Origin of the sequence: Methylocystis sp. H62, from assembly GCF_015709515.1 — a bacterium.
In the GTDB taxonomy this organism is placed as follows: domain Bacteria; phylum Pseudomonadota; class Alphaproteobacteria; order Rhizobiales; family Beijerinckiaceae; genus Methylocystis.
Genome location: NZ_JADNQZ010000052.1, coordinates 54,694 through 109,949, shown reverse-complemented (window position 1 = coordinate 109,949; position 55,256 = coordinate 54,694). Strand labels below are relative to the sequence as shown.

Genomic DNA, 55,256 nt, shown 5'->3' with positions numbered 1-55,256 from the left:
CGCGCGGCGTCTTCGGCCGCGCGCAGCACCAGAACAAGATTCACATAAGCCCCGCGACGCCATGCGGCAGGCGCAGCAGGATTTCCTTGCCGGCGGCGGCGCCGATCAGCGCGGCGTCGATGGCGAGGCCTCGGCGGCGCACGACATAGGCTTCCGCGCCGTCGGCTCTCAGGACTTCGCCGACGAACGATAATTCGGCGCCACGAACCTGCGCATGGCCGGCGATCGGCGTGCGGCAGGAGCCGTCAAGCGCCGTGAGGAACGCGCGCTCGGCGGCGAGCGCGAAGCCGGTCGCTTCGTCGAAGAGCGGCGCCAGCAGATCGCGCGTGGCGTCGTCGCCGGCCCGCCGCGTGAGGCCGATTGCGCCCTGTCCGCAAGCGGGGGGGAACTCGTCCAAGGAAAGCAGCGACGTCGCGCGGTCGGCGAGACCCAGCCGCTTCAAGCCCGCGAGCGCGAGGAGGGTCGCGTCGATCTCCCCATTCTCGACTTTCTTCAGACGAGTCTCGACATTGCCGCGAAGCAGCGTCGTCACCAGATCTGGACGCCGGCGCTTGACTTGCGCGGCGCGGCGCAGCGAAGCGGTTCCGACGACGGCGCCCGGGGGAAGCGCATCGAGCGCGAGACCGCCGCGCGCTATCCAGGCGTCGCGCGCATCCTCTCGCGGCAGGTAGCCGGCGATGACGATTTCGCTCGGCAAATGCGTCGGCAGGTCCTTCGAGGAATGCACGGCGAGGTCAATCGCCCCCGCGATGAGCGCTGAATCGAGCTCTTTGGTGAAAAGCCCTTTGCCTCCGGATTCAGACAGAGGCCGATCCTGGATCTGGTCGCCCGTCGTGCGAATGATCTCGATCGGGAAATCCGCTTCGCTTCCGCCGTGGGCGCGCATCAGCGAGTCGCGGACCATGTGCGTCTGCGCGAGCGCAAGCGGACTGCCGCGCGTTCCAATGCAAAGGGAAGGGGGAGATGTCATTATCCGCCGCCGTTATCCGCGCGACTATAGGCGGGAACGCGCGAGGCGCAAGCGGAACGAGCGCGGCGACGGAACTCCTCAAAAAGCGAGCGTCCGCTCGTCGGAGCGGACGCTCTTTTTTAGCTCCGCGGGCGAACTCTACGCGGCCCGGCAGATTGCTAAACTGATCACCACCAACCACCAAACAGGCCGCTTCCGAGACCCGCGCCGAGGCCAATGCCCGCGCCAACGCCGGCGCCGAGACCGCCCAATCCTGCGCCAAGCAGGCCACCGCCGCCATAGCCGTAATAGCCCGGGCTGCCGCCCCAACCATACGAGCTGCCATAGGTCGGCCAAGCGGAGCCATAATAGCTGGCGCCGCCATAGCCATAATAGCCCGGACGGTAGCAGCGGGAGTAGCGCATCGGACGATACGACGAACCCCAATAGGTGGGCCGCGCCGCGTAACCCCAATAGGTGCGCACCGGACGCGCGTAACCCCAGTTGGTTCCGCCGCAGTGTCGATGCCAGCCGTAATGGGCGCGGCAGTAATGCCTCGCCTCGGCGATGCTCGTGGAGCCGATCACGGCCGTCATTGCAATCGCGGACGTAAACGCCAAGGCCTTAATTTTGTTCGACGCCATTTTCACCTCCATACAGTTTAGACCGACAGCAACCTCAACCTGGACGCTAATTACTCTTCGCCTTAGCCATAACTCTTTAAAGCTCAAGATATGGCGTCGTCGGGGAAGCAACGATCTGCAGTGCCAACTTGTATCTATCGAGATCGTGTCAAGAGGGACGCCAACGAATTCTTAGAAATTTAATGGAACGATCTTTAGCTCTGCATTACTATACGTGAATTTGACGAAACAGCTAAGAATGATTGGTGTAAACCCTTTTCCGATCACAATTTTCCAACTTCCCGCCGTACGGCGGTATAAGCTCCGTTCCGCCGCTGAGAAGTTCAGCGGCGCGGCTTTCTGCGCAGGGAGTTCGCATGCGCGTTTTGGGCATTGAAACCACTTGCGATGAGACTGCGGTCGCGGTCGTCTCGGAGCGGCTGGGCGGCGAAGGCGGAGAGATCCTTTCCAATGAGGTGTTGAGCCAAATCGCCCGCCACGCCGCCTATGGCGGCGTCGTTCCGGAAATCGCGGCGCGGGCGCATATTGATGTGCTCGACAGGCTGATCAGACGCGCGCTGGAGCGGGCCAAGACCGAGGCGAAAGATCTTGATGGGATCGCCGCCGCGGCTGGTCCGGGACTGATCGGCGGCGTTCTCGTCGGCCTCACGGCCGGCAAGGCCATGGCGCTTGCCTTGGGCAAACCCTTCATCGCCGTCAATCACCTGGAAGCCCACGCGCTGACCGCGCGTCTGACCGACCGCCTGGACTTTCCTTTTCTGGCGCTCCTCATCTCCGGCGGGCACACGCAAATCGTCGCGGTGAAGGCCATCGGCGACTACCGCCGGCTGGGCTCCACCGTCGACGACGCTGCCGGCGAGGCCTTCGACAAGGTCGCCAAAATGCTGGAGCTGCCATATCCGGGGGGGCCGCAGATCGAGAAGCTCGCGCTTGAAGGCGACGCGCGACGATTCGACTTTCCGCGCCCGATGCTTGGCCGGGAAGGGGCCGACTTTTCCCTCTCAGGCCTCAAGACCGCGGTGCGGCAGGAAATTCTCAGACTGCCGACGCTGAGCGAAAAGGACGTCAGGGATCTTGCAGCCTCTTTCCAAGCTGCGATCGTCGATGTGATCGTGGACCGGGTGCGCTCCGGCGTGCGCCTCTTTACGGCAGGCGAGGGTCGAGCCCCGCAAGGCCTTGTGATCGGCGGCGGAGTCGCGGCCAACGGCGCCATTCGCCGCGCGCTGATGCGGCTTTGCGCCGAAAGCGGGCTGCGTTTCATTTCGCCGCCGGCGGCGCTGTGCGCCGACAATGGCGCGATCATCGCCTGGACCGGTCTCGAGCGCTTAAAACGCGGATTAACCGACGACCTCGACTTCGCGCCGCGGCCGCGATGGCCGCTCGACGCCGCGCCGAGCCGATCACACCACGGCAAGGCCTAGGGCGGTTCGATGCGGCTCCTTTTTTCTGCGGCGCTTGCGGCCATGACGCTTGCGCCCACGCCGCAGCCGGCCGGACTCCTCGCAGAGGAGCCGACCTTCGCAGGCGTGCGCGTGTTCTACGGGCCCGGCGACGGTTTCGGTGCGGTCGACGGGCGGCTGATCAACGACGCGCGCCGCTCGATCGATATGGCCGCCTATGTTCTGACCGACCGATCTCTGACGGCGGCGCTCGGCCGCGCGGCCATGCGCGGCGTCAAGGTGCGGATCTATCTCGACGGCGAAGAAATGGGGCGCGGCGCGTCTGTGGTCGAGGAAATCGCCGACGCCCCGAACGTCGAAGTGCGCCGCAAGGGCCGCGCGCGCGATCTGATGCATCTGAAATCATATCAGGTGGACGGTCGCGTCTTGCGCAGCGGCTCCGCCAATTTCAGCGTCTCCGGCGAAATCTATCAGGACAATGATTTGATCGTGATCGAGAGCCCACAGGCCGCAGCGCGGTTTCATCAGACTTTTGAAAGGCTGTGGTCGCGTCCGGACAATCAGCGGATCGGCGTGCGATGACGCGCGCGACTGTCGCTGTTCTCGGCGCCGGCGCTTGGGGCGTCGCCCTCGCCAATGTCGCCGCGCAAGGCCGCGCGCGGGTGCCCTTATGGGCGCATGACCCTCAGTCCGCCGAAGCTCTGGCGCGCGACCGCGAGAACACGCGCCGATTGCCGGGTCTGCCGCTTGCCGCAGCCGTCGCCCCGACGAGCGACATTTCCGTCATACGTGAGGCGGACATCGTGCTCGCCGTCACGCCCGCACAAGCGATCCGCATGACCGCGCGCGCCGCGCGGCCGCATATGCGCGAGCGCGCCGCCTTTGTGATTTGCGCCAAGGGCATTGAACGCGACCGGCGCAAGTTCCTGAGCGACGTAGCAAAGGAAGAACTGCCTCACGTCGATGTCGCCGTGCTCTCGGGACCAAGCTTCGCGGCGGATGTATGCAGAGAATTGCCGACGGCGGTGACTCTCGCGGCGCATGACGAAGCGCTGGCGCGGCGCTTGAGTGAAGAGCTTTCGACGAAGACGTTTCGGCTTTATCGCTCGACCGACGTGCGCGGCGCCGAGATCGGCGGCGCCGCGAAAAATGTTCTCGCCATCGCCGCTGGCATGAGCCACGGCCGTGGGCTCGGCGCGAGCGCGCAGGCGGCGCTCATTGCGCGCGGATTTGCCGAGTTGATGCGTCTCGGACGCGCGTTAGGCGCGCGCCAGGAAACATTGATGGGGCTTTCCGGATTGGGCGATCTCGTGCTCACCTGCGGATCGGCGCAGTCGCGCAACTTTGCGCTCGGCGAAGCGCTGGGGCAGGGAAAGTCGGTGGAAGACGCCACGCATGGCAAGCTTGCGGAGGGCGCCTTTACGGCGCGTGTCTTGGTTGAAATGGCGCGCGCGCATGACGTCGAGTTGCCGATCGCTGAAGCCGTCGATTCCATTCTTTCCGCGCGGCTGAGCGTTGACGGCGCCATCGAAGCGCTGCTGATGCGCCCCCTCAAAGCCGAAAACTGATCGTCAGCTCCGCGACGAACGGGCGCTACTTCGAGTCCAGAATGTCGCGCATCTTCACCGCCAGCTGCTCCAAAGTGAACGGTTTGGTGAGCAGCTTGACGTCCTTGTCAAGCACGCCATTGTGCACGATCGCGTTGCGCGTATAGCCGGTGATGAACAGAACGCGCAGGCTGTGTCTGCGAAACACCGCCTCGCGCGCGAGACGGGCGCCGTCCATGTCGGGCATAACCACATCCGTGACCATCAGCGCGATGTCGGGACGACGGCGAATAATGTCGATCGCCGCACGTCCGTTCTCGGCCTCCAGAACCGAATAACCCAATTCCCGCACGCCTTGCGCGGTGACGCGCCGCGCGGTGTCGTCATCTTCGACGATGAGCACCAGTTCCTCCGGTCTTCCAAGCGGAAGTTCGAGGGGTCTAGGACGCGGTAAGGGCAGTTCGGCGGGTGCTTCGACGTGATTGAAGCGCGGCAGATAGAGCTTGATGCAGGTTCCGCGCCCGGGTTCCGAATAGATTTTGACCTGGCCGCCAGACTGCTTGACGAATCCATGGACCTGCGAAAGGCCGAGTCCGGTGCCCTTGCCTGCGGGCTTTGTGGTGAAGAACGGATCGAACGCTTGCGACAAGACCTCGGGCGGCATGCCTTGTCCGGTGTCGGTCACGGCGATCATCACATATTGGCCAGGGTTTACTTCGATGTTTTCGCTGGCGTAGGCGTCATCAAGATAGCAGTTGGCCGTCTCGATCGTCAGCTTGCCGCCGTCCGGCATCGCGTCGCGCGCATTGACCGCGAGATTGACGATGGCGCTTTCCAGTTCGTGCTGATCGATTTTTGTCGTCCACAGGCCGCCGGCCAGAACGGTTTCGAGTTCGATCTTTTCGCCGAGCGCGCGGCGCACCATGTCCGAGACGCTGGAGACGAACTTGTTGGGGTCGAGCGGGCGCGGCGACAAAGGCTGGCGGCGTGAGAATGCGAGGAGCCTGCGAACCATGGCGGCGGCGCGATCGGCGCCGTCCATCGCTGAATCGATCAGTTGAATGCAATCCTCGTTCGAGTCCGCAAGCTTTCGCCGCAACAGATGCAGACTCGCGACGATGACGCCGAGCATATTGTTGAAGTCGTGCGCGATGCCGCCGGTCAGATGGCCGAGCGCTTCGAGCTTTTGCGACTGCCGCAACTGCGACTCGAGCGCTTCGCGGCGCGTCGTTTCCCCAATCAGCTGGTCGTAGGCGGTCTTTAACGAGTCGCGTGAGGTTTGCAGCGCGCGCATCTGCTTTTGCGCATTGAGAAATGAAAATGCGCCAAGCGCGAAGATGATGCCGCCGAGCGCCCAAACGGCCGCGTCAAACTCGCCGCCGGCGGCGTTGAGTTCGCGCTCGCGCTTCTCGCTGAGGTTCTTCTCATTTTCAATCATCGTGTCGATGATGGCGTGGAGCCGGTCCATCAGCGCCTTTCCGCGCCCGGACTTGACGAGCTGCACGGCCTTGTCGGCCCGGAGCGCGCGCATATCGGCGATCGCCTCATCGATGATCTCGACCCTTTCGCCGAGCAGCGGTCGCATTTCCGCGACGATCTCGAGCTGCTTGGGATTGTCTCTTACGCGCTCCGAAAGCCGGTCGACAATGACGGGCAATTTGCGCGTCGCTTCGGAGCTGGCGTCCAGATAGCGTTCGTCCTGGGTGATGATAAAACCGCGCTGACCGCTCTCGGCGGCCTGCAGCAGTCCATAAAGCTGATAAAGATCGCTTTGCACCTGGATAGTGTGGCGCAGCCATGCGCCAGCTGCGCGGCGCTGGGATTCAGCGCGCACGGCCACAAATCCGGCAAGCGCAAGCACCGCGAATCCGAGCGCTATGCCAAACAGTCCAGAAGCGACGAATTTACGTGTCGGAGACATTTTGTTCCGGCGACTGGATGGACGCGCGCCACTCTACGACGCGCCTCCTGAATGCGAAAGTTCAGGGGACCTGTCGCACTGCGCCTTTGGCCGCGCTCGTCGTCATTGAGGCGTAGGCGCGCAGCGCCGTGGTGATTTTTCGAGGCCGCGCCTTGGCCGGAGCGAAGCCTTTCGCGGATTGTTCGGCGCGCCGCGTCGCCAGTTCGTCTTCGCTGACGGCGAGCGTAATCCGGCGCGCCGGAATGTCGATTTCAATCCTGTCGCCGTTCCGGACCAAGGCGATCGCGCCGCCCTCGGCCGCTTCTGGAGAGACATGGCCGATCGAAAGCCCGGCCGTGCCGCCGGAAAATCTTCCGTCGGTCACCAGCGCGCAGACCTTGCCGAGCCCCTTCGATTTCAGATAGCTCGTCGGATAGAGCATTTCCTGCATGCCGGGTCCGCCGCGAGGGCCTTCGTAGCGGATGACGACCACCTCGCCGGCCTTTACCTCGCCCGTCAGAATGCCCGACACGGCCGCGTCCTGACTTTCATAGACCCTGGCGGGGCCGGCGAATTTCAAGATCGAATCGTCAACGCCGGCCGTTTTCACGATGCAGCCGTCGATGGCGAGATTGCCAGTAAGCACGGCGAGGCCGCCATCCTTGGAGAAGGCGTGCGCCGCGTCGCGTATCGCGCCTTTTTCGCGGTCGGCGTCGAGCTCCTTATAGCGGCGGTCCTGGCTGAACGCGACTTGCGTCGCCACGCCGCCCGGCGCGGCGCGAAAGAACGTGCGCGCGGTTTCGCTCTGCGTGACGGCGATGTCCCAGCGCGCCACGGCGTCGCTGACCGAAGGACTGTGGACGGTCGGAAGCTCGCCGTGCAGCAGACCGGCGCGCAACAATTCTCCGAGAATGGCGATGACGCCGCCGGCGCGATGCACGTCCTCAAGGTGAACATCGGGGGCGGAAGGCGCGACCTTGCACAGCACCGGCACCCGCCGCGACAGGCGGTCGATGTCGGCCATCGTGAAATCGACCTGCGCCTCGTGCGCCGCCGCGAGAAGATGCAACACGGTGTTCGTTGAGCCGCCCATGGCGATGTCGAGCGTGATGGCGTTCTCGAAGGCTTCAAAACTCGCGATCGAACGCGGCAGCACGCTTTCGTCGTCCTGCTCATAGTAGCGGCGCGCGAGATCGACGATGAGATGGCCGGCTTCGACAAACAGCCGCCGGCGATCCAAATGGGTCGCCAGGGTCGAACCATTGCCGGGAAGCGACAGCCCCAGGGCTTCGGTCAGGCAGTTCATGCTGTTCGCCGTGAACATGCCGGAGCATGATCCGCAGGTCGGACAGGCGGAGCGCTCGATGGTGGCGACGTCGGCTTCGCTGACCGTGTCGTCCACGCCGGCGATGATCGCATCGACAAGATCGAGCGCGTGCTCCTTGCCGGCGAGCACGACTTTGCCGGCCTCCATCGGGCCGCCGGAAACGAACACCGCCGGAATGTTGAGGCGCAGCGCCGCCATCAGCATGCCGGGCGTGATCTTGTCGCAATTCGAGATGCACACCAGCGCGTCGGCGCAATGCGCGTTGACCATGAATTCCACGCTGTCGGCGATGAGATCGCGCGAGGGCAGGGAATAGAGCATCCCGTCGTGGCCCATAGCGATGCCGTCATCGATCGCGATGGTGTTGAACTCCTTCGCGACGCCGCCGGCCTTTTCGATTTCGGCGGCGACGAGCTGGCCGAGATCCTTCAAATGCACATGGCCGGGAACGAATTGGGTGAAGGAATTGGCGACCGCAATGATCGGTTTGCCGAAGTCCTCCTCCTTCATGCCTGTCGCGCGCCAGAGGCCGCGCGCGCCAGCCATGTTGCGGCCGTGGGTCGTCGTGCGTGAATGATAAGGAGGCATTGAACTCTCGCCGTCGCGAAGGCTCGTCGTTCGAGCCTTTCCAAAGACGACTATCGCAGCGAACGCACCGCCGCAACTGTGGTTGGAGCAGCCGAAACCGCGGCTTTCGTGGTGTTTAGCCCTGCGCGTGCGCCGGGCGGGACACGGTCAGCGTGGACGCGAGTTTGGCGTAGACCCTACCTGAAACCCGCGCTGCTTAAGCGGCGCGGCGCTCCGCCGACGGCGCCACTTTGCTGACGCAGTCTCGAATGGCGGCGATCGAAGCGAAGCTTTGCCGCCGGAGCATGGAGACCGGGAACTCGACGTCGAAGGCTTCTTCAAGCGCGAGCATGGTGCGGATGGCGGCGAAGGGGGTCAGCCCTGCGCTGTAGAGATCGTCCGAATCCGACAAATGTTCCACGGGGGTATGCAGACGGCCGTGCTCTTGCAGCAAACGGCGTATCGTATCAATCATTGATCCAACTCCAAGAGCTCCGCGTTGAAGCGGGCTGCAGCGTTGTTGTCGCGATAAGCGCGAGGTTTTCCTAACAACCTTAACTAGCGCGCCAAGGATTCGGGCGCCTCGCCTGAACGCAGGATGAATTCGCCGCCCGTGGGTCGAGTCGTGGCTTACAAATGGTTAATCTAATTCTCGGCTCTGTGGCCGTTTCTGTTGACCTGCGCTATGTTAGCGGCGATGCGAACGCTGTTGCTTCTTCCGCTGACGATCGTGGTCTTTCTTGGAGCCCTGCCGGCCGGAATCGCGCTGGCGCAGGCGTTGGAGACGCCTGCGATCGAATCATTCGGCGAAGAAGAGGGCGATTTCCTTTTCATCCCAGGGATTGGCAGGATTCCGCTGCCGCCTGGGACCCGCGCGCTCGGCCCGGGACAAGGCGGACGCGATGTTGATCCAGAGCGGCGCGCGCCGGCCGCGGCGGCGGCGCCCCCGCCGCCCAAGGACTCCGCCCAGCAGCGGGCTGACGAGATGGCGCGGCTTTATCTTCGCCTGGAGCAGGCTGAAGACGAGCGGGAGGCGAAAGGCGTTTCGGCCGCGATCGTCAGCCGCTGGGCGCGTTCGGAGTCGGACACGATCAATCTGCTTGAGGCGCGCGCCCTTGCGGCGAACGCGGCCGGCGCGCCGCCTCTCGCCCTGAAGCTTCTCGACTATGTGGTCGCGCTCTCGCCGCAATGGGCGGAGGGCTATGTTCAGCGCGCTAAGGTGCGGGCGGAGCAGGGGGACGACAGCGGCGCGATCGCCGACCTCGAGACGGCGGCGACGCTTGAGCCGAAGCGTTTTGACGCGCTCGCCGCTCTTGGCGCGCTCAAGGAGAAGACCGGCGACAAGAGAGGGGCGCTCGCGGCCTATCGAAAGTCGCTCGCGATCTCGCCCCAGCAGGAGTCGCTTCAAAAGATCGAGGAGCGCCTGCATATTGAAGTCGAGGGGCGCGACATCTGAACGCTGCGGGGATGCGATGACGACGACCGACAGGCAGGCCGCGAGCGTGGTTGCGCCCGAAGCGCTGGAGCAGCTCTTTACGAGAGCGCGGACCCACAATGGCTGGCTTCCCAAAGACGTGCCGGACAGCCTGCTCGAACTCGCCGTGGACTACGCGAAATGGGGCCCGACAAGCGCCAATTGCTCGCCGATGCGCATCGTCTTCGTGCGCTCGCCGGAGGCGAAGGCCCGGCTCGCCCCGGCGATGTCGGACGCCAATCGTCCGAAGACCATGGACGCGCCCGCCACGGCGATCGTCGGCTATGATCTCGATTTCGCGGAAACTCTCCCGCACCTTTATCCGGCGACGGACGCGCGTTCCTGGTTCGTCGGCAATCAGACGTTGATCGAGGAGACGGCCTTTCGCAACGGCTCGTTGCAGGGCGCCTATCTGCTACTCGCGCTGCGCGCGGTGGGTCTCGATTGCGGACCGATGAGCGGTTTCGACAGGGCGAAGGTCGACGCGGAATTCTTCCAAGGAACGCGGATAAAGTCGAATTTTCTGATCAACATCGGATACGGTGATCCGGCAAAGCTCTATCCTCGCGGCCCGCGGCTCGCTTGTGAGGAAATCGCGACTATTCTTTAGGAGGCCATCCATGACGCTACGAATCATTCCACAACGCTTCGCCCCGCACGCTCAAGGGCTGCTGCGCATCGCCGCGGCTTTGCTGTTCATGCAGCATGGGACGGCCAAGCTCTTCGGCGTCCCGCATGTCGCGATGTTGGAGAACATGCGGCTATTCTCGCTTGTGGGCGCGTCGGGAATCCTTGAGTTTTTCGGCGGCCTGCTGCTGCTGCTCGGCCTCTTCACCCGGCCTGTCGCCTTTATTCTTTCGGGTCAGATGGCGGTCGCCTATTTCTTTTTCCACGCGAGCCAGGATGTGTGGCCGCTCATCAACAAAGGAGAACTCGCCGCGCTCTATTGCTTCGTATTTCTGTTCTTTGCAGCGGCCGGGCCGGGCGCCTTCGCGATCGACCGCGAGTGACGTCGCCCTCAGCAAGCGAATCCCGGCGGCGACGCCCTTTCTATTGACATTGGGGACGGGGGACATATTCCCTTGCGGTATGTCCCAGACGGCCTTCACCGCCAAGCGTCGGTCCCAAGCCTTGGCGCTGCCTAATCTGCTGACCTATGGCCGCATGGCCGCCGTCCCGGTGGTGGCGGGGTTGCTCCTTGGCTTTACGGAGCACTGGGCGCGCTGGGGCGCGCTCGGCATTTTCGTCGCCGCAGGGGTGACCGACTTTCTCGACGGCTATTTCGCCAGGATCTGGCAGCAGCAGTCGCCGCTCGGACGGATGCTGGATCCCATCGCGGATAAGTTGCTCGTCGCGACGACCCTGATGGCGCTTGTCGCCGATCGAACGGTCGCGGGCTGGACGATCTGGGCGGCGATCATCATCCTATGCCGCGAAATCCTCGTGTCCGGCCTGCGGGAACATTTGGCCGAGCTCAAGGTCCGCTTGCCCGTCTCCGCCATCGCCAAGTGGAAAACGGCGGCGCAGCTCGTGGCGCTCGGCTTTCTGATCGCCGGACCGGCCGGCGAAGTCGTTCTCCCCGGCACGGTCAAGATCGGCGCGGCGCTCTTATGGGCCGCGGCGATTCTGACGCTTTACACCGGGTTCGACTATCTGCAGTCCGCGTGGAACCATTTCGGAGAAGACGAGGCGGCATGAAGGCGCTGTATTTCGCTTGGGTGCGCGAGCGCATCGGTCTGGCGGAAGAGGAGATCGAGCCGCCGCGTGAAGTTGTCACGGTCCGTGAGCTGATCGACTGGCTGTCCGCGCGGGACGAGGGATATGCGGCCGCTTTCGCCAACCCGGCGACGATCCGCGCGGCCCTCGACAAGACGCATGCGGCGCCTGACGCGCCGATCGGCGCAGCAAGGGAGATCGCCTTCTTCCCGCCGATGACGGGCGGCTGAGATGGCGCCGCGGCCGGCTCCGGCGGTGCGCGTGCAGGCGGAGGATTTCGACCCTGGGCGGGAACAGGCGCTGCTGACGGGCGGGCGGCGAGACATCGGCGCGCTCGTCAGCTTCGTGGGCCTCTGCAGGGACGAGGACGGCGCGCTCGAGGCTTTGGAGCTCGAACATTATCCCGGAATGGCCGAGGCCGAGATCCGCCGGGTCGCCGAGGAAGCGCTCGAGCGATGGCCTTTGCAGGGATTGACCGTCATTCACCGCTTTGGCCGCATCCAGCCGGGCGAACAGATCGTATTTGTGCTCACAGCGGCGCGCCACCGCGCGGACGCTTTCGCCGCCGCGGCGTTTTTGATGGATTACCTCAAAACCCGCGCGCCGTTCTGGAAAAAGGAGCGCCGCGCGGATGGCGCGTCGGGCGACTGGGTCAGCGCGAAATCCGAAGACGATGCGGCTGCGGACCGTTGGCGCTAGATCAGCTGCTGCGGCGCAATCAGATGCACGACCCACCCGTGGAGCGCGACGGTCGCAACGACCAGAAACAGCGTTGCGAGCGTGAAAACGTCGAGGTTTTCCCTGGGCACGCGCATCATGGTCGGCAGGCCGACGGAAAAAACATAGATTCCGTAGAAGCCGAGCACGTCCAGCCATCGAAGGCCGGGAATCAGCCCGAACAGCGAGGCGAGCCAGACCGGCGTGTACGAATAGGCGGTCAGCATCAGCGCGCGGCGATCGTCGGTCTTCCCATCGAAATGCGGCGCAATGGCCGATATGACGAAGGCGACGATAAAAAACGCCGGCAGGCTCAGCAGATACTGAACGAAGGCGCGATAAAGCCCGCCCGCGAACGTCGGGTGCATGATTCCCTGCGGGCCATGGGAAAAGCCGAAAAGCCATGAGCTGAAGAAGCTCGCGAACGGCGGAAGCAGCGCCAATATCGCAATATAATTGCGGTAGAGATCGAAGACGGACGTTTCCTCTTCGGAGATTTTTGTCCATTCGCTCTGCGGCGCGAGGATTAAGCCCTTGATCCGCGATAGCAACTGCATTCCGGCCTCCATTGATTTGCCGCAAGCGCTAATTACCGAGGCGGTCATGGAGCCGGGCTTGCGGGCGCCGGGTCCTCCATGCGAGGGAGAGTGCGGCCAGCTGCGGCCGGTTTGATGATCCACGGTGAAATCTAACGCGACGGGCCGCATGAGAAAACTGCTGGAATATTTTTGGCCGCTCGTCGGCCTTGTCGCGGTCGTCGCGTCTTTTTTCCTTCTCTATCACGAATTCAAAGGAGAATCGGTCGGCGCCGAGGTTTGGGCCAATCTCCAGGCCATTCCGACGAGCCGCTATCTGTTCGCTGGCCTGTCGACGCTTGTCGCCTATGCGGCGCTCGCCTGGTACGATCGCATCGCGCTCCTGCACCTGGGCGTCAAACACATCAACTGGCTGTTTATCTCGGTCTGTTCGTTTACGACCTACGCCTTGTCGCACAACATCGGCGCAAGCGTTTTCTCGGGCGCCATGGTGCGCTATCGCGCCTATTCCACCAAGGGGCTGACGGCGACGCAGGTCGCCACGCTGGTGGTGTTGTGCTCCTACACGTTCGGCTTCGGCAATGTGCTGCTCGCCGGCCTTTTGCTGACCTATGATCCCGCGATCATGCAAAGACTGTCGGGCTTCCTTCCCGACATCATTACCAACCCGAACACCGCGCTGGTCGTCGGTTTGTCCTGCCTGGCCTTCGTCGTTCTATACGTTCTCGGATCGCTGATGCATTTCCGCGCGATCCGGCTGTTCGGGCGTTTCGAAATTCTCTATCCGCGCCCCGGCATCATGCTGCGCCAGCTCTTCGCGGCTCCCTTGGAATTGATCGGCGCGGCCGGCATCATCTATTTCGCGCTGCCGGAGCAGGGCAATCCTGGCTTTCTCATCGTGCTCGGCGCGTTCCTCTTGTCCTTTTCGGCGGCTTTGGTGTCCCATGCGCCGGGCGGGCTCGGCGTCTTCGAGCTGCTGTTCATCAATGTCATGCCGGATGTGCCGCGGCTGAAGGTCTTGGCTGCGCTGCTCGTCTGGCGACTCTTCTATCTCATCGTCCCGCTGCTGATCGCGCTCGTCGTCGTCGCGCTCTTCGAACGCAAGAAACTCGTCGAGCGCTGGCGCCGGATAGAGGAACAGCCTCAAAAATAAAAAACGCCGGCCATCGCGGACCGGCGTTTCGAACCTCTCGGCGTGTCGCCGCGCTCACATACGATATTGCTGAAGGCGCGTGGTCCGCAGTCCGGCGAGACCGTGCTGGTCGATCGACATCTGCCAGCTCAGGAATTCGTCCACCGTCAGCGTATAGCGACTGCAGGCTTCGTCGAGCGAGAGCAGGCCGCCGCGCACCGCCGCCACCACTTCCGCCTTACGCCGAATCACCCAGCGTTTGGTCGAAGCGGGGGGTAAATCCGCAATGGTCAGCGGACTGCCATCGGGGCCGATGACATATTTGACACGGGGACGGTGCGTCTCGGTCATCTCACTCACTCGCTACTCAAACAGCCACGTTGTAGCGTCTTTATAGAGGCGTCGCTTTAAGAATTGCCTAAACGGATAGCCTCTATAAGCAATGGAAAATAAACTAAATTTTAGGAATATGCGGCGTTCCGAGACTTGGCGCGCCGACCGCGCAACCGCCAATACCAGAGCAGGGTTCGCTTTTGCCTGGGTTTGCTTGCATCGAGCGTCTTGCGCCGCCCCGGCAAGGTTAGCGTCTCGAGCATCGACCGTATTGATTTGGCGAAGCGCTAAAAACGCGTCGTTAACTGCGTCAACCATTCTGGCGAAGCCGTGACAAGCGCCGTCTCCAACGTCTTGTCGTAGCCTGACACGATCAACGCCCCAATCAGGATGAGCGACGCGCCGAGCGCTTGCTTCGCCTGTTTTCCAACGGTCAGCAGCCGGTCCCGCCAACGCGCCATCGCCTGCCGCGAGAGGGCGCCAAGCAACATCAGCGGCGCAGCCGCGCCGAGACCGAACGCGGCCATCGTCGCCGCGACGGCGCTCAGGTCTTCGCCGCGCGACGCGAGCACCGATGCGGCGCCGAGCGTCGGACCCACGCAAGGGCTCCAAACGGCGCCAAGCAGAAGGCCGACGCCAAACTGACCGAACATTCCGCCGCGAGCCCCGTCGCCAAAGGCCGCGCTCAACCTGTCGCTGATCGGCCCGCCGGCGGCGGCGACGCGCGCCTGCAGCTCAGGCGCAAGCAGGATCACGCCCAGCCCGATCAGCAAAGCCGCAGCGACGAGCCGCAGCGAATCTCCATCGACGCCGACGGCGAAGCCGATCGTCGCCACGAAAAGGCCGATCGCGACGAAGGACAGGGCGACGCCCAGCGCCAGAAGCGCCGGCGCGTAGCGATGCTCCGCCGCCGCGGCGCCGAGCACCAAGGGCAAAAGCGGGAGGACGCAGGGCGATAAAATCGACAACACGCCGGCGATAAAGGCGACGCCGAAGGCGCCAAGCGCGCTGCCATCCATCGATTTACAGGGCCTTTGAGAGTAGCGCCGAAATTGCGGCCGGATCGGTCGCCCCGACGGAGCGCCCGACTTCTTTATCGCCTTTGAAGACGATGATCGTGCTTTGCCGGTTGGCCTTTAGCGTACGGAGAGCGCTCTTCTGGCTGTCGAAATCGACGCGGAACATCGCGACGTCCGCATATTTTGGGTCGGCTTCGACGCGCTGCACCGCCGGCTCCTGCGCGCGGCAGGTCGGACACCACGGCGCATAGACATGCACGATGATCGACTTGCCGGCGGCTTGCGCGGCGGAGAAGGCCTGTGGCGTAAAACTCTGTTCCGCGGCGCCGGCGGACGCGGCCGAATAAAGGATCGCGGAAGCGAACAGAAAGGCGGAAACGGCGAGTCGGCGACGCGAGATCATATACTTCCCTCGAAAGGCTGCCCCTTGCGCGAGCGGCGCTCGGGATTATGAACAAACATAATGGCCCCCCTCTTTGAAACCAAACCGGACAGCGCATGAACGACTGCATCGGCGTCATCCTCGCCGGCGGGTTGGCGCGGCGCATGGGCGGGGGCGACAAGCCGCTCGTCGAGATCGCCGGCCGGCCGATCCTCCAGCATGTGGTCGACCGCCTGAAGCCGCAATGCGCGCGTCTCGCGATCAACGCCAACGGCGACCCCGCGCGCTTTTCCGCTTTCGGACTGCCCGTCATCTGCGACAGCGTTGAAGGGTTCGCGGGACCGCTCGCCGGCGTTCTCGCCGGCATGGACTATGGCGCGGGGAAAGGCGCGGCGCATGTGCTGAGCGCGCCGGGCGACACCCCATTCCTGCCCGCCGATCTCCTCTCGCGACTTCAAGCCGCCCGAACGCGTGCAGGCGCGGCGATCGCCGTCGCCGCCTCGAACGGGCGAACCCATCACGCCGTGGCGCTGTGGCCGGTCGCGCTGCGCGAGGATTTGCGGCGCGCGCTCGTTGCGGAAGACGAGCGCCGAGTGTCGGCCTTCATCGGGCGTTATGCGAATGTGGTCGTCGATTGGCCGATCGAGCCCTACGACCCTTTCTTCAACGTCAACCGACCGGAGGATCTGGCGCGCGCCGATGCGATAGCCAAGGAAGAGCCGCGAAGCTAAATTGACGCCCAGCCAAGGCTGAAGAGACCGGCGCAGGATGGAACATGAGCGAGCAGACAAAAAAGGGATTGACGAGCAAGGTGAAAGAGGAAGCCAAGGCTTTTTTTCCGGTGTTCCTCTATGTGTGGTTCCTGCTCGCCGTGCTCGGCGTGCACAAATCGGTGGTCCTGTCGCAGGCGCATATCGTGCAGCATCAGGGCTTCGCCGCCGCCAAGGCGCTTGCCTTCGCCAAGGTGCTGTTCGTCGCCGATAAATTTGGGGTCTGGCGAATCTTCGACAAAAAGCCGCTGATCGTGCCGATTCTGGCCAAGTCGCTGCTGTTCGGTCTGCTGCTCATCGGCATGGACGTCGTCGAACAGACGCTGCTGGAGCATTTTTGGCCAGCCCATGCGGACCATGACCCTGTCGATCTCGACAATCTGCGCACGCTCCTGTCGGTTGGACTGGTCACCTTCGCCGCGCTGATCCCGTTCTTTGGCTTCCGCGAATTCGCCAAGCTGATCGGGGAGACAGAGCTGCGAAAAGTGCTCTTCGTGCGTCGCGAGAATTTCGTTCCGCAGCGCGACGCCGAGCCCGCTCCGTCGCCCGCGGCGTCGTCGGCGCCCACGCCCGCGGAGCCCTTAGAGGGCTAAACGAAGCCCGGATCCATCGCGACGGCGCCGTCGAGCCAGGGCGGCGTCGGCAGGTTTTGGCTGCGCAGAAAGTCGGCGTTGAAGAGCTTTGAGGCGTATCTTGCGCCGCCGTCGCACAGCACGGTCACAATCGTATTGCCGGGCCCCATATCGCGCGCCAGTCTGATGGCGCCCGCGACGTTGATTCCCGAAGAGCCGCCCAGCAACAGGCCCTCCTGCTCGGCGAGATCGAAGACGATGCGCAGCGCCTCGTCGTCGGGGATGCGGTAGGCGACGTCGACCGGCGCGCCCTCAAGATTGGCGGTGATCCGGCCCTGGCCGATCCCTTCCGTGATGGATGAGCCCTCACTCTTCAACTCTCCGGTCGTGTAATAGGAATAGAGCGCCGCCCCGTAAGGATCGGCCAGCCCGATCTTCACGTCCGGATTTCTCTCCTTGAGCGCCATGCCGACGCCGGCCAGCGTGCCGCCGGTGCCGCAGGCGCAAATGAAGGCGTCCACCCCTCCCTCCAGCGCTTCGTAAATCTCGGGCCCGGTGGTGGTGAGATGGGCGACGCGGTTGGCGACATTGTCGAACTGGTTCGCCCAGACGGCGCCGTTCGGCTCTTCCCTGGCGAGGCGCTCAGCAAGGCGGCCGGAAAGCTTCACATAATTATTGGGATTGGCGTAGGGAACCGCCGGCACTTCCACGAGCTGCGCGCCTTGCAGGCGCAGCATGTCCTTTTTTTCCTGACTCTGAGTCTCGGGAATTACGATCACCGTGCGAAAGCCGAGCGCGTTGGCGACGAGCGCGAGCCCGATGCCGGTGTTGCCGGCGGTGCCTTCGACGATCGTTCCTCCCGGCTTCAGCAATCCTTTCGCGCGCGCGTCTTCAACGATGGACAGCGCCGCGCGGTCCTTGACGGACCCGCCCGGGTTCATGAATTCGGCCTTGCCGAGAATGCGGCAACCGGTCGCCTTCGAGGCGCCGTGCAATTCAATGAGCGGCGTGCGCCCGATGGCTTCGATGACGCTGGAGGCGACGGTCATTGATGATTCCTGGCGAGTGGCGGTTCGTTCCTAGCCGACCGGCGGCTCCCGCTCAAAGGCGAAAATCGCGCCATGCCGCGCCTGCGCGCCCGGCGCCAGAATTCGCATCGAGGGCTTTTCATAGAGATCGCCGTAAAAGTCGTCCGGATCGCCATGGCCTGTCCATGGCTCAATGCACAGATAAGGAGCAGGCGGCAGCGTCCAAAATCCGACATGGGGGAAATCGTCGAGCGTGACCGAAAGACGCGCGCCTTCGCCATTGTCGAAAACGAGGCTGTGGCTCGCAAGATTGAGAAAGCACAGTGCGTCGCGCGTGAACATTTCTGGTTCGAGCGGCAGTCGCCGGCCGACAAGCGGCGTTTTGCGGACGGGTTTCGAGAAAAGCCCGCCGGGTCCGATGATGGGAACTTCGGCGCGCTCGGCCTTCTCGAATATAATCGCATGCGTTGAGGAAGAACCGGCGAGCGGCCAGCGAAAGGCGGGATGCAAGCCGCAGGCGTAGGGCAGGGGCCGCGAGTCGGCGTTTGTGACGATGAGATTATTTTCGAGCGCCCCGGCGCGAAGCTGGAACTCCACTTCGAACCGAAAGGCGAAGGGATACAGCGCGCGGGTCTCGGCGTCGTCGACGAGCGCGAGGCGCAAATAGTCGTCGCGCTGCTCGGCGACGTCGAAGCGCTTTTTCCAGGCGAAGCCATGGAGCGCAAGCGGATAGGTCTCGCCGTCGACGCGCATGCGGCCGTCGCGCGTCCAGCCGACGACAGGAAACAGCACGGGCGCGGTCTGGTCCCAGACCTTAGGGTTCTTCGCCCAGATCATGTCGACCCCCTGCGCGCGCCAGCTCGAAAGCTCCGCGCCGAAAGCCAGGATCTCCGCGCCGTCGCCGGAGGAATGGGTGAGCTGAATCGCGTCGGTCATGGGTCAATTCCATCGTCGGACACAAGTCCAAGCGAAGCTTCGAAACTCAGCTCCAAGCGCTGCTTCGAAATTGGCGTGATCCTCCAGTGCGGCGCTTGAGCGGCGGCGCCCGCCGCAATAAGGTCGCGCCGCCACGCCGCAGCACCCGCGACGCATGTTCGCGCAGCGCAACGCCAATGAGAAGGCCTTATGAACAGTAGTCTCGTCTCGGACATCGGCGCCGGAGCTTTCAGAACCGAGTTGACGCTCTTTTTCTCGACGTTCACGACGCTGCTGGCGGTCATCAATCCTTTTGAGGTGCTCCCGGTCTTCCTTTTGCTCCTGCGCGAGAAAAGCAACCAGGAGCGCGGTCGCGTGGCCTTCATGTCCTGTCTCTATGCGCTGCTGCTGATCCTCTTCTTCTTGTTCTTTGGCGCGGTGATCTTAAAAATCTTCGGCGTCTCGCTCAGCATGGTGCGCATCGCCGGCGGGATCGTGCTGATGAAGATCGGCTTTGAGCTTTTTTTGCCCTCGTCGGACGGCGACGGAACGCCGGCGTTCGCCAGATCGACGGGCAATATCGCCTTCATGCCGCTCGCGATGCCGCTCATGATCGGCCCCGGCCCGATCGCCACCGTGCTCGGGATGATGGCCACCGTTGAGCACTCGTCCCATGAGGCGCTGGCGTTCGGAGTCATTCTCGTCGCGATCTTTCTCGCCGTGGGCGTCACTTACGCGTGCCTCGCCTTCGCGACGCGGTTGACCACAACGCTCGGGCCGCTGGGAATCGACGCCGCGACCCGGATCGTCGGCTTTTTCGTCTCGGCGATGGGCGTGTCGCTGATCTTCAACGGCGTCATGGACGCGCTGCGATCACAAGGTTTTGGCGGCATGCATTAGCCGCTCTTCAGATAAGGCTACAGGCTGCGCAAGGTTTCGCCGAGCCTCAGATAGATCTCCCGATGCGCATCGCGCAGTCCGGGCACCCATGGTTTGAGCTGCGCGCCGACGACAGCGTCGAAATGGTCGAACCGCTGGCCAATGGCCTTGTCAAGATACTCGTAATACCAGCGCCCCGGCTTGAGCCTTTGGCGTTTAAAGACGCCTTCGCCTCCCACGGGCTCTTCCCGCGCCGTAAAGGGATATCTCTGCGAGATGACGCTCACCGCGCCGTCGTTGGGCCGCCACTGCGGCAGCGAAAGGTCGCCGCCGCCCCAACCGACGATCGGCGCCTTGGCGAAGTTGGCCTCGCGCGCCTGGTAGAGCGCCGGCTGCCAGAGAACGGGATGGATCGTCGGGTCGGGCCGCCAGGTTTTGCTGAAAAAGCCGGAAGCCCGAACATGCGTGGCGTTGGTCACCAGCGACAGATAATAGGTGTCCGGGTGCGATCTGAACCGCGCGTTGGCGTTGCGGCAGCCCTGCAGCGTCATGTCGAAGGCGAGATTGTCCTCGCCCGCGACGAAGGCGCCGGCGTCCAGACGCGCCATCGCCGTTTTCGAGTCAACTTCGCCGTCGGTCCATTGGTCGAGATGGAGATCGAAGGGCCTGCGCATGGCGCTCGGCACGCCGGCGGCCATCCCAAGAAAGTTGAACGACTCCGCGATAAGCCGGCTTGGTTTGCGGTTAAGCCGGCCATTTACCCGGTCGCATCCAAAGCCATAGGGAAGCAACGAGCCGTTGATGGCGCCGGCGACGCTGATCACGCCTTCCACCCAGCCGGCGTTTGTCCCTTGCCCCCAGAAATCGCTGGCGAGCAGCGCCTGCAACTGCATGGCGGTCTGGGCGCCTGCGCCATGGCCGACGAGGATCACCGGGTTCTCCGCCGACCATTCGGGCGCAAACGGGTCTGCATATTCCCGCGAATAGCGGGCGTGGCATGCCTCATCGCTATGCCGGGCGCCATAGTCCACACGTCCGCCGGCAATCTGAGCGAAAAGCTCGCAGGCGCGATCATGGAACGAGCTGACCGCTCCCACCTTCGCTTCATGGACCGCGAAAGGTTCGCCAATCTGATCGAGCGCGTCGCCCCAATAGGGAAGTCCGAACTCTTGAGGCCCCCAGCCGAAGAAATCATGCACGAAAACAATATGAGTGGATTTGAGCGCCATCGCCGATCCGAATTCAATTGAAAATCAATAAGCTTTGGCGCTCAAATGAGCGCGTCGTATTCGTAGATCGCGCTGACGTCGAGCGTCTCCCGCGGCGTGGCGCTGAGGCCGAGCGGCGAGCTGATCGGATCGTCGATGCGATGACCTTTGAGATCCGCGCCCGCCGTCATGTCGGGAACGTAGACGCGCCCGTTTCGGGACATCCAACTCTCCCAGAGGCGATCAATGTTGCAGTGATTGAGAAAGAAAACCGGATCATTGGGCGAGGAGCCAAGCAACATCTCTCCGCCAATCCAGACGTGGACGAGATTGTGCATCGCGGTCGTGGAAACGCCGTCGTCGTTCATCCACCCTTCGATGCGATTACGGAAGCTGTTCGCGTCGGCGTCCCAACCGGGCGAATCATAGGGCGACAGCGCCAGCGCATTCGTCACATGCGCCGTTCTCGGCAGCGCGTCGGCGCTCACGCCAAAGGCCCGCCGGAGGCCGCGGTTCACCGAACGCAACTCTCCGGAGATATTCGTGGAGATGCGCACTCTGAACGCGGATGGATCGTTTGCGTGAAACGCGAACGGGCCGCTAGCGACCGGATTTCCTTCGCCGCCCATGCAGTCCGCGCCCCAGATTGTGGCCGCGCTCTGCTCCTGGGGCGGAAGGTCGCCGTCTTCCGCCCAATCCCAGTAGGGCAGACCAAAATTCGCGTCGGCCAGGACCCGCTGGAGGTTCTGTTCGAAAACCATCAGCATCACACGGTGCCATGGCGCGAAAATCGGCCCGCGGTGCGCCGCGTTCCGCTGCGCGGGATTTCCCGGCGGCGTCTCGATCATCATTGCGGTGACGTGCCAGATGACGAAAAGATCGTAGGTGCTCACTGAGCGCGCGGCGCCCGGAATGCCGAATTCATCCGTCGTTCGGCCGGACGCCTCTTTTTTCAATAGTTTGACGCCCTCAATATATTGATCGCGAACCCCTGCATTCGTTGAAATATTGCTTCGGACGACGGCCATCGTCTCTCTCCTGAAAATCAATGTTCGCCTGAAAATCAATGCTCGTGTTTTGAGCCTTTCTTCACTGCGGGCCTGCTTTTGCGCGCAGGAGCGGGCCGGCGCTTGTGGCTTGCAGGAGGGCGGCTCTTGCTCGGCGCCGACTTTCGCTCGAACTCCTCGGGAAAGCCGTCGATCAGCGCCCGCACCATGTCGACCGCCGACGCGGTCTGGTAGTTCGGCAATGAATGACAATGAACCTGGCCGGAGGCATCGACGCCGAGCGGCGCGCGGATCTTCTTTCCGTCGACCAGGATCTTGTAGGTCGTGACGATTTCGATCTCGTGGCCGCGATAATTGTCCTCGCGCACCGACTGCGCGCCGCCCGCGCCATGACCCGCATGCGCTGGCGCTTTGTCGCGCGCGCGCGTGAGATAGTCGCCGAGTTTGCGGGGGGCGGCGCCCGTCGCCAGCTTCTTGGTCTCCATAAGCCCTCCGCACAATTCCTTTTATGCAATCCGACGAAGCTGTAGGCGCGAAGGCTTCAAGTGCCCGAAAAATCTACAAACTTCAGTCGAAGGTTCGCCTCATCAAAACGGATTGGATTGGAAATTTTTCACCAGCATTATGACGCGGCCAATGGACAGTGATGTCAAGTGAATTCCCAAGGCGTTAGAATTGATGAATTATTGCGCCACTTGGAAACTCCCGCCCTCATCGCGATCGGAAAAACTTGCGTCGCTTGTCGGCGAGGCTTAGCGACTCGATCGAGGCATCAATGTCCGATTCGATGGTTCCCGCCTTTCTTGGGGTCGAGCGCTCCGTGCTCGGTCGACGTTGGCGCGGGCGTTTGGACGCCAGAGGCGAGGCGCAGGCGCTCGCGTTGACCCAGGCGCATGGCATCGACGATTTTCTTGCGCGTGTGATCGCCGGGCGCGGCGTCACGGTCGCCGACGCCGTCGGCTATCTCGATCCCAAGCTGCGCGATCTTCTGCCCGACCCCTCGTCGCTGCGCGACATGGACGCCGTGACGCGCCGGCTCGCGGACGCGATTGAAAAGTTCGAGCAGATCGCCGTTTTTGGCGACTATGACGTCGACGGCGCCTGCTCCTCCGCGTTGCTCATCGACTTTTGGCGCGCGGCCGGCGCGCCGGAGCCATTGCTCCATATTCCCGACCGGATCATCGAGGGCTATGGGCCGAATGTCGAGGCGATCCGCGATCTCGCGGCGCGTGGCGCGACTCTGCTGGCGACCGTCGACTGCGGGACCTCAAGTCACGACGCGTTCGCCGTCGCGCGCGCGCTTGGCCTCGATGTGATCGTCCTCGACCATCATCAGGCGCCGGAAATCCTGCCCGACGCGCTGGTCGTCAATCCCAACAGGCTCGATGATCTTTCGGGGCAGGGGGCGCTCTGCGCGGCGGGGGTGGTTTTCCTTGTCCTCATCGGATTGTCGAGGACGCTGCGCGCGCGCGGCTGGTGGAGCGACGATCGACCGGAACCGGATCTTCTCGCCGCGCTCGATCTTGTCGCGCTGGCGACAGTCGCCGACGTCTCCCCGCTGGCGCGGCTCAACCGGGCGCTCGTCGCCAAGGGTCTGATGGTGATGGCGGGGCGATCCCGTCCGGGGCTCGCCGCGCTCATGGACGCCGCCCGTCTGGATGGGCCGCCACGCGCCTATCATCTTGGTTTCGCGCTTGGGCCGCGGATTAACGCCGGCGGCCGGATCGGCGACGCTGGCCTCGGCGCCAGGCTTCTCACCCTCGCCGACGGCGCGGAAGCGCATCGCATCGCTCTTGAGCTGGACCGGCTGAATGGCGAACGACAGGTCGTCGAGAGGTCGATCTTGGAGCAGGCGGTGGCCGAGGCGGAAGCGCAAATGGCCGGGTCCAATCGGCTGTCATGTCTCGTCGTGCACGGACCGGACTGGCATCCGGGCGTCGTCGGGCTGATTGCATCACGGCTAAAGGAACGCTTTAATATTCCAGCATTTGTTATTGCTTTCAATGGAGAATATGGAACAGGTTCAGGTAGGAGTTTAAGTGGCGTCGACCTTGGAGCCGCCGTGCGGCGCGCCGTCGAGATGGGCTTGGCGGTCAAGGGTGGCGGCCATGCGATGGCGGCCGGCGTGACGTTGGCCCAGGGCAAGATCGACGAGTTTCGCGCCTTTCTCGATGAGGCGTTGGAAGCGTCCGTCGAAGCCGCGCGTCTCGACGACGCGCTGGTTGTCGACGCGGCGGTCGCCGGACGAGGAGTCTGTCTCGAACTGCTGCGACGGGTGGAGCAGGCCGGTCCATTCGGGCAGGGCAACCCCGAACCCCTGTTTGCCCTGCCCGAGCAGCAGGTCACGTTCGCTCAGACGGTTGGGGCCGATCATGTGCGCGCCCGCTTGCGCTCGCGGGACGGCGCGACGGTCGACGCCATCGCCTTTCGCGCCATGCATTCGCCGCTGGGCGAAGCGCTATTGAGGCGAGATGGCGCACAGCTTCACGTCGCCGCCAAACTGTCACGCAATGTCTTTCGCGGCGTCGAGCGCGTCGAGACGCGAATCGTCGACCTCGCGCGCGTTCAATGAAGCCGAGCAGACTGTGGCGCCAGGGCCACACCCTGCTTTCAATCTCGGCACACGTACGCTTTTGGAAGGCATGTGTCGCATTTTGGTCTCATTCGCGACGCCTGCTGACGCCAGCGTAACTGCGTTTAACGACAACTTCACACATCAACGAGACACTCCGCGGGTTGTGCCGCGCGGCAGATCTATGTCGCGTCGAAAATGAAGGAAGCGCCGCCGCTTATGGGGCGTGCTTCAGTGCAGTCGGCGGCGGATCGAAGTTGGTGGCAAGGACCGTCTGGATGCGATTTGTCGTCTTTAAAAACGCTGCTCATGCGCCGCGTCCGCTGGTTCGCTCCTCAATCATCCTTTCCAAACTGCTGCCTCTTGTCTGTCTCGGCGCGCTCGCCGGATGCTCTTCGACCACGGGATCGCATAGAAGCGCCAGCCTCGGCGGATTCGGGCAGATCGACCCGCGTTACGGGGTGCGTCCAAGCCCGCGGGTCATCGCCGAGGGCGAAGAAGTGCCGAAGGGCGGCGGCGCCTATATGGTCGGCAAGCCTTACAAGATCGCCGGCCGAACCTATTATCCGAGCGAGAGGCCCTATACGGCGACAGGAACGGCTTCCTGGTACGGCTCGGATTTCCATGGGCGACGCACCGCCAATGGCGAAATATTCGACAGGGCGTCGATTTCCGCCGCCCACCCGACAATGCCGCTTCCCAGCTATGCGCGGGTCACCAATTTGCGCAATGACCGTTCGATCGTGGTGCGCGTCAACGATCGCGGACCCTATCATGGCGGACGCGTGATGGACGTCTCCCAGCGCGTGGCGCAAGCGCTCGATTTTCATGGCGTCGGCACGGCGCGGGTCAAAGTGGATTGGGTCGGGCGCGCCGATCTCGAGGGAGACGACGACGAAAAACTCCTTGCGACCCTGCGTGACGACGGCCAACCGGCGCAGATTGACGCCCCGGCGCCGGTGATGACGGCGGCGAATGAGCAGCCGGCGCGGATGGCGCGCTATGATGAAAGGGCGGAAGTCGCCGAACTCGCGGCCCGCGTCGCCTATGAGAATGGGCAGGCGTCAGATGACCAGATGCGGGCCTATGCCAGGCAGGAGAGCGACGCGCCGCTGCCTCCCTCGCGCGAGCACGCCAGCATCGACGAAGAACCCGTCGCTTCGACCCAGAAGGCCAAGAAAGTCGTGGCGCCGCTGCCGCCAGTGCGGCCCGCGCATCTCGGCGTCCGTCAAGCTTCCGCTCACAACGCCATCCGACAGGCGCTGAACTCCTCGGTTCGCACGAACTGAGCGGCCCACGCCGTGATTGCAATTTTCGGCGTCGCGCGCCATCTTCTCCCGGCTTGCCGCGCTGCGGCGTAAAGACGGGAGCGCGTCTTGCCGAATTTTCCCGGGCTGCACTTTATTCTGACGCTGTTCGCATTTTGGGCGCTTGGCGCAGCGCCGTCGCGCGCCCAAAATTTTCAAACCAGCGTCCCGCACGCCATCCTGATCGACGCTGGCACAAACACCGTTCTGTTCGAGAAGGGCGCGGACGATTACGCCAAGCCCGCGTCGACCGTCAAAATTCTGACGGCGGAGCTGATCTTTCAGGCTTTGGCGGAAGGAAAACTGAAGCTCGACGACGAATTCACGGTTTCCGAGCACGCCTGGCGCACCGGCGGGGCGCCGGCTGGCGGCTCTGCGATGTTCCTCGCGCTCAATAGCCGCGTGCGGGTCGAGGATCTCATCCGGGGCTTGGTGATCCAATCCGGCAACGACGCGGCGATTACGCTCGCTGAAGGCCTCGCAGGGGCCGAAGAGTCGTTCGTGACGCGGATGAACAAGCGCGCCGCCGAGCTTGGCCTTGTCAAATCGCGCTTCGGCAATCCCTGGGGCATGGACGGTCCTGATCAAAAGGTGACGGCGCGCGAAATGGCGAAGCTCGCGGCGCACATGATCAAGACCTACCCCGAGTATTACCGCTATTTTGGCGAGAAGGAGTACACCTGGAACAAGATTCGCCAACAGAACCGTAATCCGCTGCTGACGATGAGCATTGGCGCCGACGGTCTGAAGACCGGTAATATCGATAAAGACAGCGGCTACGGCTTGGTGGGCTCCGCCACGCAGGACGGCCGGCGCCTGATCGTCGCCGTTTACGGCGCGAAGAGCGCGAAGGAGCGGGCCGAAGAAGCGCGCAAATTGCTGCAATGGGGATTCAGGAATTTTGAGGAGAAGGAGCTGTTCAAGGCCGGCGAGCCGGTCGGCCCGGCGCAGGTCTATGGCGGCACGCAGGGCTCCGTGGAGCTGGTCGCCAAGGAAGACGTCAAGGTGCTGCTGCCGCGCGGCGCCAATGAGAGGCTGATGGGCAAGATCGTTTACGAAGGCCCTGTGCTGGCGCCGGTCGAGGCGGGCGCACCGGTTGGACGCCTCGAAGTGAAACGCGGAAACTCCGTCGTGCTCGAACAGCCGCTGCAAACTGCGGAATCGGTCGAGCAGGGATCGCTGCCGCGGCGCGCCTTCGACGCTATTTACGAATCCGCCGCCGCGGCCATTCACCAGAAACTCTCCGGGAAGAAATGACCTTCCAAGCGACGCCCGAAAAAGGCCGCTTCATCACCTTCGAAGGCGGCGAGGGCGTCGGCAAGTCGACGCAGCTTGCGCGGCTCGCCGAGCATTTGCGCGATTGCGGCTTCGAGGTGGTGACGACGCGCGAGCCCGGCGGCACGCCAAAGGCCGAGAAGCTGCGCGCCTTCCTGCTCTCGGGACGCGCCGCGCCGCTTGGTCCGCTCGCCGAGGCGGCGCTGTTCTCGGCGGCGCGCGCCGATCATGTCGAGACGCTGATCGCGCCCGCCATGAAGCGCGGCGCATGGGTGCTGTGCGACCGCTTCGCCGATTCGACCCGCGCCTATCAGGGCGCGCGCGGCGGCGTCGACGCCAAGACTCTGGCGCTGCTGGAAAGAGCGGCGGTCGGCGATAGGCGGCCGGATCTGACGATCATGCTCGATCTTCCGGCGCAAGAAGGCCTCACGCGGGCGGCGTCGCGGCGGCATGGCGAAGCGATCGATCGTTTCGAAAGCGAAGCGCCGTCCTTTCACGAGGAGCTGCGACAGGCCTTCCTCGACATCGCCGAGAGCGAGCCGGAACGCTGCTGCGTAATTGACGCCGGCATGTCCATCGACGACGTCGCGCGCGCGGTGCAGCGGCTCGTTCACGACCGCTTCCTGGCGCACGCCGCACAAGCCGCGCAATGAGCCGCGACGAGGGGAACCCGGAAAGCGATCGCTACGACGACGCCCCGCATCCGCGGCAGACCCTGGCGCTTTTCGGTCATGCCGCGGCGGAGCATGAATTCCTCGACGCCTACCGCCGCAACAAGATGGCGCAGGCGTGGATCATCGGCGGGCCCGAAGGCGTCGGCAAGGCGACGCTCGCCTGGCGCCTGGCGCGATTTCTCATGGCGCATCCCGAACCCGCCGCAGCGGCGGTTCAGTCCGCCGAGAGCCTTGCCGTGCCGGCGGACCATCCAGCGGCGCGTCGGATCGCCTCAATGGCGCTCGCCGATATTTTTCTGCTGCGTCGCGCCTGGAACGACAAGACCAAAAAGCACTTCACCGAAATTCGCATCGAGGACGTGCGCAAGGTTATTCAGGCCTTCCATCAGGCGTCAGGAACCGGCGGCTGGCGGATCGCCATCGTCGACTGCGCCGACGATCTTAATCGCGCCAGCGCCAACGCGCTTTTAAAGCTCATTGAGGAGCCCCCGCAGCGCTCGCTGTTTCTGCTCGTTGCGCATCAGCCGGGCCGCATGCTGCCGACGATCCGTTCGCGCTGTCGCAGGCTGATGCTCGGCGCATTGTCGCCGGAAGACACGATCGCCGCCGTGAAAAATCTTGGGTCCCCCTGGTCGCAGGCGCCTGAAGCGGACCTGCTCGTGGCCGCGGCGCGCGCCGAGGGCTCTGTGCGCGAGGCGCTGCGGCTGCTCGGCGATGACGGCGTCGCCTTCGACGCCGCCGTGCGCCGGCTTTTCGACAGGTTGCCGCAGATCGATTGGCTCGGCGCGCATATGCTGGCCGACAAGCTTACCGGCCGCGACAATGAAGCGGCCTATGAGACCTTCATGCGCGCGACGCAGCGCCATCTCGACTCCCGCGTCCGCGCGCTCGCGCAGACCGGCGCCGCGCCTTCGAGACTCGCCCGCTACGCAAGCGCCTGGGACGCCATTCGCGACGCCGCCAGGGAAACCGAGGTGTTCAACTTCGACAAGCGCGCGCTGGTGCTGGGGATCTTTGATCGGCTCGCTCAAGCCGAAGCCGGCTAGATCACGCAGCATTTGGGCGGAATTGCCCAAATGCAGATTACGTTATCGATTCCCAAAGTTTAGAGCGCGCTCTATGCGAAAAACCGGTTCCCACTTGTTCGCAGCGCGCTCTAGCGGCGGGCGCTAGCGCGCCTCCCGGCCGCTGTTCGCCATGGCGTTTTCGAGAAGCTGCAGCACGACCGCCGGGTCGCGCGGGAAGCCGGCGCGAATCCATTCGGCTTGCAGCGTTCTAAGCGCGTCGCCCAATTGCTTGCCCGGCGCGACGCCCCGCGCGATGAGATCCGCGCCCTTGATGGGGAAGGCGGGCGCGGGCGTCTCGTCCAGATAGCGTGCCGCCTCCCGCCACTCCGGATTGTCCGCCGCCGCGGCGCTTTCCGCATGCGCGAGCGCCAGCGCGTCGGCCGCGGCGCGCGCGCCGCACAGGAACAGCATCTCGCGCAGATGCGACGCCGGCGGCGGAGCCTCGCGTCCATGCAAGGGCGCGAGCGTTCGCGCCGCCGCCGCAAGCCGCGCGAATTCGTCGTTGGAGAGCCGCAGGCGCTCGCGCAGCCGCTCGGCGTCTTCGGCGGTCAGCACCGAAAAAGCCGCAAGCCGCAAGACCGCGTCCGCCGGTTTGCCCAAGGCCGTCTCGCGTTCGGCCAGCCGCTGCAGGCGAGCCGGATAGCCGATGCCGAGAATGACTTCGATCACGCCGGCGTGCGACATGGCGCGCAGCACGTCCGGCGCCCGGCCCGCGAGCAGCAGCTTCATCAGTTCGGCGCGGATACGCTCGCGCGACAGACGCGACAGATTTTCCCGCGCGACGATCGACTCATGCAGGCCCTCGCGATCGAACGGTCCCTCGCCATGAGAGGCGTTGAAGCGAAAGAAGCGCAGAATGCGAAGATAGTCCTCGCGAATCCGCGTCGCGGCGTCGCCGATGAAGCGGATGCGCCGCGCCTCGATGTCGGCGAGGCCGTCCGTATAATCGTGAATCTCGCCATCGAAAGAGAGCGACAGCGCGTTGATGGTGAAGTCACGCCGCTTCGCGTCCTGCTCGAAATCGCCGCCAAAGCGCACCTTGGCGAAGCGGCCGTCGGTCTCGACGTCTTCACGCAGCGTCGTCACTTCAAAGGGCGTTCCGGCGACGACGATCGTCACCGTGCCGTGCTCGATGCCGGTCGGCACGCCTTTCAGTCCGGCCTCGCGCGCGGCCGCAAGGACGGCGTCGGGCAGCGCCGTCGTCGCGAGGTCGACCTCGTGGGGCGGCAAGCCGAAAAGAGCGTCGCGCACGGCGCCGCCGACGACGCGGGTCTCGGCGCCGGTCTTGGCGAGCGCCGCAAACAACGTGGCGAGCCGAGGCTCCTCGAGCAGTTTCTGCGCTACGTTCATTCGAAGCGGCCCGGCTGCAATTTTCCGTTTTCGACATGGGCCGGCACGTAAGCGCCCTGGTTGAGCCGGGTGAGGCCGAGCGCCACGACGCCGACGATGGCGACCAGAAGGCCCGCGATCGTCAGCAGCGACACAACCTTGCCATGCCAGAGCTCGCGCACGAAAGGCCAGCGAAGCTGCAACGAATGGAAAAGCGCATAGGCGACGAAGGGCGTCAGGAAGAGCAGGGCGGTTTCAACGATTGCGCGCCACATGGGCGGGAACGCCTTTTGTGATGAGGATGTTCGACGAATATACTCCGAAGAATATACATGGCGTCCGTCGTAGGGCGTTTAATGCGGTATGCATGAACAAACTGTCACGTCCAAATTGCAGTTTTGGCGGTAAATTGCCTCCCCAACGCGCCGGTTGCGCTTGAATTGCCGCGGCGGAGAGACGAAGATTGCGCTTGGCCCTAATTCCCGCCGCTTCGCCTTTGAAAGTTCATGCGGAGCCGAATGGCGCGGGGCCATGGATCGACTGCGGCGAAACACGGCAGCGCCGCCACGATGCGCCCGATCCTCTTCATAGACAGGCTGCCTGAGCACGCTGAAATGACCTCATTGGACACCAGGACAACCTCGCTCGAATCAGCCGTCGTTCAATCCGCCGAACGCGCCCTCGACCATATCGGGCGCGCCCGCGCCGCGATCGGCGCCGTCATTTTTGGCCAGGACGAGGTCGTCGAACAGGCGCTGGTGACGATCCTCGCGGGCGGCCACGGGCTCCTCGTCGGCGTGCCTGGCCTCGCCAAGACCAAGCTCGTCGAGACGCTCGGCCGGGTGCTCGGCCTGGCGGAGCAGCGCGTGCAGTTCACGCCGGACCTGCTGCCCGCCGATATTCTCGGCTCTGAAGTGCTCGAAGAGGGCGCCGACCGTTCGCGTTCGTTCCGCTTCATCAGGGGGCCGGTCTTCACCCAGCTGCTGATGGCGGACGAGATCAACCGCGCCTCGCCGCGCACGCAGTCGGCGCTGCTGCAGGCGATGCAGGAGCATCATGTCAGCGTCGCCGGCAAGCGCCACGACCTGCCGCGGCCCTTCCATGTGCTGGCGACGCAAAACCCCCTGGAGCAGGAGGGCACCTATCCGCTGCCCGAGGCGCAGCTCGACCGCTTCCTGATGCAAATCGACGTGCATTATCCCGACCGCGCCAGCGAGCGACGGGTGCTGCTGGAAACGACTGGCGAGACGATGGCCGAGGCGAGCCAGGCGCTCGACGCCGAAGAGCTGATGGCGACGCAAAGGCTCGTGCGCCGGCTTCCAATCGGCGAAAAGGTCGTCGACGCGATCCTCGATCTCGTTCGTTCAGCCCGTCCAGACGAGGGCGACGCGGAAATCGCGCCGCATGTCGCCTGGGGTCCGGGACCGCGCGCCGCGCAGGCGCTGATGCTGGCGACGCGCGCCCGGGCGCTCGTCACCGGCCGGCTCGCGCCCTCGATCGACGACGTCGCGAAACTCGCCGCGCCGGTGTTGCGCCACCGGATGGCGCTCAATTTCGCTGCGCGCCGCGAGATGACCGTTTCTGACGTGGTTCAGACGCTCGTGGCGCGGATCGGGTGACGGGCCTTCGCTCCGCTCGTCCCCTCTGACGGAGAAAGATGACGATGTTTTCTGGCGTCGCCACGCGCGCCTATGATCCTGCCCAGCGCAAGCCCGCCGATGGCGCCGCCGCGGCCGATCTGGCGAGCCAAATGCCAAGGCTGGTGGCGCGCGCGCATGAGATCGCGGCGAGCCTCGCCTACGGCGTTCATGGCCGCAAGCGTGCGGGCGTCGGCGAGACGTTTTGGCAATATCGACCATTTGCGCCGGGAGAAGCGGCGCACCGCGTCGACTGGCGCCGCTCGGCGCGCGGCGATCAGCTCTATGTGCGCGAGCGTGAATGGGAGGCCGCGCACGACTATTTCCTCTGGATGGATTGTTCTCCCTCCATGGCCTTCGGCTCGTCTCTCGCCTCCGACGACAAACTGTCCCGCGGCGTGACCCTGGGGCTGGCGCTCGCCGACGTGCTCGTTCGCGGCGGCGAGCGGGCGGCGGCGCTGGGCCTGACCGCGCCGATCTCGGCGCGCGACGTGATCGACCGGCTGGCGCGCGCTCTGGCCGACAACGCAACGGAGGCGACGCGCGACGAGCTTCCGCCGCAGGCGCCGATCCGCCCGCGCGCCCGTGTGATTCTGATTTCCGACTTCCTCATCGATCCGGACGCGCTTGCGGCACGCCTGCGACGCTTCGCCGACGGCGGCGCCTCCGGCGCGGTCTTGATGGTGACCGATCCCAGCGAAGAAACCTTGCCGTTTTCTGGCGAAACCACTTTTCTCGACACCGACGGCGGCCCCGCCTTCTACGCGGGCGACGCGCGCAGTCTGCGCGCCGCCTATGCGCGGCGGTTCGAAGCGCATCGCGACGCCGTCCGGCGGGCCGCGCAACGCGTCGGCTTCATCTTCCTGCAGCATCGCACCGACAGGCCAGCCTCCGAAGCGGCGCTGGCGCTCGCCATGGGATTGCTCGGAGCGGATGGAGTCAGCTTCGAGGAGCGGCGCTGATGTTTTCCTTCGCCGCGCCGCTTGCGCTGTTTGGTCTCGTCAGCCTGCCGATGATCTTCTGGCTGTTGCGGGTCACGCCGCCGCGTCCGCGCGAGATCGTGTTTCCGCCGACGAAAATTTTGCGCGAACTCAAGCCCGATGAAGAGACGCCGGCAAAAACCCCTTGGTGGCTGATGGCGCTGCGGCTGGCGCTCGCCGCCGCGTTGATTTTCGCGATGGCGGGACCGGTCTGGGCGCCGAGCGGCGTCGTCGCGTCCTCAGCGCCGACGCTCGTCATCCTCGACGACGGCTGGACGGCCGCGCCGACATGGGAGCGACGCCTTGCGGGCGCCGCGTCAATCATCGAGTCGGTGGCGCGCGCCGGCGGTCCGGTCGCCATCGCGCTTGCATCCGAAGCCGCGGCGCCGGTTCCTGGCGACGGGCCGCGCGCGATGGAAAAATTGCGTTCGGCGCGGCCCAAGCCATTTCTGCCGGACCGCAAGGCGATCGGCGAACAGGCCGCGTCCTTCGCCCACGCCCACAAGGCGACGCGCATCGTGTGGATCAGCGACGGCGTCTCGCAGGGCGACGCCGCAGGCTTCGTGCGCATGCTGAAAGAGTCGGGCGCAGCCGGGGTCGAGATTTACGTCGAAAACCATGCGCCGCGCGCGCTCGCCGCGCCGACAAATGACGCGGCCGCGCTGAGCGTCGATGTGCTGCGCATCGGCGACGACGCGTCGGCGGTCGTCGACGCGCTCGACGCGAAAGGTCGGACGGTCGGCCGAGCCGCAGTGGATTTTGGCGGCGCGCGGCGCGTTCGGGCGAAAATCGAACTGCCGGTCGAACTTCGCAATGAGGTCAGTCATCTGCGCATCGAGGGAGAAAATTCCGCCGGCGCCGTCGCGCTTCTCGACGCGCGCTCGAAAGTGAAGCGCGTGGCGCTGATCGGCGGCGGCGCCGCGAATGAGGCGCAGCCGCTGCTCTCGCCACTCTACTACCTTGAAAAAGCGCTCGCGCCCTTCGCCCAAATCCGCACGGCGCGTCCCGGCGTCGTGGATCCGGTGCAGGCGCTGCTCGCCGAACAGCCCAATATCTTAGGTCTCGCCGATGTCGGGCTCGCGCCCGGTGAGACCTTCGACGCGGTGTCGCGCTTCGTGGAAGAAGGCGGGACGCTCGTTCGTTTCGCCGGGCCGCGTCTCGCCAACGCCGACGACGGTCTGCTGCCCGTGCGCCTGCGCCGGAACGGCCGCGTGCTCGGCGGCGCCATGTCCTGGGAAGAGCCAAAGGCGCTCGCCGAGTTTGACGCCACGAGCCCCTTCTTCGGCCTGCCGGCTTCGAAAGACGTCACGGTGCAGCGGCAGGTGCTCGCCGAGCCCGATCCGGGTCTTGCGGACAAGACCTGGGCCCGACTGTCCGACGGCACGCCGCTCGTGACCGCGGAACGGCGCGGGAAGGGGCTGATCGTGCTGTTTCACGTCAACGCCGACGCCAATTGGTCGAATCTGCCGATCTCGGGACTTTTCGTTGAGATGCTGAAACGGATCAGCGCCATGGCTGGAGAGTCGGCGCCTGCGAGCAGCGAACGGTCCGGCATTGTCGCCGATCCGTCGGCTTTCGCGCCGATGCGCCTACTCGATGGATTTGGCGCGCTCGGCGCGCCGGGCCTAAGCGCGCAAAGCATTCCGCCTGGCTTTGAGGGGCCTGCAAGCGCCGAGCATCCGCCCGGGCTGTACGGCTCGGGGGAGGCTTTCGTCGCGGTGCAGACCTTGCGCCCGACTGACGAAATCAGCGCTTTCGATTTCACCGGCGCCGGACTGAGCGCGGACGTGCTGCGGGCCGGCGGCCAACTCGATTTGCGCGGGCCGCTGCTCGCCTTCGCGCTCGCCGCCTTCATCGCCGACGCGCTGATCGTTCTGGCGCTTGCCGGAAAGCTGCGGCTGCGGCCGCTGCGGGCCGCGACCGCGGCGCTGTTCTGCCTGCTGTGCGCGACGGCGATGACGACCGGCGAAACGCGCGCCGAGTCCGCGCCGAAATCCGCCGCCACCCAGCGCGACAAGGACGCGGCGCTGACAGCGCGGCTCGCCTATGTGATCTCGGGCGACGCCCACGTCGACGAAATATCGCGGCTGGGCCTCGAGGCGCTCACCCAGGCGCTGAACATGCGCACATCCTTCTCGCCGGGAGATCCGGTCGGCGTCGATCCGGCGAAGGACGAACTCGCCTTTTATCCCTTGCTCTACTGGCCGATCGTCGCGAGCGCGCCGCAGCCGCCCGCGAAGACGGTGGCGAAAGTCACCGCCTATATGAAGCAGGGCGGCACAATCATCTTCGACACGCGCGACGCTCTCTCTCAACGCGTCGGCGGCGCGCCGACACCAGAGGCGCAATGGCTGCGCGATCTGACGAAGGGCCTGGATATTCCGCCGCTGGAAGTGACGCCGCGCGATCACGTCATCACCAAGACCTTCTATTTGCTCGACGGATTCGTCGGTCGCTACGCCAATGGCGAGACCTGGGTCGAGGCGCTGCCGCCGGAGCCGAAAGATCAGGCCGCGCGTCCGGTGCGCGCGACCGACAGCGTCTCCGCGATCGTCATCACCTCAAACGACCTCGCGAGCGCCTGGGCGCATGACAAACGCGGCCAGCCGCTGTTTCCGTTGACGCCGGGCGGCGCGCGCCAGCGCGAATTCGCGCTCCGCGGCGGCATCAATCTGGTGATGTATACGCTGACGGGGAATTATAAGTCGGATCAGGTGCATGTGCGCGACTTGCTGGAAAGGCTGGGCCAGTGAGCGACCTCACGCTCGCCTTTTCGCCGCTCGTTCCCTGGTGGGCGCTGATCGTTCTCGGCGTGCTTGGCGCCGGCGCGCTGGCGCTGATGGCGGCCAAACGCCAGCGTGGCGCGCCGCTCCGGGCGTTCGCTTTCGCCTTGCTGATTGCGGCGCTCTCCGACCCGTCGCTCGTGCGCGAGAAACGCGATCCGCAAAAGAGCGTCGTCGCGGTGGTTGTCGATAAGAGCGACAGCCAGAATTTTGGCGCGAGAAACTTGCAAACGGAAGAGGCGCGCAAGGCGCTCGACTCTGCGCTCGCCAAATTCGGCGACGTCGAGACGCGCACGATCACGGTCGCCAACGACGCTTCGGGCAATGACGGCACCAAGCTCTTCGGGGCGCTCGCCGAAGTCTTGAAGGACGTTCCGTCGGAGCGCGTCGGCGGGGCTATTCTTCTGACCGACGGCGTCGTTCACGATATTCCCGCCAAGGCGGAGGCGCTCGGCTTCAAAGCGCCCGTTCAAGCGCTCGTGACAGGGCATAAGGGCGAGCGCGACCGCCGCATCGAACTCGTCGAGGCCCCGCGTTTTGGCATCGTCGGCAAGGATCAGATCATCCGCGCCCGCGTCGTCGATCTTGGCGGCGATGGCGCCCGCATCCCGATTTCAGTGCGCCGCGACGGCGAAGCGCTGCCGACCTTCAGCCCCGTGCCGGGAGACATCGTCAGCATTCCGGTGCGCATCGAACATGGCGGACAAAACGTCGTCGAACTCGAAATACCATCCGCGCCCGGCGAGCTGACGCCGCTCGACAACAAAGCCGTGCTGTCGATCGAAGGCGTGCGCGACCGGCTCAAAGTGTTGCTGGTGTCGGGCGAGCCGCATCCGGGCGAGCGGAGCTGGCGCAATCTCTTGCGCGCCGACGCCAATGTCGAACTGGTGCATTTCACCATTTTGCGGCCACCGGAGAAGCTCGACGTCACGCCGGCGAGCGAATTGTCGCTGATCGCCTTTCCGACCGCCGATCTCTTCGGGAAGAAAATCAACGAATTCGATCTCATCATCTTCGATCGCTATTCGAGCCAGACGACGCTGCCTTCGATTTATTTCGAGAATATCGCCAATTACGTCGAGAATGGCGGCGCCTTTCTCGCGGCCGTCGGCCCGGATTACGCGACCTTGCGGGGCCTTTATTATTCGCCGCTTGAAAACATCCTTCCGGCTCGGCCTGACGGCGCGCTCATCGAGCAGGCGTTTCGCGCCCGCGTCAGCAAGGACGGCGAGAAGCATCCGGTGACGCGCGGCCTCGCCGGCGCCAAATCCGAGCCGCCGAACTGGGGCGAATGGTTCAGGCAGGTCGACGCCAATGTGGTGAAGGGCGACTCGATCATGTCCGGCGTGCGCGACAAGCCGCTGCTGGTGCTCTCGCGCGAAGGCAAGGGCAGGGTGGCGCTGCTGCTCTCTGACCAGATTTGGCTCTGGGCGCGCGGCTTTGAGGGCGGCGGCCCGCATGTCGATCTGACGCGCCGCCTGGCGCATTGGCTGATGAAGGAGCCGGATCTCGAAGAGGAGGCGCTGCGCGCTTTAGCGCATGGCCGCGAGGTCAGCGTCGAGCGCCAGACCATGAAGGAGCGACCGGCGCCGGTGATGGCGACGGCCCCCTCCGGCGCACGCGAAGAAATCGCGATCGCGCAAGGCGAGCCGGGACTGTGGCGCGCGCGTTTCGACGCCAAGGAAATGGGCCTGTGGCGCTTCGAGAGCGAAGGCCTCACGGCGCTTGTGAACGTCGGTCCGCCCAATCCGCGGGAATTTCGCGAAGTGGCGTCGACGACCGAGAAGCTGCAACCGCTGACGGAAGCGACCGGCGGCACGGCGCGGCGCTTATCGAACGGCGGCGCGGACACGGTCTCGATGCCGCGCGTCGTCGAATTGCGCGACGCCAACCGCTATGGCGGCTCGGACTGGATCGGGATCAGACAGACCGGCGCCTCGACGCTCGTCGGCGTCGAAATCGCGCCGCTGGGTTTGGGCCTATGGGCGATGCTGGCGCTGGTCGGCGCAGTGGTCGCGGCCTGGGGCTGGGAGGGCCGGCGGTAGGCGTGCGTAATTTGTTGAACGGGCAAGCATAAAGAAATAGGGATAATACCCCATTCACATTTGTTGACGTGCATTTTGGATAGCTGTCAATGGTGAGTCGTCCATCTCGCTCTACGCAATTGCCCGCGGTAATGAACGCTGACTCAATCCGACAAGGGATTGATCGCTTAGAACGTCGGCGCCATGAAGTTGAGAAATTCAATCCATCTCAAGTTAGTGAACAATACAACATCCCGGAAATTGACGCGCTAGGTGTCGCGATCGATGAAGCTCTTACGCGCACCTTTGGATCCGATACCGCTGATTATAGACGTTATTCTAGTGCTTCAAATTTTGATAACGGTCCCCATAATTATGCCTTCCCAGTACCAATAACGTCAGTTCAGCAATCGCTAGCTCGATCCAAAGCACGCTCCATTGCCTTGCTAACGCAAGCGATTACGGCTCTTGAGGAACGTCTTGAGGAATTACCCGAAAGCCATGCGCCCAAATCGACTTTCGTGAACCATCCTCCCTTCGAGCGCAAAGTTTTCATCGTGCATGGCCGTGACGAAGGTCCGCGCGAAGCGGTTGCTCGCTTTCTGGAAAGCATTGGCATAGAGCCGATCATTCTTCATGAGCAGGCCAATCGCGGTCGCACAGTCATCGAAAAGGTTGTTGCACATGGCGAACTACCTTTCGCTGTAGTGCTCTTGACGCCCGACGATTTTGGCGGAGCCAATGGAGAGCAATCTAGCCCGCGACCACGCCAGAACGTTTTGCTAGAACTTGGATACTTTATCGGTCGGTTAGGGCGGGAAAACGTCTGCGCTCTCAAGAAAGGCGATATGGAACTGCCATCGGATTTCGGTGGTGTTATCTACGAGAAGTTCGATAGTGGGGGCGGTTGGAAGCAGACCCTTGCCCGGGAACTTCAAGCCGTCGGATATGAGATCGATTGGAACGCCGTGATGCGTCCTACAAACGAGCGTTCCTAATTGCACTTGAGCGTAGCGGGATTGAAAGTATTCCACCCGCTCGCCTTCGGCGAGCGACCTCCCCGCAAGGGGGAGGTAGGGCGTTGGTGAAATCCTGATACTCTCCTGCTTCCCAACGAGAGATTCGCTTTGCCCACCTACCGCTCAATTGGCCTCATGTCCGGCACGTCCATGGACGGCGTCGACGTCGCGTTGATCGAAACAGATGGCGACGCCGCCGTCGTCTTCGGGCCGACGGGGCATTACCCCTATAGCGACGCCGATCGCGCGCTGCTGCGCAATGCGCTCGCCGAAGCCGCGACGCTCGAAGATCGAGACGCGCGACCCGGCGTTCTCGCCTTTGCCGAGCGCATGGTGACCGACCGCCACGCCGAGGCGGTCGAGGCGCTGCTGCGGGATCATGAGATCGACCCGGCGAGCGTCAATATCGTCGGTTTTCATGGCCAGACGGTGCTGCACCGTCCCAAGCAAAGGCTCACGATCCAGATCGGCGACGGGCCGGCGCTGGCCGCGCGTCTCGGACTCGACGTCGCTTATGATTTTCGCGCCGCCGACATCGCCGCCGGCGGCGAGGGCGCGCCGATCGTGCCTGTTTTTCACCGCGCGCTCGTCACTGCTGGCGGCATGAAGGGCGAGGTGGCGCTGCTCAATATCGGCGGCGTCGCCAATGTCACGTATGTCGCGGACGGCGAGGAGCCGATCGCTTGCGACACCGGCCCCGGCAATGCGCTCATCGACGATCTGATGCTTCAGCGCACCGGCGCGCCGATCGACCGGCACGGCCATATGGCGGCCCGCGGGCGGGTGAACGAAGCGACGCTGCTCAAGATGCTGGCGCATCCGTTCTTCGATCAGCCGCCGCCGAAATCGCTCGACCGCAACGCCTTCGCGCTCGATGCGGTCGCCAAGCTCTCAACCGAAGACGCCGCCGCGACGCTGACCGCCTTTACGGCGTCTTCGGTGCTGCGGCTTTTTCCGCATCTGCCGACTCAGCCGCAACTGCTGATCGTCTGCGGCGGCGGCGCGCGCAATCCGATCCTGGTGCGCGAACTCGTCATGCGCCTGCCATGCAAGGTGACGACGGCCAACGCGGTCGGATGGTCGGCGGATTCGATGGAGGCGCAGGCCTTCGCCTATCTCGCCGCGCGCGTGCTGGAAGGGCTGCCGATCACCTTCCCGACGACGACCGGCGCGCCTCAAGCCATGTGCGGCGGCGTGCTGGCGCGAGCGGCAGGGTCATCTGTCATTCCCGGCAGGCTGCAGGCCTGACCGGGAATCCAGAAAACGCCAGCATGCTTGCTGGATTCCCGATCGCGCTTCGCGTCGGGAACGATAAGAACGGCCTCAATCCCCCCGCGCGGGAATGGCGATCTTCGGCGGATTGCCAAGACGCCTGTCGAGATACGCGTCGACATGCGCGATCAGCGGCTCGATCCTGTTCTCGAAGAAATGGTTCGCGCCCTCGACCACGGCATGTTCGATGAGAATGCCTTTCTGGGTCTTGAGCTTCTCGATGAGCCCGGTCACTTCCTTGAGCGGCGCGACGCGGTCTTGATCGCCATGGATGAAGAGGCCCGAGGAGGGGCAGGGCGCCAGGAAGGAGAAGTCGAAACGGTTTGCCGGCGGCGCGATCGAGATAAACCCCTCGATCTCGGGACGGCGCATCAGCAGCTGCATGCCGATCCAGGAGCCGAAGGACACGCCCGCGATCCAGCAGGCGCGCGCTTCCGGATTGACCGCCTGCGCCCAGTCGAGCGCGGCCGCCGCGTCGGACAGCTCGCCCGAGCCGTGGTCGAAGGCGCCCTGCGAACGGCCGACGCCGCGGAAATTAAAGCGCAGCACGGAAAAACCACGCTCAGCGAAGGCGTAGTAAAGGTGATAAACAATCTGATTGTTCATCGTGCCGCCGAACTGCGGATGCGGATGCAGAATGATCGCGATCGGCGCGCCGCGCGTGGCGGACTGATGGAACCGGCCCTCGAGCCTGCCGGCCGGACCGGTGAAAATAACCTCGGGCATTCGGAATCCCTTGCGAAACGGGCAGGCGCGCCTTCTACCACGCGGGCTACCGTAAAATGCAAGGAAATTTGGCAGCTCCCGGGCCGTGGCGAAAAGTTCGCCGCTCAGACCCAAGGAATTTGCGCTCACACCCGTCAATAGTCTCGACGGGATCGAATAGCGGGGGCGACTTGCCGGGCGAAGACACCGACGGCGAACTGGCGCGACGGGCGGCCGCCGGCGAGGCTGCCGCCTTCGCCGCCCTGGCCGAGCGCCATTACGATCGCGTCTATGCGCTCGCCTGGCGCTGGTGCGGCGCGCGCGCCGAGGCGCAGGACATCGCCCAGGACACAATGGTGAAGATGGCGACGGCGATGAGCGCTTTTCGCAACGACTGCGCCTTTGCGACCTGGGCCTATCGCATCGCCTATACGACCGCGGTCGACCACATCCGGGCGCGGCGCAAGATTGTGGCGCTCGAACCGGCGCGCATGTCGGCGCTGGTGGACGGCGCCGACGGCGACACCCCGGAGGATGAGATGATGGGGCAGGACCTTTGGCGCGTGGTGCGCGCCCTGCCGGATCAGCAACGCGACGCCGTGCTGCTCGTTTATGCGCAGGACCTGTCGCATGGCGAGGCGGCGGCGCTGATGGGTTGTTCGGAGAAGACCGTGTCGTGGCATCTGCATGAGGCGCGAAAACGTCTGAAGAACCAGTTGGAGCCCGCGCGATGATCGAACCGGATCTTACGCGCCTTAAAGATGCGCCCGTCCCGCCGCCCGATGGCGAGGCGAAGCGCATAGCGTTCGGGGCGGCGATGGCCGCTTTTGAAAAAAGCGCAGCCGACGCCCAAGGATCGGCCGCGCCGCAACGTCTCAGTTACGCATCCTCTCCATTGGAAGGGAAAAGAAAGATGCGTCAGACGTTCTATTTCAACCGCGCGCTCGCGGCCTCGATCGCCGCGCTGATGATCGGCGCGCCCGCCGCCTTCATGCTCGCGCGCAACTCTGCGCCGGGCGGCGGAGGCCTATCCAATCTTCCGATCGGCCCCATCTCGCCGCCGGCCGAGGTCGCCGTAGCGCCGCGCATGCAGGCGCCGGCGGCGGTTCAGCCGGCGCCCGCGCCCTCGGCGCCAAGAGAAGAGAGAGCGAAGGCGGGCGCGCTTGGCGGGCGAGCCGATGGCGTCGCTGCGCCGCCGCCTCCGCGCCTCGCCAGTTCGCCACTGTCGCGATCTTTTCAGCCCGCGAAGCCGGTCGCCGCGATGAACGCAGAAGGCGTCCGGCCGTCGCCGCCGATCGACACGAATGTCGCGCCGGAAAGCGCGTTTCGCGACAGGTTCGAGTCAAAGGAGACGAGCCCCGTCAAGCTGGCGGCGGCGGAGCCTGTCTCGACCTTCTCGATCGACGTCGACACCGCCTCCTACGCCTTCGCACGCCGCGCGCTAAACGCCGGGCGCCTGCCGCCAAAAGACTCGGTGCGGGTCGAGGAGTTCGTCAATTACTTTCCCTACGACTATCCGAAGCCCGAAAGCGCGCAATCGCCGTTCAAGCCGACGATCACTGTGACGCCCAGTCCGTGGAACGCCGGCAATCGCCTCGTGCATGTGGCGATACAGGGCTATGCGCTGCAGAGCGCCGAGCGCCCGCGCGCCAATCTCGTGTTTCTCATCGACGTCTCAGGCTCGATGTCGCCGCAGGATCGACTGCCGCTCGTGAAGAACGCGTTGCGGATGCTCGTCGACGAGTTGAAGCCTGACGACACGGTCGCGGTCGTCACCTACGCGTCGGGCTCCGGCGTTGCTTTGGAGCCCACGAAGGTCGCCGACAAGGCCAAAATTCTGGCGGCGATTGAGGCGCTCGGCGCGGGCGGCTCGACCGCCGGCGCGCAAGGCATTCAGGACGCCTACCGCCTGGCCGAAAGCAATTTTGACAAATCGGCGGTCAATCGCGTGATCCTCGCCACCGACGGCGATTTCAATGTCGGCGTCACCGATCAGAGCGAATTGAAAGGGCTGATCGAAAGAAAGCGCGAGAAGGGCGTTTTCCTGTCGATACTCGGCGTCGGCCAGGGCAATTACAACGACGCGCTGATGCAGGCGCTGGCGCAGAACGGCAATGGCGCGGCGGTCTATGTCGATAACCTCAATGAAGCGCGCAAAGCGCTGGTTGAGGAAGCGTCGTCGACGCTCTTTCCTATCGCCAAGGACGTTAAAATCCAGGTGGAATGGAATCCGGCTCGCGTCTCCGAATATCGCCTGATCGGTTACGAAACCCGCGCGCTGCGCCGCGAGGATTTCAACAACGACAAGGTGGACGCGGGCGATGTCGGCTCCGGTCACCGCGTCACCGCGATTTACGAGATCACGCCGGTCGACGCCGAAAAGAAGCTCGTTGACGATCTGCGTTATGGCAAGAAGACGCCGGCGGCGGCGCAGGCGCGTGCGGAAAGCGAACTCGGCTTTCTCAAGCTGCGCTACAAGCTGCCGAAGGAGGAAGCCTCACGGCTTATCACGCAACCGATCGCCGAATCGCCAAGCGTTGAAAGCATCGCACACGCGCCGCAGGACGTGCGCTTCTCCGTCGCCGTCGCGGCCTTCGCGCAGCTGCTGAAAGGCGCGCCCTATCTCGGCGATTACAGCTATGACGATGTGATCGCGCTCGCGCAGAGCGCCAAGGGCGAAGATCCGTTCGGCTACCGCGCGGAGTTCGTCAATCTGGCGCGGCTGGCGAAGTCGGCGCGGCCGTAAGGGCGCACAAGCTTTTCGTGAGGAGCGGCGCAGGCGCGAGAACGCGCCTGCGCCGCCGCGCTCTGCTATAATGCGGCAACCGAAATCGAGGCCCATGTCCGCACGCGTCTATCTCGACCACAACGCCACATCGCCGCTGCGCCCGCAGGCGCGGGCGGCGATGCTCGACGCGCTGGAGACGCTCGGCAATCCTTCCTCCGTCCATGCCGAGGGAAGGGCGGCGAAGGCGCTGCTCGAAGACGCGCGGGCCGCGATCGCGCAAGCGATGGGTGCGGACCGAAGGGGCGTGGTCTTCACCAGCGGCGCGACAGAGGCGGCGAATCTCGCGCTTTCGCCAGCGCTTCGCCGAGAGGGCGACGAAGCGCCAATAGAGGCATTGCTGATCGGCGCCGGCGAACACCACTGCGTCCTGCAGGGCCACCGCTTTCCGCTCGATGCGGTTGAAACCCTTCCGTTGACCCCGGAAGGCGTCATTTCGCTCGACGCGCTGAAGCAGGCGCTGGCGCGGCGCTCCGGCGGGCGCGTGATGCTCGCGCTGCAGGCCGTCAACAATGAAACCGGCGTCATCCAACCGGTCGCCGAGGCGGCCGAGCTGATCCATGCGGCGAAAGGCGTCCTTGTCTGCGACGCCGTGCAATCCGTCGGCCGGCTGAAGACGACATTCGCGACGACCGACGCGGATATAATGTTCTTTTCCTCACATAAGCTGGGCGGGCCCATGGGCGTCGGCGCGCTCGCCTTTCGTGACGAGAGCCTGCATCTGGAGGCGCCGGCGCTGCGCGGCGGCGGCCAGGAATTCGGCCGCCGCGCGGGCACCGAGAATGTCGCGGGAATCGCCGGCTTTGCGGCGGCGCTGACGGCGGCCATCGCATATTTGGCAGGCGAGGCGTCTCGAATGGCTGATTTGCGCGACGCGCTGGAGCGATGCGTCTTGAAAGTCGCGCCAGACGCCCGATTCTACGGATCAGGGGCGCCGCGCGCGCCAAACGCCAGCGCTTTCTCACTTCCCGGCCTCGCCCCGCGCACAATGCTGATGGCGCTTGACCTTGAGAATGTCGCGCTTTCGGCCGGCTCGGCCTGTTCTTCAGGCAAAATGACGGAATCGCATGTGCTTGCGGCGATGGGCGCGGCTGAAAGGGAGGCGCTGAGGGCCAGTTTCGGTTGGTCTTCGACGCAAGAGGATGTACAAGAGTTCGGAAAGGTTCTTGCACGTGTCGTGGATCGCATGAGGTCCCGGCATTTCGCCGCCTAGTCGACGCCTGAGAGGGCGCCAACGCGCAGGCGGCGGCGGAACGATCGGCCGACGGGCCTTGAACCCGTCGTGACGAGGAGAAAGACAGATGGCGGCTCGTCAGGAGACCGTTGCGCGCGTCGAGTCAATCGACGTCGACGCCTATAAGTACGGGTTTTCGACCGATATCGAATCGGACAAGGCCCCCAAGGGCCTGAATGAAGACATCGTTCGTTTCATCTCGGCCAAGAAGGGCGAGCCGCAGTGGCTCACCGACTGGCGGCTTGACGCCTACCGGCGCTGGCTGACGATGCCTGAGCCGCGCTGGGCGCGTGTTCACTATCCCCGCATCGACTTCCAGGACCTCTATTATTACTCGGCCCCGAAATCCACGCCGGGCCCGAAGTCGCTCGACGAGGTCGATCCCGAGCTGCTGCGCACTTACGAGAAGCTCGGCATTCCGCTGCGCGAGCAAGAGATTCTCGCCGGCGTCGAGACCCGCCGCGTCGCCGTCGACGCGGTTTTCGACAGCGTGTCCGTCGCGACGACCTTCAAGGCGGAACTGGCCAAAGCCGGCGTGATCTTCTGCCCGATTTCCGAGGCGGTGCAGACGCACCCGGAGCTGGTGCGGAAATATCTCGGCTCGGTCGTGCCGGTGACCGACAATTTCTACGCGACGCTGAACAGCGCAGTCTTCTCCGACGGCTCCTTCGTCTATGTGCCGAAGGGCGTGCGTTGCCCGATGGAGCTTTCGACCTACTTCCGGATCAATGAGCAGAATACGGGACAGTTCGAGCGCACGTTGATCATCGCCGACGAAGGCTCCTATGTGAGCTACCTCGAAGGCTGCACGGCGCCCAAGCGCGACGAAAACCAGCTTCATGCGGCGGTCGTGGAGCTCGTCGCGCTCGACGACGCCGAAATCAAATATTCGACGGTGCAGAATTGGTATCCCGGCGACAGCGAGGGCAGGGGCGGAATTTACAATTTCGTCACCAAGCGCGGCGATTGTCGCGGCCGCAACTCCCATATCTCCTGGACTCAGGTCGAGACGGGCTCGGCGATCACCTGGAAATATCCATCATGCATTCTGCGCGGCGACGGCTCGCAGGGCGAGTTCTATTCGATCGCGGTGTCGAACGGCTATCAGCAGGTCGACAGCGGCACGAAAATGCTGCATCTCGGCAAGAACACCAAAAGCCGCATCATCTCCAAGGGCATCTCGGCCGGACGTTCGCAGAACACTTATCGGGGCCAGGTTTCCGCGCATCGTAAGGCCGATGGCGCGCGCAATTTTACCCAGTGCGACAGCCTGCTGATCGGGCCCAACTGCGGGGCGCATACGGTTCCCTATATCGAGTCGAAAAACCCGAGCGCGCAGTTCGAGCACGAAGCGACGACGTCGAAGATTTCCGAGGACCAGCTGTTCTACGCCATGCAGCGCGGGCTTTCGGCGGAGGAGGCGACGGCGCTGATCGTCAACGGCTTCGTGCGCGACGTGCTGCAGCAGCTGCCGATGGAGTTCGCGGTGGAAGCGCAGAAGCTGATCTCGATTTCGCTCGAAGGGAGCGTGGGGTGACGGTTTCAGCGCGTCTTGGCCGGGCTTGTCCCGGCCATCCACGCCTATCCGCGCCGCAAGCTCGATCAAAGATGGTGGAACACCCAGACGTGGATGGCCGGCTCAAGGCCGGCCATGACGCAAGAAACGGGAAGCGCTTCTAGAATGCTTGAAATTAGGGACCTCCACGTCTCTGTCGGCGAACGCGAAATTCTCAAAGGCCTGACGCTCAGCGTCAAGGCCGGAGAAGTCGCGGCGATCATGGGGCCGAACGGCACGGGCAAATCGACGCTCTCCTACGTCATCGCCGGCCGAGAAGGCTATGAGGCGACGACGGGCGACGTGCGGCTCAACGGAGAAAACATTCTCGAGCTCGATCCCGCCGAACGCGCCGCCAAGGGCGTCTTTCTCGCCTTTCAATATCCCGTCGAGATCCCCGGCGTCGCGACGATGACCTTTTTGAAGGCGGCGCTCAACGCGCAGCGCCGCGCCCGCGGCGAGCCGGAATTGCAGACGCCGGAGTTCATGAAGCGCGTCAAGGAGGCCGCGGCGTCGCTCGGCATCGCGCAGGACATGCTGCGCCGGCCGCTGAACGCCGGATTCTCGGGCGGCGAAAAAAAGCGGATGGAAATCCTGCAGATGGCGCTCCTGCAGCCGCGTCTCGCGATCCTCGATGAGACGGATTCGGGGCTCGACATCGACGCGCTGCGCGTCGTCGCGGACGGCGTCAACGCCCTGCGCTCGCCCGAACGCGCCTTCATCGTCATTACCCATTATCAGCGCCTGCTCGAATATATCAGGCCGGATTCGGTGCATGTGATGGCGCAGGGACGCATCATGCGGTCGGGCGGTCCGGAACTTGCTCTGGAGCTCGAAGAGCGCGGCTATCAGGATTACATCGCGCAAGAGGCGGCATAGGCGATGATCAAGCTGGCGAGCGAAGCGGAAGCGACGCTTTCCTCCTTTTACGAAGAGATGCGCGACAAGGGCGCGCCGCGCCTGCGCGCGGCCGGCTGGGCGGCGTTCTCGGAGTTTGGCGTGCCGAACCGGCGCGTGGAGGCGTGGCACTACACGGATCTGAAAACGGCGATGGGCCGGCCGGCGCCGCTCGCCACCGCCTCCCGCGCCGCATTGTCGCTGCCGCGCGCGCATGACTCTTTGCGGCTCGTCACGCTCGATGGCGTTTTCCGGCCAGATCTCTCGGACATCGCGCGGCTTCCCGATGGCGTCGCCGTGCAATCGCTGCGCGACGCGCTGGCGCAGGGCGAGCCGCATGTCCTGTCAGCGCTCGCCAGCGCCGATATTGGCGCGCAGGACCCGATCCTCGCGCTCAATGCGGCGCTGATGCAGGACGGCGTCGTCATTCAGATCGCGCCGGGCGCTGCGATCGACCGCGCGCTCGAACTGGCGACATTGGCGTCCGCGGAAGCCGCACAGTCAACCTATACGCGTGCGCTCGTCATGCTGGGCGCGGGCGCTCGAGCGACGGTGATCGAAACTCTTGGCGTCCTTTCGTCGGCGCCGGCGCAGGACAATTGCGCCCTCGTGCTTCGTTTGGCGCCAGGCGCACGGCTCGACCTCGTCACTCATTTCTCGGGCGGCGTCGATCAGGCGATCCGCGTCGCGTCGCTGCTCGCGCATCTCGACGCGGGCGCGATGATCAATTCCTTCGCGCTGATCGAAGGCGAAGGGTTGAATCGAAGGCAGATCTTCACGCGCCTCGACGGCGAGAACGCGAAGGCGGTCTTTAACGGCGCGACCTTGGGACGCGGCCGCTTGCACGCCGACACGACCCTCATCATGGATCACGCAAAACCATGCGGCGAAAGCCGGGAGGTTTTTCGTAATATCCTCGATGACCAGAGCGTCGGCGTGTTTCAGGGCAAGGTCATCGTGCGCCCGGGCGCGCAGAAGACGGACGGCGTCATGCAGTCGAAGGCGCTTCTGCTCTCCGAGCAGGCGGCGATGAACAACAAGCCGGAGCTCGAAATCTTCGCCGACGACGTGCAATGCGGCCATGGCGCGACCTGTGGCAGGCTCGACAAGGATCAGTTGTTCTATCTCACCGCGCGCGGACTGCCGCGCCGCGAGGCCGAAGCCTTGCTCATTGAAGGCTTCGCCAATGAGGCGATGGACGCAATCGAGGATGAACAGTTGAGGGCGTTTCTCAGCGATCGCGTCAGCGCGTGGCTTTCTAGAAGGATCAGCCGATGAACGAGATTACGCGCATTCAGACGGCTTATGACATTGAAGCGGTTCGGGCGGATTTTCCCATTCTTTCCGAGCGCCCCTATGGGAAGCCGCTTGCCTATCTCGACAACGCCGCCTCGGCGCAAAAGCCGCGCGCCGTGATCGATCGGCTGACGCATTTCTACGAGCATGAATACGCCAATGTGCATCGTGGACTGCATTATCTCGCCAACGCCGCAACCGAAGGCTATGAGGGCGCGCGCGAGACGCTGCGCCGCTTCCTCAACGCCGAATCGACGGACGAGATCATTTTCACCCGCGGCGCGACCGAAGCCTTGAATCTGGTCGCGGCTTCCTTCGGCCAAGCGCATATCGGCGAAGGCGACGAGATTATTCTGTCGATGATGGAGCACCACTCCAACATCGTTCCCTGGCATTTGCTGCGCGAGCGGAAGGGCGCCGTGCTGAAGTGGATCGAGGTTGACGACGACGGCCGCTTCGACCTCGAAGCTTTCGAGAAGCTGTTCACCAAGCGCACGAAGATCGTCGCGCTCACGCATATGTCGAATGTGCTCGGCGCGCCGACTCCAATCGCCGAGGTCGCGCGCATCGCCCACGCGCATGGCGTGCCGCTGGTCGTCGACGGCTCGCAAGGCGCTGTGCATCTCGATGTCGACGTGCGTGCGCTCGACGTCGACTTTTATGTGGTGACCGGCCACAAGCTTTATGCTCCGACCGGCATCGGCGCGCTGTATGGCAAGCGTAAATGGCTGGAAGCGTTGCCGCCGTTCTGCGGCGGCGGCGAGATGATCGAAACCGTGACGCTCGAGAGCGTCACCTACAACACCCCGCCGCACCGGTTCGAAGCGGGCACGCCGCCGATCGCGCAGGCGGTCGGGCTCGGCGCGGCGCTCGACTATATGGAGCGCATCGGCCGGGACGCGATCCGCGAGTATGAAGCAGGGCTGACCGCTTACGCGCATCAAAGATTGTCGCAAATAGAGGGGCTCAGAATTTATGGGCGGGCGCCCGATAAGGGCCCGATCCTATCCTTCGACATGGCGGCGGCGCATGCGCACGACATCGCCACGGTGATCGATCGTTCCGGCATAGCCGTGCGCGCCGGGACGCATTGCGCCATGCCGCTTCTTTCGCGTTTGGGCGTCACCTCCACCTGTCGCGCATCCTTCGCGCTCTACAACACGCGCGAGGAAATCGACCGGCTGGCGGAAGCGCTCGAAAAGGCCCGCTCTCTTTTCGCCTGAGGAGAATTTCGTGTTCATGAACGATGCTCCCAATACGAGCGAATCCCAACGCGCCGCGACTGCGGACCGCACCTCTCAGGCTATTGAAAATGAGCGGCTGACGAACGACATCGTTAAGGCGCTCAAAACTGTTTACGATCCTGAAATTCCGGCCGACATCTATGAGCTTGGCCTCATTTACCGCGTCGACCTCGCGGAGGAAGGCTTCGTGGAGATCGATATGACGCTGACAGCGCCTGGCTGCCCGGTCGCCGGCGAAATGCCGATCTGGGTCAAAAATGCGGTGAGCGCTGTGCCTGGCGTCAGCGAGGTGAAGGTGAACATGGTGTTCGATCCGCCTTGGGATCAAAGCCGTATGTCGGACGAAGCGCGCGTCGCGCTCGACATGTGGTGAGCGGACACGCCTAGGGGATGATTTTGCGATGACTTCCATGCAGAAGATGAGCGTGATGAACGTCAGCCCCGCCGCGGCGGAGCGGGTCCGTGGCCTGCTTGCGAGCGGCGCGGAAGGGAAGGGGCTGCGCGTCTCCGTGGAGAAGGGCGGCTGCGCCGGCATGTCCTACAAGATGGAGATCTCCGAACCGAAGCGTGGCGACGAGGTCATCGACCTCGAGGGCGGTCGCGTGATCGTCGACGCCGCGGCGGTGCTCTACCTGCTCGGCACGACGATGGACGTGAAGACGACGCAGTTCTCTTCGACCTTTGTGTTCGAAAACCCCAATCAGACGTCGGCCTGCGGCTGCGGCGAGAGCGTCGAGTTGACGCCGGCCGACCCCGAAAAGGTCGGCGCCGCGTCGCAGATGGGGAGTTCCTGATCTCGTTGAAGCCGCTATGGACCGCACGCGCATCGAGGAGCTTTTCGCGCCCTTCGCCGCTGTGTCCGTCAAGCGCATGTTCGGTGGCCACGGCGTTTACGCTGATGGCCTCTTCTTCGCCATCGAAGCCGGCGGCGAAATCTATCTGAAGGCGGATCGGCACAGCGCCGCGCGATTTCAAGAGGCGGGCTCCCGGCCTTTCGTTTACCAAGGCAAGGATCGACCGATCACGGTCTCCTATTGGAGCCTCCCGGACCAGGCGCTCGAGGATACCGACGAACTGGTTCGATGGGCGACGTTTGCGGTTGAAGCCGCGCGCCGGGCAGGCCCGAAACGGCGGATTCCGGCCGCGGCGAGGCGCAAGGCGTCAAATTCCCCTGAGAAAGACTGCTAAGGCGCCCAATAAGCATTTGAAAAACATCAATCTTCATAAGGCGCTAAGGCTGGCGCCGGGCGTTCGAATCGCCTATAGACAGGTGAACTAGACGCTATCCTTGAACTGGCGCTCACTTGGCCGAAGACGATCCCAAAAAAAGCGATTCCGATAAGCCGGGCTCTGACATAAGGCCGGTTTCGATCGCCGACGAGATGAAGCGCAGCTATCTCGATTACGCGATGAGCGTGATCGTGTCGCGCGCGCTGCCGGACGTGCGTGACGGGCTGAAGCCCGTGCATCGGCGCATTCTGTTCTCCATGCACGAGAACGGCCACACGCCCGATAAATCCTATGTGAAGTCCGCGCGCATCGTCGGCGACGTGATGGGTAAATATCATCCGCACGGCGACGCGGCGATCTACGACGCGCTTGTGCGCATGGCGCAGCCCTTTTCGATGCGGCTGCCGCTTATCGACGGGCAGGGCAATTTCGGATCGGTCGACAATGATCCGCCGGCGGCGATGCGCTACACCGAGTCTCGGCTCGCAAGGCCTGCGCTCGCGCTGCTCGAAGATCTTGACGAAGGCACCGTCGACTTCCAGGCCAATTACGACGGCAAGGAGCACGAGCCGACGGTTCTGCCGGCGCGTTTCCCCAATCTGCTGGTCAATGGCGCCGGCGGCATCGCCGTCGGCATGGCGACGAACATTCCGCCGCATAATCTCGGCGAGGTCATCGACGCCTGCATCGCCATGATCGATCGGCCCGACATCACCATGGCCGAGCTGATGGAGATCGTGCCGGGACCGGACTTTCCGACTGCGGCGAGCATTCTCGGTCGTGGCGGCATTCGCAACGCCTTCACGACCGGCCGCGGTTCGATCATCATGCGCGCCAAGTCAGAGATCGAAACTCTGCGCAAGGATCGCGAGGCGATCATCTTCACCGAAATTCCCTATCAGGTGAACAAGGCGACGCTGATCGAGCGCATCGCCGATCTGGTGCGGGAGAAGAAGATCGAGGGCGTCGCCGATCTGCGCGATGAGTCCGATCGTGACGGCATGCGCATCGTCGTCGAACTGAAGCGCGACGCTGTCGCCGACGTCGTGCTCAACCAGCTTTGGCGTCATACGACGTTGCAGACAAGTTTTCCTGTCAATATGATCGCGTTGAACGGCGGCCGCCCGGAGCTGATGACGCTCCATGACGTGCTGCGCGCCTTCGTCGATTTCCGCGAGACGGTCGTCACCCGCCGCACCAAATTCCGCCTCAACAAGGCGCGCGACAACGCCCATCTGCAGGTCGGCCTCGCCATTGCGGTCGCGAATATCGACGAGGTCATTCATCTCATCCGCACGTCGCCCGACGCCACCGCGGCGCGCGAAGCGCTCATGGCGCGTGACTGGCCGGCCAAGGATATGGCGCCGCTCGTCGAACTGATCGCCGACCCGCGCCACAGGCTCAGCGATGATGGCGCCATCCGGCTTTCGGAGGCGCAGGCGCGCGCCATCCTCGAATTGCGTCTGCAACGGCTCACGGCGCTCGGACGCGAAGAAATCTCGGAAGCTTTGAACAAGCTCGCCGTCGAGATCGCCGACTACCTCGACATTCTGCGCTCGCGCGAACGCCTGTTCGGCATCGTCAAGGACGAACTCCTGGCGGTGAAGGACGCCCACGCCACGCCGCGCCGCACGCAAATCCTTGAGTCCGACGGCGAGGTCGAGGACGAGGACCTGATCGCGCGCGAAGACATGGTCGTCACCGTCTCGCACGCTGGCTATATCAAGCGTGTGCCGCTCTCGACCTATCGCGCGCAAAGGCGCGGCGGCAAAGGCCGTTCCGGCATGCAGACGAAGGAGGAGGATTTCGTCCATCGTCTGTTCGTCGCCAATACGCATACGCCGGTGCTGTTCTTTTCCTCGCTCGGCAAGGCTTATAAAGAAAAAGTCTGGCGATTGCCGCTCTCGGCGCCGCAGGCGCGCGGCAAGGCGCTCGTCAACATGCTGCCGCTCGAACAAAACGAGCGCATCACCTCGATCATGCCGCTGCCTGAAGACGAGGGGAGCTGGGCGACGCTCGACGTCATTTTCGCGACGACGCGCGGAACGGTGAGGCGCAATAAACTCTCCGATTTCGTCGACGTTCGCCGCAACGGCCTCATCGCCATGAAGCTCGACGACGGCGAAGCCATTGTCGACGTCGCGACCGCGACCGAGCGCGACGACGTGCTGCTGACCACACGCGACGGCCAATGCATCCGCTTCGCCGTGCCGGAGGTCCGCGTCTTCCAGGGCCGCACCTCGATGGGCGTGCGCGGCGTGGCGCTGGGACAGGACGATCGGGTGATCTCGTTGTCCATCCTCAATCATTTCGACGCCGTTGGCGAGGAACGGGCCGCCTATCTGAAGCGCGCCAACGCGCTGCGCCGGCGCATGGGCGAAGATGTTTCGCCCGAGGCGGGCGCCGAGACGGAAGAGGCGGCGATCGCCGTGGAGCTGTCAGATACGCGCTTTTACGAGATGCAGGCGGCCGAGCAGATCATTCTGACCGTGTCCGAGAACGGTTACGGAAAGCGTACGAGCTCTTACGAATATCGTACGACAGGTCGCGGCGGCAAAGGCATCGTCGCCATGGCGGTGAACGCCAGAAACGGCAAGCTTGTGGCCTCCTTCCCCGTCGGCCACGGCGACGAAATCATGCTGGTGACGGATGGCGGCCAGCTGATCCGCTGCTCCGTCGACGGCATCCGCATCGCCGGGCGCGGCGCTCAGGGCGTCATTGTCTTCGACACGGCCGAAGACGAGCGCGTCGTTTCCGTCGAGCATATCGGCGATGTCGGCGAGGGCGAGGATCCCGAAGCCTAATCTGGACGCTCACGATAGGGTAGGCGCATGAGCGAGGGCGACGACGCAGACGGCCCCGTGCTGGTCACCGGCGCGCCGCGTCGCATCGGCCTCGCCATCGCCGAGCGTTTCGCGCGCGAAGGGCGGCCCCTCGTGCTGCACGCCTCTTCGCGTTCGGCCGAGGAGGCGGAGCTCGCCGCGCACGCGATCCGGCGACGCGGCGGGCGCGCGGCGACGGCTATCGCCGATCTCGCCGACGCGGAGTCGACGCAGCGCCTCATTGAGCAGGCCAGCGAAGCCTTCGGACCGCTGCGGCTCCTCGTCAACAACGCCTCGATTTTTGAAGTCGACGCGGCGCAGGACTTTTCGCTCGAGCGCTATGAGCGGCAGATGCAGGTCAATCTGCGCGCGCCGCTGCTGCTGTCGCGCGACTTTGCGGCGGCGCTGCCGGCAAGCGTCGATGGCGCGATCGTCAATATCCTCGATCAGCGCGTTTTGCGTCTCACGCCGCGCGACTTCTCCTACACGCTGTCGAAATCGGCGCTGTGGGCGGCGACGCGCACCATGGCGCAGGCCTTCGCGCCGCGCATTCGCGTCAACGCCGTCGGGCCAGGGCCGGTCTTTGCAAATGCCGCGCTCGGCGAGCGTGAATTTGAGATGGAAGCCCGCGGCGTGCCGCTGCAGCGGGCCGCCGATGTCTCCGGCGTGGTCGACGCCGTCGTTTACCTCAGCCGGGCGAAAAGCGTGACAGGGCAGATGATCGCCGTCGACAGCGGCCAGCATCTGGGCTGGCGCACGCCGGACGTCGGGCCGGAATAGGCCGGGGCGTGGAGGGCTCTAGAAATCAAAATGCTGGAGCAGGTTCTCATCGAAAAAGTCTTTTCAACTTTTTCGCAGCCTGCTCAGTCGGCGCTCGGCAACCGGCGCATGGTGAACTCGATCCGCCCATCCTCCAGCTCGCGCCAGAACTCGATCTCGGTCATATAGGCGGCCTTGGGGAAGCGCTCGAACCACTCGCGCGCCTTCGCCCGCGCCTCGAGGCGCTCCAGCGAGAAGGTCTCGCGCCGCCAGCCATTGGTGTGACCGCTCCGCTTTTCGGCGAAGCGCCTCGCAAGATCCCTCGGCGCGTTTTTGGTTACGCTCATACTCATGCTCCGAGCGATCAAATTAGCGCATCGGAGCCGGGAAGGGGAGTCGCAGATCACTAAGATCTCTTCAGTCGGCTTCCCGCCTGTGGCGACACGCGAGGTAAAGCTCTTGATTCTTGGTTCACTTCCCGGCCAGCGCTCTCTGGAGCGCCAGCAGTATTACGCACAGCCGCGCAACGCGTTTTGGACGCTGATGGGCAGTCTGTTCGGCTTCGATGCGGGCGCTTGTTACGTCGATCGCCTGCAGAGCCTGAATGCGCGCGGCGTCGCCCTCTGGGACGTCTGCGCAAGCGCCCATCGGCCTGGCAGCCTCGACCAGCGGATTGAACTCTCGACTGTGCGCGCCAATGATTTCGAGCGCTTTTTCGAAACGTATCCAGACATCGCGCTGATTTGCTTCAATGGCGCGACAGCCGCC

The 55,256-nt window shown here is 64.2% G+C and carries 56 protein-coding genes (2 of these 56 only partly in view); 37 read left to right on the top strand and 19 right to left on the bottom strand.

Annotated elements, in window-relative coordinates:
- The 3 genes from IYY11_RS10335 to IYY11_RS10325 all read right to left on the bottom strand — a co-directional run.
- Positions 1–44, bottom strand: partial view of a uroporphyrinogen-III synthase gene (locus IYY11_RS10335; protein ID WP_196403774.1) — the 5' end (the start) only. 673 nt of this gene lie to the left of the window's left edge; 44 of the gene's 717 nt are visible here — the first part of the coding sequence; its start codon is at positions 42–44; its stop codon lies beyond the left edge, outside the window.
- Positions 41–970: a hydroxymethylbilane synthase gene (gene hemC, locus IYY11_RS10330; RefSeq protein ID WP_196403773.1), complete on the bottom strand. Its 930-nt coding sequence runs from the start codon at positions 968–970 to the stop codon at positions 41–43. Before hemC ends, IYY11_RS10335 begins: the two co-directional genes overlap by 4 nt.
- A gap of 167 nt (positions 971–1,137) precedes the next feature.
- Positions 1,138–1,593, bottom strand: coding sequence for a hypothetical protein (locus IYY11_RS10325; RefSeq protein WP_246719840.1), 456 nt, complete (start codon positions 1,591–1,593; stop codon positions 1,138–1,140).
- A 356-nt stretch (positions 1,594–1,949) separates the two neighbouring features.
- Here IYY11_RS10325 and tsaD point away from each other — a divergent pair, with 356 nt between their 5' ends.
- The 3 genes from tsaD to IYY11_RS10310 are packed head-to-tail and all read left to right on the top strand — an operon-like array spanning position 1,950 to position 4,561.
- Positions 1,950–3,014 carry a tRNA (adenosine(37)-N6)-threonylcarbamoyltransferase complex transferase subunit TsaD gene (gene tsaD, locus IYY11_RS10320; protein ID WP_018408340.1) on the top strand — a complete coding sequence of 355 codons (1,065 nt, stop codon included), beginning with the start codon at positions 1,950–1,952 and terminating at the stop codon, positions 3,012–3,014.
- Between the two features lie 42 nt (positions 3,015–3,056).
- The gene (locus tag IYY11_RS10315) at positions 3,057–3,575 is read left to right on the top strand and encodes a phospholipase D-like domain-containing protein (RefSeq protein WP_246719838.1); all 519 of its coding nucleotides are present in this window, start codon (positions 3,057–3,059) and stop codon (positions 3,573–3,575) included.
- The gene (locus tag IYY11_RS10310) at positions 3,572–4,561 is read left to right on the top strand and encodes an NAD(P)H-dependent glycerol-3-phosphate dehydrogenase (protein ID WP_196403770.1); all 990 of its coding nucleotides are present in this window, start codon (positions 3,572–3,574) and stop codon (positions 4,559–4,561) included. The genes IYY11_RS10315 and IYY11_RS10310 overlap by 4 nt, the downstream gene beginning before the upstream one ends.
- A 25-nt stretch (positions 4,562–4,586) precedes the next feature.
- Here the strand turns inward: IYY11_RS10310 and IYY11_RS10305 are convergent, their stop codons facing one another.
- From IYY11_RS10305 to IYY11_RS10295, 3 genes are all read right to left on the bottom strand, one after another.
- A complete protein-coding gene (locus tag IYY11_RS10305; RefSeq protein ID WP_196403769.1) occupies positions 4,587–6,461 on the bottom strand; it encodes a CHASE3 domain-containing protein in 1,875 nt (624 codons plus the stop codon).
- A 61-nt stretch (positions 6,462–6,522) separates the two neighbouring features.
- Positions 6,523–8,355 carry a dihydroxy-acid dehydratase gene (gene ilvD, locus IYY11_RS10300; protein WP_196403768.1) on the bottom strand — a complete coding sequence of 611 codons (1,833 nt, stop codon included), beginning with the start codon at positions 8,353–8,355 and terminating at the stop codon, positions 6,523–6,525.
- A 196-nt stretch (positions 8,356–8,551) separates the two neighbouring features.
- Complete coding sequence (locus IYY11_RS10295) at positions 8,552–8,809, bottom strand: acyl carrier protein (RefSeq protein WP_196403767.1); 258 nt, start codon at positions 8,807–8,809, stop codon at positions 8,552–8,554.
- A 222-nt stretch (positions 8,810–9,031) separates the two neighbouring features.
- Here IYY11_RS10295 and IYY11_RS10290 point away from each other — a divergent pair, with 222 nt between their 5' ends.
- From IYY11_RS10290 to IYY11_RS10265, 6 genes are all read left to right on the top strand, one after another.
- Complete coding sequence (locus IYY11_RS10290) at positions 9,032–9,790, top strand: hypothetical protein (RefSeq protein ID WP_196403766.1); 759 nt, start codon at positions 9,032–9,034, stop codon at positions 9,788–9,790.
- Positions 9,791–9,806: 16 nt separating this feature from the next.
- Complete coding sequence (locus tag IYY11_RS10285; RefSeq protein ID WP_196403765.1) at positions 9,807–10,418, top strand: malonic semialdehyde reductase; 612 nt, start codon at positions 9,807–9,809, stop codon at positions 10,416–10,418.
- Positions 10,419–10,428: 10 nt separating this feature from the next.
- Positions 10,429–10,818: a DoxX family protein gene (locus tag IYY11_RS10280; RefSeq protein ID WP_196403764.1), complete on the top strand. Its 390-nt coding sequence runs from the start codon at positions 10,429–10,431 to the stop codon at positions 10,816–10,818.
- Between the two features lie 79 nt (positions 10,819–10,897).
- Positions 10,898–11,506 (top strand): CDP-diacylglycerol--glycerol-3-phosphate 3-phosphatidyltransferase, encoded by a 609-nt coding sequence (pgsA, locus tag IYY11_RS10275; protein ID WP_196403763.1) that lies wholly within the window; start codon positions 10,898–10,900, stop codon positions 11,504–11,506.
- Positions 11,503–11,754 (top strand): molybdopterin converting factor subunit 1, encoded by a 252-nt coding sequence (gene moaD, locus IYY11_RS10270; RefSeq protein ID WP_196403762.1) that lies wholly within the window; start codon positions 11,503–11,505, stop codon positions 11,752–11,754. The genes pgsA and moaD overlap by 4 nt, the downstream gene beginning before the upstream one ends.
- A 1-nt stretch (position 11,755) precedes the next feature.
- Positions 11,756–12,223, top strand: a complete 468-nt coding sequence (locus IYY11_RS10265) for a molybdenum cofactor biosynthesis protein MoaE (RefSeq protein ID WP_196403761.1) — start codon at positions 11,756–11,758, stop codon at positions 12,221–12,223.
- Here IYY11_RS10265 and IYY11_RS10260 read toward each other — a convergent pair.
- Positions 12,220–12,798, bottom strand: coding sequence for a Yip1 family protein (locus IYY11_RS10260; protein ID WP_246719837.1), 579 nt, complete (start codon positions 12,796–12,798; stop codon positions 12,220–12,222). The genes IYY11_RS10265 and IYY11_RS10260 overlap by 4 nt on opposite strands.
- Positions 12,799–12,946: 148 nt before the next feature.
- Between IYY11_RS10260 and IYY11_RS10255 the strand changes: the two genes are divergently transcribed.
- The gene (locus IYY11_RS10255) at positions 12,947–13,930 is read left to right on the top strand and encodes a UPF0104 family protein (protein ID WP_196403760.1); all 984 of its coding nucleotides are present in this window, start codon (positions 12,947–12,949) and stop codon (positions 13,928–13,930) included.
- Between the two features lie 54 nt (positions 13,931–13,984).
- Here the strand turns inward: IYY11_RS10255 and IYY11_RS10250 are convergent, their stop codons facing one another.
- The 3 genes from IYY11_RS10250 to IYY11_RS10240 form a co-directional block, all read right to left on the bottom strand.
- Entirely contained in the window at positions 13,985–14,260 is a 276-nt protein-coding gene (locus IYY11_RS10250; RefSeq protein WP_014889772.1) for a DUF1153 domain-containing protein, read from the bottom strand.
- Positions 14,261–14,529: 269 nt separating this feature from the next.
- Positions 14,530–15,261, bottom strand: a complete 732-nt coding sequence (locus tag IYY11_RS10245) for a cytochrome c biogenesis CcdA family protein (RefSeq protein ID WP_196403759.1) — start codon at positions 15,259–15,261, stop codon at positions 14,530–14,532.
- Positions 15,262–15,265: 4 nt separating this feature from the next.
- The gene (locus IYY11_RS10240) at positions 15,266–15,664 is read right to left on the bottom strand and encodes a thioredoxin family protein (RefSeq protein ID WP_196403758.1); all 399 of its coding nucleotides are present in this window, start codon (positions 15,662–15,664) and stop codon (positions 15,266–15,268) included.
- 95 nt (positions 15,665–15,759) lie between these two features.
- Between IYY11_RS10240 and mobA the strand changes: the two genes are divergently transcribed.
- Positions 15,760–16,374, top strand: coding sequence for a molybdenum cofactor guanylyltransferase MobA (mobA, locus tag IYY11_RS10235; protein ID WP_196403757.1), 615 nt, complete (start codon positions 15,760–15,762; stop codon positions 16,372–16,374).
- Positions 16,375–16,418: 44 nt separating this feature from the next.
- Positions 16,419–17,006, top strand: a complete 588-nt coding sequence (locus IYY11_RS10230) for a hypothetical protein (protein WP_196403756.1) — start codon at positions 16,419–16,421, stop codon at positions 17,004–17,006.
- Here IYY11_RS10230 and IYY11_RS10225 read toward each other — a convergent pair.
- Complete coding sequence (locus tag IYY11_RS10225) at positions 17,003–18,034, bottom strand: cysteine synthase A (RefSeq protein WP_196403755.1); 1,032 nt, start codon at positions 18,032–18,034, stop codon at positions 17,003–17,005. The two genes, IYY11_RS10230 and IYY11_RS10225, sit on opposite strands and share 4 nt — an antisense overlap.
- Positions 18,035–18,064: 30 nt before the next feature.
- Positions 18,065–18,949: an aldose 1-epimerase family protein gene (locus tag IYY11_RS10220; protein ID WP_196403754.1), complete on the bottom strand. Its 885-nt coding sequence runs from the start codon at positions 18,947–18,949 to the stop codon at positions 18,065–18,067.
- 189 nt (positions 18,950–19,138) lie between these two features.
- Here IYY11_RS10220 and IYY11_RS10215 point away from each other — a divergent pair, with 189 nt between their 5' ends.
- On the top strand, positions 19,139–19,828 hold the full coding sequence (locus IYY11_RS10215) for a MarC family protein (protein WP_018408320.1): 690 nt from the start codon (positions 19,139–19,141) through the stop codon (positions 19,826–19,828).
- 17 nt (positions 19,829–19,845) lie between these two features.
- Here IYY11_RS10215 and IYY11_RS10210 read toward each other — a convergent pair whose 3' ends face one another.
- The 3 genes from IYY11_RS10210 to IYY11_RS10200 are packed head-to-tail and all read right to left on the bottom strand — an operon-like array spanning position 19,846 to position 22,507.
- Positions 19,846–21,036, bottom strand: a complete 1,191-nt coding sequence (locus IYY11_RS10210) for a hypothetical protein (protein ID WP_196403753.1) — start codon at positions 21,034–21,036, stop codon at positions 19,846–19,848.
- A 41-nt stretch (positions 21,037–21,077) separates the two neighbouring features.
- Positions 21,078–22,043 (bottom strand): tyrosinase family protein, encoded by a 966-nt coding sequence (locus tag IYY11_RS10205; RefSeq protein WP_196403752.1) that lies wholly within the window; start codon positions 22,041–22,043, stop codon positions 21,078–21,080.
- A 35-nt stretch (positions 22,044–22,078) separates the two neighbouring features.
- Positions 22,079–22,507 carry a hypothetical protein gene (locus IYY11_RS10200; RefSeq protein WP_196403751.1) on the bottom strand — a complete coding sequence of 143 codons (429 nt, stop codon included), beginning with the start codon at positions 22,505–22,507 and terminating at the stop codon, positions 22,079–22,081.
- A gap of 290 nt (positions 22,508–22,797) precedes the next feature.
- On the opposite strand from IYY11_RS10200, the gene recJ reads away from it, so the two are divergent.
- The 5 genes from recJ to IYY11_RS10175 all read left to right on the top strand — a co-directional run bounded on the left by recJ (position 22,798) and on the right by IYY11_RS10175 (position 28,896).
- Positions 22,798–24,594, top strand: a complete 1,797-nt coding sequence (gene recJ, locus IYY11_RS10195; RefSeq protein ID WP_196403750.1) for a single-stranded-DNA-specific exonuclease RecJ — start codon at positions 22,798–22,800, stop codon at positions 24,592–24,594.
- Positions 24,595–24,872: 278 nt separating this feature from the next.
- The gene (locus IYY11_RS10190; protein ID WP_196403749.1) at positions 24,873–25,883 is read left to right on the top strand and encodes a septal ring lytic transglycosylase RlpA family protein; all 1,011 of its coding nucleotides are present in this window, start codon (positions 24,873–24,875) and stop codon (positions 25,881–25,883) included.
- 87 nt (positions 25,884–25,970) lie between these two features.
- Positions 25,971–27,158 carry a D-alanyl-D-alanine carboxypeptidase family protein gene (locus IYY11_RS10185; RefSeq protein ID WP_196403748.1) on the top strand — a complete coding sequence of 396 codons (1,188 nt, stop codon included), beginning with the start codon at positions 25,971–25,973 and terminating at the stop codon, positions 27,156–27,158.
- Positions 27,155–27,829: a dTMP kinase gene (tmk, locus tag IYY11_RS10180; RefSeq protein ID WP_196403747.1), complete on the top strand. Its 675-nt coding sequence runs from the start codon at positions 27,155–27,157 to the stop codon at positions 27,827–27,829. The genes IYY11_RS10185 and tmk overlap by 4 nt, the downstream gene beginning before the upstream one ends.
- Positions 27,826–28,896 (top strand): DNA polymerase III subunit delta', encoded by a 1,071-nt coding sequence (locus tag IYY11_RS10175; protein ID WP_196403746.1) that lies wholly within the window; start codon positions 27,826–27,828, stop codon positions 28,894–28,896. Before tmk ends, IYY11_RS10175 begins: the two co-directional genes overlap by 4 nt.
- Before the next feature lie 123 nt (positions 28,897–29,019).
- Here the strand turns inward: IYY11_RS10175 and IYY11_RS10170 are convergent, their stop codons facing one another.
- Positions 29,020–30,267, bottom strand: a complete 1,248-nt coding sequence (locus IYY11_RS10170) for a CCA tRNA nucleotidyltransferase (RefSeq protein WP_196403745.1) — start codon at positions 30,265–30,267, stop codon at positions 29,020–29,022.
- On the bottom strand, positions 30,264–30,521 hold the full coding sequence (locus IYY11_RS10165; RefSeq protein ID WP_196403744.1) for a DUF6111 family protein: 258 nt from the start codon (positions 30,519–30,521) through the stop codon (positions 30,264–30,266). The genes IYY11_RS10170 and IYY11_RS10165 overlap by 4 nt, the downstream gene beginning before the upstream one ends.
- A gap of 339 nt (positions 30,522–30,860) precedes the next feature.
- Here IYY11_RS10165 and IYY11_RS10160 point away from each other — a divergent pair, with 339 nt between their 5' ends.
- The 6 genes from IYY11_RS10160 to IYY11_RS10135 all read left to right on the top strand — a co-directional run bounded on the left by IYY11_RS10160 (position 30,861) and on the right by IYY11_RS10135 (position 39,937).
- Positions 30,861–31,865: an AAA family ATPase gene (locus IYY11_RS10160; protein ID WP_196403869.1), complete on the top strand. Its 1,005-nt coding sequence runs from the start codon at positions 30,861–30,863 to the stop codon at positions 31,863–31,865.
- A 44-nt stretch (positions 31,866–31,909) separates the two neighbouring features.
- Positions 31,910–32,845 carry a DUF58 domain-containing protein gene (locus IYY11_RS10155; RefSeq protein WP_196403868.1) on the top strand — a complete coding sequence of 312 codons (936 nt, stop codon included), beginning with the start codon at positions 31,910–31,912 and terminating at the stop codon, positions 32,843–32,845.
- Positions 32,845–35,616 (top strand): DUF4159 domain-containing protein, encoded by a 2,772-nt coding sequence (locus IYY11_RS10150; RefSeq protein ID WP_196403743.1) that lies wholly within the window; start codon positions 32,845–32,847, stop codon positions 35,614–35,616. The genes IYY11_RS10155 and IYY11_RS10150 overlap by 1 nt, the downstream gene beginning before the upstream one ends.
- On the top strand, positions 35,613–37,691 hold the full coding sequence (locus IYY11_RS10145; protein ID WP_196403742.1) for a hypothetical protein: 2,079 nt from the start codon (positions 35,613–35,615) through the stop codon (positions 37,689–37,691). Before IYY11_RS10150 ends, IYY11_RS10145 begins: the two co-directional genes overlap by 4 nt.
- 89 nt (positions 37,692–37,780) lie before the next feature.
- Entirely contained in the window at positions 37,781–38,668 is an 888-nt protein-coding gene (locus IYY11_RS10140) for a TIR domain-containing protein (RefSeq protein ID WP_196403741.1), read from the top strand.
- 129 nt (positions 38,669–38,797) lie between these two features.
- Positions 38,798–39,937 (top strand): anhydro-N-acetylmuramic acid kinase, encoded by a 1,140-nt coding sequence (locus IYY11_RS10135; RefSeq protein WP_196403740.1) that lies wholly within the window; start codon positions 38,798–38,800, stop codon positions 39,935–39,937.
- 75 nt (positions 39,938–40,012) lie between these two features.
- Here IYY11_RS10135 and IYY11_RS10130 read toward each other — a convergent pair whose 3' ends face one another.
- A complete protein-coding gene (locus tag IYY11_RS10130; RefSeq protein ID WP_196403739.1) occupies positions 40,013–40,687 on the bottom strand; it encodes an alpha/beta hydrolase in 675 nt (224 codons plus the stop codon).
- Positions 40,688–40,857: 170 nt separating this feature from the next.
- On the opposite strand from IYY11_RS10130, the gene IYY11_RS10125 reads away from it, so the two are divergent.
- The 12 genes from IYY11_RS10125 (at position 40,858) to IYY11_RS10070 (ending at position 54,509) form a co-directional block, all read left to right on the top strand.
- Positions 40,858–41,400, top strand: coding sequence for an RNA polymerase sigma factor (locus IYY11_RS10125; RefSeq protein ID WP_196403738.1), 543 nt, complete (start codon positions 40,858–40,860; stop codon positions 41,398–41,400).
- A gap of 179 nt (positions 41,401–41,579) precedes the next feature.
- The gene (locus tag IYY11_RS10120; protein ID WP_409455243.1) at positions 41,580–43,412 is read left to right on the top strand and encodes a vWA domain-containing protein; all 1,833 of its coding nucleotides are present in this window, start codon (positions 41,580–41,582) and stop codon (positions 43,410–43,412) included.
- Positions 43,413–43,506: 94 nt separating this feature from the next.
- On the top strand, positions 43,507–44,664 hold the full coding sequence (locus tag IYY11_RS10115) for a cysteine desulfurase family protein (protein ID WP_196403736.1): 1,158 nt from the start codon (positions 43,507–43,509) through the stop codon (positions 44,662–44,664).
- Positions 44,665–44,752: 88 nt separating this feature from the next.
- The gene (sufB, locus tag IYY11_RS10110) at positions 44,753–46,222 is read left to right on the top strand and encodes a Fe-S cluster assembly protein SufB (protein ID WP_196403735.1); all 1,470 of its coding nucleotides are present in this window, start codon (positions 44,753–44,755) and stop codon (positions 46,220–46,222) included.
- A 144-nt stretch (positions 46,223–46,366) separates the two neighbouring features.
- Positions 46,367–47,119: a Fe-S cluster assembly ATPase SufC gene (gene sufC / locus IYY11_RS10105; RefSeq protein WP_196403734.1), complete on the top strand. Its 753-nt coding sequence runs from the start codon at positions 46,367–46,369 to the stop codon at positions 47,117–47,119.
- Positions 47,120–47,122: 3 nt separating this feature from the next.
- Positions 47,123–48,415: a Fe-S cluster assembly protein SufD gene (gene sufD / locus IYY11_RS10100; RefSeq protein ID WP_196403733.1), complete on the top strand. Its 1,293-nt coding sequence runs from the start codon at positions 47,123–47,125 to the stop codon at positions 48,413–48,415.
- Positions 48,412–49,656 (top strand): cysteine desulfurase, encoded by a 1,245-nt coding sequence (locus IYY11_RS10095; protein WP_196403732.1) that lies wholly within the window; start codon positions 48,412–48,414, stop codon positions 49,654–49,656. The genes sufD and IYY11_RS10095 overlap by 4 nt, the downstream gene beginning before the upstream one ends.
- A 16-nt stretch (positions 49,657–49,672) precedes the next feature.
- Positions 49,673–50,050, top strand: a complete 378-nt coding sequence (locus IYY11_RS10090; protein WP_196403731.1) for an SUF system Fe-S cluster assembly protein — start codon at positions 49,673–49,675, stop codon at positions 50,048–50,050.
- Between the two features lie 28 nt (positions 50,051–50,078).
- Positions 50,079–50,471 (top strand): HesB/IscA family protein, encoded by a 393-nt coding sequence (locus IYY11_RS10085; protein WP_196403730.1) that lies wholly within the window; start codon positions 50,079–50,081, stop codon positions 50,469–50,471.
- A 16-nt stretch (positions 50,472–50,487) separates the two neighbouring features.
- On the top strand, positions 50,488–50,865 hold the full coding sequence (locus tag IYY11_RS10080) for a TfoX/Sxy family protein (RefSeq protein ID WP_196403729.1): 378 nt from the start codon (positions 50,488–50,490) through the stop codon (positions 50,863–50,865).
- A 116-nt stretch (positions 50,866–50,981) separates the two neighbouring features.
- On the top strand, positions 50,982–53,711 hold the full coding sequence (gene gyrA, locus IYY11_RS10075) for a DNA gyrase subunit A (protein WP_196403728.1): 2,730 nt from the start codon (positions 50,982–50,984) through the stop codon (positions 53,709–53,711).
- A gap of 27 nt (positions 53,712–53,738) precedes the next feature.
- Positions 53,739–54,509, top strand: coding sequence for an SDR family oxidoreductase (locus tag IYY11_RS10070; protein ID WP_196403727.1), 771 nt, complete (start codon positions 53,739–53,741; stop codon positions 54,507–54,509).
- 83 nt (positions 54,510–54,592) lie between these two features.
- On the opposite strand, the gene IYY11_RS10065 is transcribed toward IYY11_RS10070, so the two are convergent.
- Positions 54,593–54,835: a hypothetical protein gene (locus IYY11_RS10065; RefSeq protein ID WP_014889725.1), complete on the bottom strand. Its 243-nt coding sequence runs from the start codon at positions 54,833–54,835 to the stop codon at positions 54,593–54,595.
- An 88-nt stretch (positions 54,836–54,923) separates the two neighbouring features.
- Between IYY11_RS10065 and IYY11_RS10060 the strand changes: the two genes are divergently transcribed.
- A protein-coding gene (locus tag IYY11_RS10060) for a DNA-deoxyinosine glycosylase (protein ID WP_312029719.1) crosses the window boundary here: on the top strand, positions 54,924–55,256 show its 5' portion. 156 nt of this gene lie beyond the right edge of the window; the window shows 333 of its 489 coding nt (coding positions 1–333); it begins with the start codon at positions 54,924–54,926; its stop codon lies beyond the right edge, outside the window.

Excerpts from the sequence above, each read along its gene's own strand:
- hemC (WP_196403773.1), bottom strand. The coding sequence starts at position 970 with ATGACATCTCCCCCTTCCCTTTGCATTGGAACGCGCGGCAGTCCGCTT.
- IYY11_RS10325 (WP_246719840.1), bottom strand. The coding sequence starts at position 1,593 with ATGGCGTCGAACAAAATTAAGGCCTTGGCGTTTACGTCCGCGATTGCA.
- tsaD (WP_018408340.1), top strand. The coding sequence starts at position 1,950 with ATGCGCGTTTTGGGCATTGAAACCACTTGCGATGAGACTGCGGTCGCG.
- IYY11_RS10315 (WP_246719838.1), top strand. The coding sequence starts at position 3,057 with ATGACGCTTGCGCCCACGCCGCAGCCGGCCGGACTCCTCGCAGAGGAG.
- IYY11_RS10310 (WP_196403770.1), top strand. The coding sequence starts at position 3,572 with ATGACGCGCGCGACTGTCGCTGTTCTCGGCGCCGGCGCTTGGGGCGTC.
- IYY11_RS10305 (WP_196403769.1), bottom strand. The coding sequence starts at position 6,461 with ATGTCTCCGACACGTAAATTCGTCGCTTCTGGACTGTTTGGCATAGCG.
- ilvD (WP_196403768.1), bottom strand. The coding sequence starts at position 8,355 with ATGCCTCCTTATCATTCACGCACGACGACCCACGGCCGCAACATGGCT.
- IYY11_RS10295 (WP_196403767.1), bottom strand. The coding sequence starts at position 8,809 with ATGATTGATACGATACGCCGTTTGCTGCAAGAGCACGGCCGTCTGCAT.
- IYY11_RS10290 (WP_196403766.1), top strand. The coding sequence starts at position 9,032 with ATGCGAACGCTGTTGCTTCTTCCGCTGACGATCGTGGTCTTTCTTGGA.
- IYY11_RS10285 (WP_196403765.1), top strand. The coding sequence starts at position 9,807 with ATGACGACGACCGACAGGCAGGCCGCGAGCGTGGTTGCGCCCGAAGCG.
- IYY11_RS10280 (WP_196403764.1), top strand. The coding sequence starts at position 10,429 with ATGACGCTACGAATCATTCCACAACGCTTCGCCCCGCACGCTCAAGGG.
- pgsA (WP_196403763.1), top strand. The coding sequence starts at position 10,898 with ATGTCCCAGACGGCCTTCACCGCCAAGCGTCGGTCCCAAGCCTTGGCG.
- moaD (WP_196403762.1), top strand. The coding sequence starts at position 11,503 with ATGAAGGCGCTGTATTTCGCTTGGGTGCGCGAGCGCATCGGTCTGGCG.
- IYY11_RS10265 (WP_196403761.1), top strand. The coding sequence starts at position 11,756 with ATGGCGCCGCGGCCGGCTCCGGCGGTGCGCGTGCAGGCGGAGGATTTC.
- IYY11_RS10260 (WP_246719837.1), bottom strand. The coding sequence starts at position 12,798 with ATGCAGTTGCTATCGCGGATCAAGGGCTTAATCCTCGCGCCGCAGAGC.
- IYY11_RS10255 (WP_196403760.1), top strand. The coding sequence starts at position 12,947 with ATGAGAAAACTGCTGGAATATTTTTGGCCGCTCGTCGGCCTTGTCGCG.
- IYY11_RS10250 (WP_014889772.1), bottom strand. The coding sequence starts at position 14,260 with ATGACCGAGACGCACCGTCCCCGTGTCAAATATGTCATCGGCCCCGAT.
- IYY11_RS10245 (WP_196403759.1), bottom strand. The coding sequence starts at position 15,261 with ATGGATGGCAGCGCGCTTGGCGCCTTCGGCGTCGCCTTTATCGCCGGC.
- IYY11_RS10240 (WP_196403758.1), bottom strand. The coding sequence starts at position 15,664 with ATGATCTCGCGTCGCCGACTCGCCGTTTCCGCCTTTCTGTTCGCTTCC.
- mobA (WP_196403757.1), top strand. The coding sequence starts at position 15,760 with ATGAACGACTGCATCGGCGTCATCCTCGCCGGCGGGTTGGCGCGGCGC.
- IYY11_RS10230 (WP_196403756.1), top strand. The coding sequence starts at position 16,419 with ATGAGCGAGCAGACAAAAAAGGGATTGACGAGCAAGGTGAAAGAGGAA.
- IYY11_RS10225 (WP_196403755.1), bottom strand. The coding sequence starts at position 18,034 with ATGACCGTCGCCTCCAGCGTCATCGAAGCCATCGGGCGCACGCCGCTC.
- IYY11_RS10220 (WP_196403754.1), bottom strand. The coding sequence starts at position 18,949 with ATGACCGACGCGATTCAGCTCACCCATTCCTCCGGCGACGGCGCGGAG.
- IYY11_RS10215 (WP_018408320.1), top strand. The coding sequence starts at position 19,139 with ATGAACAGTAGTCTCGTCTCGGACATCGGCGCCGGAGCTTTCAGAACC.
- IYY11_RS10210 (WP_196403753.1), bottom strand. The coding sequence starts at position 21,036 with ATGGCGCTCAAATCCACTCATATTGTTTTCGTGCATGATTTCTTCGGC.
- IYY11_RS10205 (WP_196403752.1), bottom strand. The coding sequence starts at position 22,043 with ATGGCCGTCGTCCGAAGCAATATTTCAACGAATGCAGGGGTTCGCGAT.
- IYY11_RS10200 (WP_196403751.1), bottom strand. The coding sequence starts at position 22,507 with ATGGAGACCAAGAAGCTGGCGACGGGCGCCGCCCCCCGCAAACTCGGC.
- recJ (WP_196403750.1), top strand. The coding sequence starts at position 22,798 with ATGTCCGATTCGATGGTTCCCGCCTTTCTTGGGGTCGAGCGCTCCGTG.
- IYY11_RS10190 (WP_196403749.1), top strand. The coding sequence starts at position 24,873 with ATGCGATTTGTCGTCTTTAAAAACGCTGCTCATGCGCCGCGTCCGCTG.
- tmk (WP_196403747.1), top strand. The coding sequence starts at position 27,155 with ATGACCTTCCAAGCGACGCCCGAAAAAGGCCGCTTCATCACCTTCGAA.
- IYY11_RS10175 (WP_196403746.1), top strand. The coding sequence starts at position 27,826 with ATGAGCCGCGACGAGGGGAACCCGGAAAGCGATCGCTACGACGACGCC.
- IYY11_RS10170 (WP_196403745.1), bottom strand. The coding sequence starts at position 30,267 with ATGAACGTAGCGCAGAAACTGCTCGAGGAGCCTCGGCTCGCCACGTTG.
- IYY11_RS10165 (WP_196403744.1), bottom strand. The coding sequence starts at position 30,521 with ATGTGGCGCGCAATCGTTGAAACCGCCCTGCTCTTCCTGACGCCCTTC.
- IYY11_RS10160 (WP_196403869.1), top strand. The coding sequence starts at position 30,861 with ATGACCTCATTGGACACCAGGACAACCTCGCTCGAATCAGCCGTCGTT.
- IYY11_RS10155 (WP_196403868.1), top strand. The coding sequence starts at position 31,910 with ATGTTTTCTGGCGTCGCCACGCGCGCCTATGATCCTGCCCAGCGCAAG.
- IYY11_RS10150 (WP_196403743.1), top strand. The coding sequence starts at position 32,845 with ATGTTTTCCTTCGCCGCGCCGCTTGCGCTGTTTGGTCTCGTCAGCCTG.
- IYY11_RS10140 (WP_196403741.1), top strand. The coding sequence starts at position 37,781 with ATGGTGAGTCGTCCATCTCGCTCTACGCAATTGCCCGCGGTAATGAAC.
- IYY11_RS10130 (WP_196403739.1), bottom strand. The coding sequence starts at position 40,687 with ATGCCCGAGGTTATTTTCACCGGTCCGGCCGGCAGGCTCGAGGGCCGG.
- IYY11_RS10120 (WP_409455243.1), top strand. The coding sequence starts at position 41,580 with ATGCGTCAGACGTTCTATTTCAACCGCGCGCTCGCGGCCTCGATCGCC.
- IYY11_RS10115 (WP_196403736.1), top strand. The coding sequence starts at position 43,507 with ATGTCCGCACGCGTCTATCTCGACCACAACGCCACATCGCCGCTGCGC.
- sufB (WP_196403735.1), top strand. The coding sequence starts at position 44,753 with ATGGCGGCTCGTCAGGAGACCGTTGCGCGCGTCGAGTCAATCGACGTC.
- sufC (WP_196403734.1), top strand. The coding sequence starts at position 46,367 with ATGCTTGAAATTAGGGACCTCCACGTCTCTGTCGGCGAACGCGAAATT.
- sufD (WP_196403733.1), top strand. The coding sequence starts at position 47,123 with ATGATCAAGCTGGCGAGCGAAGCGGAAGCGACGCTTTCCTCCTTTTAC.
- IYY11_RS10095 (WP_196403732.1), top strand. The coding sequence starts at position 48,412 with ATGAACGAGATTACGCGCATTCAGACGGCTTATGACATTGAAGCGGTT.
- IYY11_RS10090 (WP_196403731.1), top strand. The coding sequence starts at position 49,673 with ATGAACGATGCTCCCAATACGAGCGAATCCCAACGCGCCGCGACTGCG.
- IYY11_RS10085 (WP_196403730.1), top strand. The coding sequence starts at position 50,079 with ATGACTTCCATGCAGAAGATGAGCGTGATGAACGTCAGCCCCGCCGCG.
- IYY11_RS10080 (WP_196403729.1), top strand. The coding sequence starts at position 50,488 with ATGGACCGCACGCGCATCGAGGAGCTTTTCGCGCCCTTCGCCGCTGTG.
- IYY11_RS10070 (WP_196403727.1), top strand. The coding sequence starts at position 53,739 with ATGAGCGAGGGCGACGACGCAGACGGCCCCGTGCTGGTCACCGGCGCG.
- IYY11_RS10065 (WP_014889725.1), bottom strand. The coding sequence starts at position 54,835 with ATGAGCGTAACCAAAAACGCGCCGAGGGATCTTGCGAGGCGCTTCGCC.